The organism is Enterococcus cecorum, from assembly GCF_052119425.1.
In the GTDB taxonomy this organism is placed as follows: domain Bacteria; phylum Bacillota; class Bacilli; order Lactobacillales; family Enterococcaceae; genus Enterococcus_E; species Enterococcus_E cecorum_C.
The window spans coordinates 1-57,671 of the sequence record NZ_JBQKFH010000013.1; the positions used below are offsets into that span (position 1 = coordinate 1).

General features: G+C 36.4%; 45 protein-coding genes and 2 pseudogenes (1 of these 47 running past the window's edge). 9 read left to right on the forward strand and 38 right to left on the reverse strand.

Annotated features, from left to right (window positions below; genetic code table 11):
- Positions 1–221 precede the first annotated feature (221 nt).
- The 10 genes from ACTQZM_RS04695 to ACTQZM_RS04740 form a co-directional block, all read right to left on the reverse strand.
- A complete protein-coding gene (locus ACTQZM_RS04695; protein WP_441653052.1) occupies positions 222–3,161 on the reverse strand; it encodes a glycoside hydrolase family 98 domain-containing protein in 2,940 nt (979 codons plus the stop codon).
- A 140-nt stretch (positions 3,162–3,301) separates the two neighbouring features.
- On the reverse strand, positions 3,302–4,195 hold the full coding sequence (locus tag ACTQZM_RS04700; RefSeq protein WP_105155699.1) for an ROK family protein: 894 nt from the start codon (positions 4,193–4,195) through the stop codon (positions 3,302–3,304).
- A 1-nt stretch (position 4,196) separates the two neighbouring features.
- Positions 4,197–6,074 carry an alpha-N-acetylgalactosaminidase gene (locus ACTQZM_RS04705; protein WP_441653053.1) on the reverse strand — a complete coding sequence of 626 codons (1,878 nt, stop codon included), beginning with the start codon at positions 6,072–6,074 and terminating at the stop codon, positions 4,197–4,199.
- Positions 6,064–7,398, reverse strand: coding sequence for an alpha-L-fucosidase (locus ACTQZM_RS04710; RefSeq protein ID WP_441653054.1), 1,335 nt, complete (start codon positions 7,396–7,398; stop codon positions 6,064–6,066). Before ACTQZM_RS04710 ends, ACTQZM_RS04705 begins: the two co-directional genes overlap by 11 nt.
- On the reverse strand, positions 7,395–8,234 hold the full coding sequence (locus ACTQZM_RS04715; RefSeq protein ID WP_004195668.1) for a carbohydrate ABC transporter permease: 840 nt from the start codon (positions 8,232–8,234) through the stop codon (positions 7,395–7,397). Before ACTQZM_RS04715 ends, ACTQZM_RS04710 begins: the two co-directional genes overlap by 4 nt.
- Before the next feature lie 11 nt (positions 8,235–8,245).
- A complete protein-coding gene (locus ACTQZM_RS04720; RefSeq protein WP_248036621.1) occupies positions 8,246–9,166 on the reverse strand; it encodes a carbohydrate ABC transporter permease in 921 nt (306 codons plus the stop codon).
- A 54-nt stretch (positions 9,167–9,220) separates the two neighbouring features.
- A complete protein-coding gene (locus tag ACTQZM_RS04725; RefSeq protein ID WP_441653055.1) occupies positions 9,221–10,519 on the reverse strand; it encodes an ABC transporter substrate-binding protein in 1,299 nt (432 codons plus the stop codon).
- A 16-nt stretch (positions 10,520–10,535) separates the two neighbouring features.
- Positions 10,536–11,180 carry an L-fuculose-phosphate aldolase gene (locus ACTQZM_RS04730; protein WP_014638949.1) on the reverse strand — a complete coding sequence of 215 codons (645 nt, stop codon included), beginning with the start codon at positions 11,178–11,180 and terminating at the stop codon, positions 10,536–10,538.
- A 14-nt stretch (positions 11,181–11,194) separates the two neighbouring features.
- Positions 11,195–12,982, reverse strand: coding sequence for an L-fucose isomerase (locus ACTQZM_RS04735; RefSeq protein ID WP_277944449.1), 1,788 nt, complete (start codon positions 12,980–12,982; stop codon positions 11,195–11,197).
- A complete protein-coding gene (locus ACTQZM_RS04740) occupies positions 12,979–14,394 on the reverse strand; it encodes a rhamnulokinase (protein ID WP_441653056.1) in 1,416 nt (471 codons plus the stop codon). Before ACTQZM_RS04740 ends, ACTQZM_RS04735 begins: the two co-directional genes overlap by 4 nt.
- Positions 14,395–14,552: 158 nt before the next feature.
- Here ACTQZM_RS04740 and ACTQZM_RS04745 point away from each other — a divergent pair, with 158 nt between their 5' ends.
- The 3 genes from ACTQZM_RS04745 to ACTQZM_RS04755 all read left to right on the forward strand — a co-directional run bounded on the left by ACTQZM_RS04745 (position 14,553) and on the right by ACTQZM_RS04755 (position 17,147).
- Positions 14,553–15,320: a DeoR/GlpR family DNA-binding transcription regulator gene (locus ACTQZM_RS04745; protein WP_441653057.1), complete on the forward strand. Its 768-nt coding sequence runs from the start codon at positions 14,553–14,555 to the stop codon at positions 15,318–15,320.
- Between the two features lie 176 nt (positions 15,321–15,496).
- Positions 15,497–15,850: a plasmid mobilization protein gene (locus tag ACTQZM_RS04750; RefSeq protein WP_172070394.1), complete on the forward strand. Its 354-nt coding sequence runs from the start codon at positions 15,497–15,499 to the stop codon at positions 15,848–15,850.
- Position 15,851: 1 nt separating this feature from the next.
- Positions 15,852–17,147 carry a relaxase/mobilization nuclease domain-containing protein gene (locus ACTQZM_RS04755; protein WP_441653058.1) on the forward strand — a complete coding sequence of 432 codons (1,296 nt, stop codon included), beginning with the start codon at positions 15,852–15,854 and terminating at the stop codon, positions 17,145–17,147.
- 2 nt (positions 17,148–17,149) lie between these two features.
- Here ACTQZM_RS04755 and ACTQZM_RS04760 read toward each other — a convergent pair whose 3' ends face one another.
- Positions 17,150–17,647, reverse strand: a complete 498-nt coding sequence (locus ACTQZM_RS04760; RefSeq protein WP_313921365.1) for a hypothetical protein — start codon at positions 17,645–17,647, stop codon at positions 17,150–17,152.
- A 163-nt stretch (positions 17,648–17,810) separates the two neighbouring features.
- Here ACTQZM_RS04760 and ACTQZM_RS04765 point away from each other — a divergent pair, with 163 nt between their 5' ends.
- The 5 genes from ACTQZM_RS04765 (at position 17,811) to ACTQZM_RS04785 (ending at position 21,225) form a co-directional block, all read left to right on the forward strand.
- On the forward strand, positions 17,811–18,503 hold the full coding sequence (locus ACTQZM_RS04765) for an XRE family transcriptional regulator (RefSeq protein ID WP_441653059.1): 693 nt from the start codon (positions 17,811–17,813) through the stop codon (positions 18,501–18,503).
- 3 nt (positions 18,504–18,506) lie between these two features.
- On the forward strand, positions 18,507–18,641 hold the full coding sequence (locus tag ACTQZM_RS04770; RefSeq protein WP_014636986.1) for a hypothetical protein: 135 nt from the start codon (positions 18,507–18,509) through the stop codon (positions 18,639–18,641).
- A 5-nt stretch (positions 18,642–18,646) separates the two neighbouring features.
- Positions 18,647–20,062: a Y-family DNA polymerase gene (locus ACTQZM_RS04775; protein ID WP_441653060.1), complete on the forward strand. Its 1,416-nt coding sequence runs from the start codon at positions 18,647–18,649 to the stop codon at positions 20,060–20,062.
- On the forward strand, positions 20,059–20,358 hold the full coding sequence (locus ACTQZM_RS04780; protein WP_441653061.1) for a hypothetical protein: 300 nt from the start codon (positions 20,059–20,061) through the stop codon (positions 20,356–20,358). The genes ACTQZM_RS04775 and ACTQZM_RS04780 overlap by 4 nt, the downstream gene beginning before the upstream one ends.
- Before the next feature lie 276 nt (positions 20,359–20,634).
- Positions 20,635–21,225, forward strand: coding sequence for a PBECR4 domain-containing protein (locus tag ACTQZM_RS04785; protein WP_014636990.1), 591 nt, complete (start codon positions 20,635–20,637; stop codon positions 21,223–21,225).
- Positions 21,226–21,258: 33 nt separating this feature from the next.
- On the opposite strand, the gene ACTQZM_RS04790 is transcribed toward ACTQZM_RS04785, so the two are convergent.
- The 27 genes and pseudogenes from ACTQZM_RS04790 to ACTQZM_RS04920 form a co-directional block, all read right to left on the reverse strand.
- Positions 21,259–21,900, reverse strand: coding sequence for a single-stranded DNA-binding protein (locus tag ACTQZM_RS04790; protein WP_024380847.1), 642 nt, complete (start codon positions 21,898–21,900; stop codon positions 21,259–21,261).
- A pseudogene (locus ACTQZM_RS04795) lies at positions 21,897–29,164 on the reverse strand (DEAD/DEAH box helicase family protein). The gene ACTQZM_RS04790 and the pseudogene ACTQZM_RS04795 overlap by 4 nt, the downstream one beginning before the upstream one ends.
- Before the next feature lie 18 nt (positions 29,165–29,182).
- The gene (locus ACTQZM_RS04800; RefSeq protein WP_441653062.1) at positions 29,183–29,635 is read right to left on the reverse strand and encodes a hypothetical protein; all 453 of its coding nucleotides are present in this window, start codon (positions 29,633–29,635) and stop codon (positions 29,183–29,185) included.
- Positions 29,632–30,591 carry a DNA cytosine methyltransferase gene (locus tag ACTQZM_RS04805; protein WP_441653063.1) on the reverse strand — a complete coding sequence of 320 codons (960 nt, stop codon included), beginning with the start codon at positions 30,589–30,591 and terminating at the stop codon, positions 29,632–29,634. The genes ACTQZM_RS04800 and ACTQZM_RS04805 overlap by 4 nt, the downstream gene beginning before the upstream one ends.
- Positions 30,569–31,771 (reverse strand): DNA (cytosine-5-)-methyltransferase, encoded by a 1,203-nt coding sequence (dcm, locus tag ACTQZM_RS04810; RefSeq protein WP_441653064.1) that lies wholly within the window; start codon positions 31,769–31,771, stop codon positions 30,569–30,571. Before dcm ends, ACTQZM_RS04805 begins: the two co-directional genes overlap by 23 nt.
- 78 nt (positions 31,772–31,849) lie before the next feature.
- The gene (locus ACTQZM_RS04815) at positions 31,850–32,074 is read right to left on the reverse strand and encodes a hypothetical protein (protein ID WP_014636996.1); all 225 of its coding nucleotides are present in this window, start codon (positions 32,072–32,074) and stop codon (positions 31,850–31,852) included.
- Positions 32,059–32,697: a DUF3990 domain-containing protein gene (locus ACTQZM_RS04820; RefSeq protein ID WP_172025728.1), complete on the reverse strand. Its 639-nt coding sequence runs from the start codon at positions 32,695–32,697 to the stop codon at positions 32,059–32,061. Before ACTQZM_RS04820 ends, ACTQZM_RS04815 begins: the two co-directional genes overlap by 16 nt.
- Before the next feature lie 42 nt (positions 32,698–32,739).
- Complete coding sequence (locus tag ACTQZM_RS04825) at positions 32,740–33,336, reverse strand: CD1107 family mobile element protein (RefSeq protein ID WP_441653065.1); 597 nt, start codon at positions 33,334–33,336, stop codon at positions 32,740–32,742.
- Positions 33,320–33,535 carry a hypothetical protein gene (locus ACTQZM_RS04830; RefSeq protein ID WP_441653066.1) on the reverse strand — a complete coding sequence of 72 codons (216 nt, stop codon included), beginning with the start codon at positions 33,533–33,535 and terminating at the stop codon, positions 33,320–33,322. The genes ACTQZM_RS04825 and ACTQZM_RS04830 overlap by 17 nt, the downstream gene beginning before the upstream one ends.
- Before the next feature lie 10 nt (positions 33,536–33,545).
- Positions 33,546–35,246 (reverse strand): CD1108 family mobile element protein, encoded by a 1,701-nt coding sequence (locus tag ACTQZM_RS04835; RefSeq protein WP_441653067.1) that lies wholly within the window; start codon positions 35,244–35,246, stop codon positions 33,546–33,548.
- Positions 35,247–35,522: 276 nt separating this feature from the next.
- Positions 35,523–36,767: a hypothetical protein gene (locus ACTQZM_RS04840; RefSeq protein ID WP_441653068.1), complete on the reverse strand. Its 1,245-nt coding sequence runs from the start codon at positions 36,765–36,767 to the stop codon at positions 35,523–35,525.
- A gap of 7 nt (positions 36,768–36,774) precedes the next feature.
- Complete coding sequence (locus ACTQZM_RS04845) at positions 36,775–39,204, reverse strand: VirB4-like conjugal transfer ATPase, CD1110 family (RefSeq protein WP_441653069.1); 2,430 nt, start codon at positions 39,202–39,204, stop codon at positions 36,775–36,777.
- Positions 39,205–39,220: 16 nt separating this feature from the next.
- On the reverse strand, positions 39,221–39,529 hold the full coding sequence (locus ACTQZM_RS04850; protein ID WP_441653070.1) for a PrgI family protein: 309 nt from the start codon (positions 39,527–39,529) through the stop codon (positions 39,221–39,223).
- Between the two features lie 12 nt (positions 39,530–39,541).
- The gene (locus ACTQZM_RS04855; RefSeq protein ID WP_024380858.1) at positions 39,542–40,405 is read right to left on the reverse strand and encodes a VirB6/TrbL-like conjugal transfer protein, CD1112 family; all 864 of its coding nucleotides are present in this window, start codon (positions 40,403–40,405) and stop codon (positions 39,542–39,544) included.
- A gap of 8 nt (positions 40,406–40,413) precedes the next feature.
- The gene (locus ACTQZM_RS04860) at positions 40,414–40,629 is read right to left on the reverse strand and encodes a Maff2 family mobile element protein (RefSeq protein ID WP_014637003.1); all 216 of its coding nucleotides are present in this window, start codon (positions 40,627–40,629) and stop codon (positions 40,414–40,416) included.
- The gene (locus ACTQZM_RS04865; protein WP_313921330.1) at positions 40,629–40,937 is read right to left on the reverse strand and encodes a single-stranded DNA-binding protein; all 309 of its coding nucleotides are present in this window, start codon (positions 40,935–40,937) and stop codon (positions 40,629–40,631) included. Before ACTQZM_RS04865 ends, ACTQZM_RS04860 begins: the two co-directional genes overlap by 1 nt.
- A gap of 72 nt (positions 40,938–41,009) precedes the next feature.
- The gene (locus ACTQZM_RS04870) at positions 41,010–42,779 is read right to left on the reverse strand and encodes a VirD4-like conjugal transfer protein, CD1115 family (RefSeq protein WP_441653086.1); all 1,770 of its coding nucleotides are present in this window, start codon (positions 42,777–42,779) and stop codon (positions 41,010–41,012) included.
- Positions 42,780–42,808: 29 nt separating this feature from the next.
- Positions 42,809–43,303 (reverse strand): PcfB family protein, encoded by a 495-nt coding sequence (locus ACTQZM_RS04875; protein ID WP_441653071.1) that lies wholly within the window; start codon positions 43,301–43,303, stop codon positions 42,809–42,811.
- Positions 43,293–45,845: a G5 domain-containing protein gene (locus tag ACTQZM_RS04880; RefSeq protein ID WP_441653072.1), complete on the reverse strand. Its 2,553-nt coding sequence runs from the start codon at positions 45,843–45,845 to the stop codon at positions 43,293–43,295. The genes ACTQZM_RS04875 and ACTQZM_RS04880 overlap by 11 nt, the downstream gene beginning before the upstream one ends.
- On the reverse strand, positions 45,842–46,801 hold the full coding sequence (locus ACTQZM_RS04885; RefSeq protein ID WP_441653073.1) for a DUF6017 domain-containing protein: 960 nt from the start codon (positions 46,799–46,801) through the stop codon (positions 45,842–45,844). Before ACTQZM_RS04885 ends, ACTQZM_RS04880 begins: the two co-directional genes overlap by 4 nt.
- A gap of 358 nt (positions 46,802–47,159) precedes the next feature.
- Positions 47,160–47,972, reverse strand: a complete 813-nt coding sequence (locus tag ACTQZM_RS04890; protein ID WP_441653074.1) for a glycosyltransferase family 8 protein — start codon at positions 47,970–47,972, stop codon at positions 47,160–47,162.
- Positions 47,973–48,326: 354 nt separating this feature from the next.
- Positions 48,327–49,847, reverse strand: coding sequence for a flavocytochrome c (locus ACTQZM_RS04895; protein WP_441653075.1), 1,521 nt, complete (start codon positions 49,845–49,847; stop codon positions 48,327–48,329).
- A gap of 362 nt (positions 49,848–50,209) precedes the next feature.
- A complete protein-coding gene (locus ACTQZM_RS04900) occupies positions 50,210–50,980 on the reverse strand; it encodes a carboxymuconolactone decarboxylase family protein (RefSeq protein WP_441653076.1) in 771 nt (256 codons plus the stop codon).
- Positions 50,981–51,127: 147 nt separating this feature from the next.
- Positions 51,128–51,991, reverse strand: coding sequence for an aldo/keto reductase (locus tag ACTQZM_RS04905; protein ID WP_441653077.1), 864 nt, complete (start codon positions 51,989–51,991; stop codon positions 51,128–51,130).
- Positions 51,984–52,842, reverse strand: a pseudogene (locus ACTQZM_RS04910) (DUF3737 family protein). The gene ACTQZM_RS04905 and the pseudogene ACTQZM_RS04910 overlap by 8 nt, the downstream one beginning before the upstream one ends.
- Positions 52,843–52,969: 127 nt before the next feature.
- On the reverse strand, positions 52,970–56,191 hold the full coding sequence (locus tag ACTQZM_RS04915) for a DEAD/DEAH box helicase (RefSeq protein WP_441653078.1): 3,222 nt from the start codon (positions 56,189–56,191) through the stop codon (positions 52,970–52,972).
- Between the two features lie 102 nt (positions 56,192–56,293).
- A complete protein-coding gene (locus ACTQZM_RS04920) occupies positions 56,294–56,578 on the reverse strand; it encodes an SDR family NAD(P)-dependent oxidoreductase (protein ID WP_441653079.1) in 285 nt (94 codons plus the stop codon).
- A gap of 259 nt (positions 56,579–56,837) precedes the next feature.
- Here ACTQZM_RS04920 and ACTQZM_RS04925 point away from each other — a divergent pair, with 259 nt between their 5' ends.
- Positions 56,838–57,671 carry the 5' portion of an LLM class flavin-dependent oxidoreductase gene (locus tag ACTQZM_RS04925; protein WP_349277630.1) on the forward strand. Its footprint extends 231 nt past the window's final position, so only the first 834 of its 1,065 coding nucleotides appear in the window; the start codon lies at positions 56,838–56,840; its stop codon lies beyond the right edge, outside the window.

Genomic DNA, 57,671 nt, shown 5'->3' on the forward strand with positions numbered 1-57,671 from the left:
GCTAGAGGGACAATGGGTTGTTTCATCATAAAAAACCTCCAATCTTCTGTTTGAATACAGTATAACTGGAGGACTAGATAGATGCGATACACCTTGTTATTGGACGCTTACACTTAATTGCCAACAACACTACTTGACAAAGAGCCAAAAAAAAAAAAGAGCAAAATTTCATGATTTACATCTTGAAATTTTGCTCAATTTTTATTACTTAACTATTATGTTTAATAGTTAATATTTAAATCAACATAACCATTTGATAGTATTCTAATAGTTGCTGTTTTTGATTCAGAATTGTATTCTACGCTTGGAGTCGCAATATTTGAATCACTAGAATTTAGTATCTCAATAGTCGGTTGTTTACTTACATTCTTTAATACATAAACCGTCTCACGCTGCTCGGAGCTTGGAGTATTATGGATATAAGTATTAAATACCCAATTTATTGCATCAGATTTTGATAGTTGAGGTAATGCTCTAGCTTGTGTTGAATTTGAAGCACCTTCCCATAATGAATCTTTATTGATTCGGAAGTTATTTTGTTTGATATTTAATCCTGTTGCAATATTCTCTACAATCGTGAACGAGTGAGATTTCAAAGTTACATCAAACTCTTTTCCACTAAGTTCGAATGTACCAGTCTGGTCATTGTCACGATTATACTCATAATTATAGATAAATGCTCTATTGTCAATCTCATCACCAAAAATGTTTCCAGTATACTCTTCTGGATATAGGCCGTTTAATAAATTTCTTCTATTAGCCGCCGAAGACATACTGCCGTCATTTAGACTGACAACCTGAATATGGTCAGGTAATTTTGAATTCAATACTTCTGAAGAAATACTAGATGGTACAGCAGGGATTACACCATATCGACCAGTTGTATATAGTGGACTTTGGTGTGTTGCTGTATTGACGTCAACATAGAAACGACCATCTCGTTTAGATGAGAAATTTCCATTTATCAAAATTTTTGTAGCAGCGAGTACATCTTCTTTAGAAGGTGCAGGATTATTTATTACATATTTGAAAAAGTTTTCAATTACAGTTGAATATAATGGTGATTCTTCATTTCTTACACCATAGGTATAGGCAGGATGCTCAAAATTATATACCGATCCACCATTTAAATAGATATTAATAGCCTCTGCTCCTAACATGGCTTCTGGTTGAGTTAACCATTGTCTATTCCCTTGTGTTTTTCCAATTCCAGAGCCTTCAAACAACTTCCATTTTCCTGTTTCATACCATTTCCAAGTGTCCATCAATCCACCCCACTGGTATGCATAGTCAGCAAGCCATAGACCTGTCATGTAACTTACAGTTGGAGCGTCATTCCCTTCATGTGCAGGTGTATTTTTGAACATGAAGATAAAGTTTTGCCAATACTTTTCAACTGTCTCTTTAAAGATTGTTCTTCCTTGAGTTCCTAGTGCTTTTTCAATTGAAGCTCCATTGTTTTGCTCAGACCAAATGAAATATCCTCCATGTCTTGCAGACAATTTTAAGTACTCGGCTGCGTTACTTTCAACATCCCCAGCCCAGACCCAATAATTTTCAGTTGAAAAGATGCCTTGAAGGCAGGAATACTTTTCATACATTCTATCAATCCATTCCATTGTAATCCAATGTGCCGCAGTATAATGCGATTGGTTACCTGCTGTATAAACAGTCAAAACAACTGGAATAGGTTCATTTTGCCCAGTAGTTGGATTTACATAGTTTTGAGCCTGTTCGAGAATTTTTTCATAAAAGTCCTGAGCTACTCCTGATCTATGTGGCAAATCATCTGGGTGAATCTGAATAACTGTGTATGGCTTTAGTTCTGGATCAATATTTTCCCATTTTCCAACTAAAGTATCTTCACCCCAGAAGGAATAGTTTCCTTTATTGTATTCAGAACCATTCGCATACAATGGCATCATCAATAATGGGCTTGTATTCGAAATCTCTCTACGTTTTGGAGCAGGCTCAAAATCATTTGGATTTCTGAATTGACCACTTGCAACAAAATATGCACCTGCCAAAACCAACTCATCACCCCAGGTTTGTTGACCAGAGTAACTATTTAAACGAATTGAACGTGACCCTTCAGGAATTTCAACATCGACTTTTATTGCTGGTGTATCGTAATTAAATCCATTTGGATATTCATTTAAAGTAGAATAGATTACGGTACCATCAACTTCAATTTCAAATTTTTCAATATTTGCGTATCTATTATCTGAATGACCAGCACTTCTATCAAGTCCGACAAATGTAGTAAAGCGTGATACTCCTGCTCCAGAAATATCATATTGTATTGTCGATGGTCCAGCAGCTATTGTACCTAGCCCTTTATCAAATTCCTTAATAGTGCCATCCGACATTTTTAATGAAATTCTCTGATTACTGCCATTATTCCCTAACGTAAATGGTTTGTTTTTCTGTACAGTTTTTGAACCTGTAGCATCACCGTGACTAGCACTTCTCCAATCTAAATCTGATAAATAAATAGCATTCTCTCTAACAGGTAGTTCCGTTGGAGAAGTCTGTTCTACAACATCTACTCCGTCTTCCGGAGTTGCTACTCTATCAGGTATCTCAAAAATTGGATTTCCTAATACAACTTCGTCACCCCAAGTATGTTCGCCTGAGTAACTCTTAAATTCAATAGTCTGTGCATCGGACGGAATATCCAATTCAAGCCATATCGCTGATGTATCATACTTTATCCCTTCAGGATAATTTTCAATTGAAGTATAAATAACAGCCCCATCTACAAGCACTTCAAATTTACTAATTTTGGAATATCTATTATCCGTAGGAACAGCTGTCCTATCAATACCAACAAAAGACTTGAATTTTGTTGCCCCAAGGTTAGAAATATCATAACTAATGGTGGAAGGATTTGCAGCAACAGTTCCAGTGCCTTTCTCAAATTCTCTGATTGAGCCATCTTCCATTTTTAATGAAATCTTGTTTCCGCGATTATCATTTCCTGCAGAAAATGGTTTATTCTTCTGAACTGTTTTCGATGAAGTAGCATCTCCGTGCGTTGCAGTAGTCCAATTTAAATCAGATAATGAAACTTCAGTTGCAAACACATTGTTTTGAAATAAAAATACTGAAGCTAATGTTGCGATCGTTAAAAGTGTAAATTTCCTTTTATTCTTTTTCACTTGTTCTACCTCTTATTCTTATTGAAAGAGAGCTTTTGTTTCCCAACATTTCCTAGTCCATTTTTCTGATATTGGAAAACAAACCTGTCTATATTGATTAAAATACTACGAACTATCTATTTTCATCATTTTCTTCTCTGTTATTGGACTAGGAATGCAGAACCAATTATTCCGTTATTGCCGCCTTCAATTTTTGAGATGATAATATTTTCTAAAATATGTTTTTGTTCATGATGTAAAGATAGTCGCAAAACTGTCTTTATGTCATCGATAAAATCTGGGTTATTTTGTGCTACACTACCACCCAAAACAATGATTTTTGGATCGAGTAAACAAATCATACTATGGATTGCTTGGACCAATCCATCTCTCGCATTAGCTATAATAGCCGATGCTGTAATATCACCTTGACGCCAATTATCAAACACTGCCTTGGTTGACAAATCTTCACCATACATTTGCTTCCCTTGGCGTTCAATAGCTGGTCCAGAGCAAGAGATTTCTAGACCACTTGTTCTTCCGAAACTTCGAACTGGCATAAATCCAATTTCACCCGCAAAGCCAGAACCCCTTAGAATTGTGTTATTTATGATATTTGTAGCTGCGATACCAGTAGAAATTGTGATATAACCAAACATATCATTGGCTTCTAGAGACAGTAATCTATACTCAGCATACGCTGCTACTTTCACATCATTGTCAATTTTTATTGGAATATTTCCAAATTCTTCTTGAAGTCGCTTAACAACAGGAAAATTCTCCCATGGAATATTATTTTGAAAAACTGCGATTCCATTTTCAACATCAACTTTTCCCGGCAAGCCAACACCAATCCCTGAAACATCCTCAATATTCAGTTGCTGACTGTTTAGTAGTTCTCGAATAGCTGTACACACGCATTGAAATAAGGTTTCTGACGACTCTTTATTGCTTGGCACCTTTAGACTATAAGCCACATGACCTATATCATTTACCAGTCCCACAGCAACTTTTGTACCACCAATATCTACACCTAAAGCATATTTAACTGCCATATTACCCTCCTAGTTTCTCTGCAATCAGAATTGTATATGGAGCTAGTTCATACTCTGTTTCTGTCAGAGCTGTATAATCTCCTCTAACCAATTGATAGTCGGAAAGATTGATATTATCTAACTGAATAGTCGCTGAATGACTAGCTGGGTTCCGAAGCGAAAGAATTTCTTTCCCTGCTTCTTTATCAATACATCTGTAACCATAAATTTCAAACACTGACGGTTTGCCACCAATCGTTTGACTATGTTTTAGTGTTGAGTAGTTGTTCTCTATCCACTTGACTGCACGAGCATTGGCCTTCCATCGCTCTTCATCAAACATTGTATAGGAATAATGGAACTCCCAGAAAGCATTCCCACGAGTAGAAATAAACATCAGATAATCTTCAAACTCTTCTACACTTGCATACATTTGATGGTCCATGTACCAGGTATGAGCCGTACTCGCATAGACAGGCTCATGGTTATAAAGGCTCCAAAGAGGCAATTGAATATCTCGTTTGGTCAAAAATTCTTCGTATTGGCAATCACGATAGGTAATCATCCGTTGAATATCATTCCCAGCATTTTCTGTGAAGCCAACATCCTGAGAAATTTGTATCCAAAGGCTGTTGACCCATTGTAAGAACCATGGGCTAGGATTAACATAGGAAGTCAAGTTCAACCAGCAATCTCTATCTCCTCGCTCTGCCCTTAAATCTTTTAAGAGGTCAATCAAGAATTCATAGACAGGAGTCATAGTGTGCATGGCAAACTCACCACTAGGGTCTGGCTTGTCCGGCTTCAACAACCAACCATCGATTTTCCAGTAGCTGATGTCATATTTCTTCTGGTAATCCAACATTTTTTGCTTCATGCCTTCCAAATATTTAAAATCACCAATATTGACATCGTTTGATAAAGCATTTTTGCTACCAAATTCTGGATGTGCTTCTAACCAGTCACTCATGATAACTTCTGTACCGTTATAACCTCCACGTGGTCCGATCCAAAGACCAAGGCTAGCATCCAAATTATTTACGAGAGCTTTTACCTTTGTTAGACCGTTAGGGAACTTTTCATTGAACTCCCAAACACTTTGGTAATCACACCAGCCATCATCAACGACATAGGCATCTAACTTCACACCATTATCTTCAAAGCCATGTGAAATTTCTTCAAAACTTTTTACAATGATTCCTTCATCAATTGCAGTCATATGGTCATACCAAGAATTGTATTGTTTTCTGAAATAACTTGGTTGGGCTATACCACGAATGTAAGTAAAGAAGTCTTTTTGTATACTTGACTTCTCAAACCCAGATGATGCACCAATAACAACCGGCCAGATTTTCTTAGGTTCTTTAATCTCGTGTCCAACATAATAGCGAGAAAAATAGGTCTGGTCTTCTATCCTATTTTCCCCCATTGGAAATTCCATGCCCAAGAAGAAAGACTTGGCATAAATTGGCTGTCCCAACTCTACATAATAACCAGAAAATCCAGCCATTTCTTTGATATCTTCTTGCTTTTTAGGAAGATAGACATGTTCTAAATTTGTAAAACTAAACCGTTCCACATCAATATAGTTGATTGTATTTATGGATGACAGAATCGTCACCTCTTTGACAAGAACGTCTTCACGAACTGAATATAGAATGGTCAATTGGATTTCAGAATGATGAAAACTTACCAGAATACTTTCATTGGTTTGGTCGACTACATGAGCTGTAAAATCCTCAGAGCTGAGCTGGCTTCCATCACAGAAATAAACAACGAATTCCGTACATTTTTCGTTCCCAATAGGCTCGTCGACCTTTTTATTCAAGATATGGGAAGTATAAAACTTCCCATCTTCTAATTTAAAATAGCGTGCTACATTTTTATTTTCAATCTTCACTATCATCACCTACTAATTCAATTTTTATCACACTATCAATGCTATCTGGCAATGGATAAGTAAAGTGAGGAATATCACCATACTGTGCAAAGCAAATCCCTTCATACGCATTAGTGGTCCAACTCTTAGAAATCTTCACTTCACTTCCATCATGGAGGAAACTCATTCTTTTGACTTTGCTTTCATCGATACCAATCAGGGCAAGAGGGCCAATTGGCTGTTCGAAGACATGAGCATACACCGTGTTCCCTTTTTGAGTATAGTAGCCCCATTCTGGTTTAGGTAATGAACTAACGCCACAACCATAAATAGACTCACCGTTCTTATCTAACCATTTTCCAAAATCAGTTAAAATATCTTGACTTTCTTGATTGATAACACCTAGTGCATCTGGACCTACATTCAGAATCATATTCCCATTCTTACTTACACACTCAACCAACTTACGAATAAGTGTCTTGGACGATTTGTAGAAATAATCCGTAGGATTGTAGGCCCAGTTATTATTCATTGTTAAGCAAAGTTCCCAAGGAATTGGCTCTCCATGTATATTTCGAATTCCCTCATGAGGTATGAGCTGTTCCGGGCTAACAAAGTCACCAGAATAAATATTGATTTCATCTGTTACAATACTGCCAAATCCTTCGCCCGATGTTTCTAACCGATTATCTACAACCACATCTGGTTGATACTTACGTACAAGTTTAATCAAATCTGTTGCACGCCATTTCTCTCCGAACATTTCTCCGTAAGAATAGTCAAACCATAGAATGTCCAGTTTGCCATACTTGGAGACGATTTCTTCCACTTGATTGTGTAAGAAAGTCAAGTAGTTGTCAAAGTCAATCTTCTCATCTTTAAAGGCTTCATTCTCACGCATAGGGTGAATCATATCGCCATATTTCGGATAATCTGGATGATACCAGTCAATCAGACTGAAGTATAGACCTACTTTTAATCCTTCTTCTCGTACTGCTTCAACAAATTCAGCTACTAAGTCTTTCCCGATTTGTGTATTTGTAGATTTGTAGTCAGTATAGGCTGAGTCAAACAAGCAAAATCCATCATGGTGCTTGGCGGTCAAGACCATATATTTCATACCTGCTGCTTTTGCTGCCTTCGCCCACTCTTTCGGATTGTACTTTACAGGATTAAATGCTTCAAAATATGGCCTATAGTCATCAATGGATAATTGTTGGTGACTGCGAATCCACTCCCCTTTTCCAGGGATTGAATAGAGCCCCCAGTGAATGAACATTCCAAAGCGGTCTTTTCGGAACCACTCTGTACGTTTGTTAATTTCTTGTAAACTATTTTTTGTCATCCTTTTACTGCTCCTCCTCCAAGGGCTTCAATAAAGTATTTACTTGCAAATGCAAATAGTAAAATTGGTGGTAAGATAATCACAACAATTGCTGAAAAGAGACCATTATAGTTAGTATTAAAGCTAGTTGTGAATTGACCAAGCAAGGCTGGAACCGTCAGCTCATCTTTATTGATGATCAACATTGATGCCCAATAATATTCATTCCAGTTATTTATAAAAGCTAATATTGCTGCTGTTAAAATACCAGGTCTAGCAATAGGTAACATTACTTTCCAAAATGTCTGAGCATAGCTCGCTCCATCTATTTCAGCAGCTTCTTCCAACTCCTTAGGTATAATTGCAAAGTAATTTTTTATGATAAAGAAACTCATGGCAATACCGCTACAAGAGTAGACAAAAATCAGAGCTACTGGCGTATTATATATCCCCAAAACATTTACCAAACGATAGACAGGGAAAGTCATTGCTGTTGCAGGGATAAATAGAGTGGAGTACAACATTGCTGTTATCAGCTTTTTCCCACGGAAATCCATCCGAGCAATAACATAAGATGACATGGAAATCATGATAATACTGATAATCACAGATATGGAAACAACTTTAAAACTGTTCCAAAAATAGTCCAATACATGTAACTCAGTAAAAACCTTGATATAACCATCAAAACTTAAATCAGTTGGCAAACTAATACCTGGATTTTTCATAGGATCCGCTTTTAATGAGGATAGAAATATCCATAAAATTGGAAACACTGAAATTAAACAAGTAATAGCCATATAGATGTAAATAATTAATTTTCCCGATTTAGAAAGGCCATTCAAACGATTGTCCATATGCTCTATCCTCACTTTCTACGTTTACCTTCTTTGAATATCAGATTGATACACAAAATGATTAGCATTCCGCCTAAAATCTGAATCACACCTATAGTGTTAGCTCTGGCATATTGTGTACGAGAACTAGATACCGCTAACTCCCTTATGATAAAACTGATACTTTTTGTTCCAGCTGCACCATTTGTTAGGAAGAATACTTCGTTATACAATAGGAAACCCGAAGTTGCGGCCATAATCGAAACTGTCTTTAATGTTTCTTTTATCATTGGAATGGTGATATACCATTCTCTTCTCCACCCTGTAATGTTATCTAGTATTGCTGCTTCATGGATCTCTTGTGGAATGGCGAAGATTTGACCCAATATCATTATTGTCGATGTCCCTGCAAAGAAAATATAAGCACAAGTCATCGCAATAATATTCAAGCCAGGTGTCAATAAAATCGCATCCGAAAATTCAGGGTTAAAAAAGCGGATAACTTGGTTAACTACTCCATAATTTGGATTGTAGATTTGAAGAAAAATCAAACCCATTGCGGCACTAGAAATAATACTAGGTATGATATAAAGGTTTCGAGATAGTTTCCAACCAGCCAATTTTTTTGATAAGGCTATAGCAACTGATAAAGCTAATGGGACTTGAACTACTACACCTATAATTGCCCATGTAATTGAATTTTTCAGTGCTTCCAAAAAGAAAGGATATTCACTAAAAATGTACTTATAGTTGGCAAAAAGATTGCCAAAACCTAGAAATTCTGGGCTGGTTAAATTCGTATAATCCCACTTAGTAAAGGATGTTGCAAAAATAGTTACCACCGAATAAAAGTAGAAGAGAAAGAAACAAACTAATGTCGGGAGTAAAAATAGAAAAATAAATCGTTGTTTCTGTGCCTTCCTATTTTGTAAGGTCATGGTTTTCTTTGTCATAAAATACTCACTTTCTAAAAAAGGGCTAAGGAATACATCCTTAGCCCTGTTATTTTATCCGATAAGGGCTTTCAAGATGTCTTGTGTTTCTTTTACTTTCTGATCGATATTGACACCGTCAGCAGCACTTTCGGTCAATGCGTTGATAATTGCAGTACGAACGTCACCACCCCAAACAGATACAACAGTAGGAACAGTTACATCTGCATTGTTTGCCATTGATGTCGCTTCACCTAAGAGTTTTACAGTAGCGTCGTCAGAACCGCTTGCAATTTGAGCAGTATCAATCGCTTGGCTAGCTGGGTTCGCTCCCACTTTTTCGAAAATTGTAGTTTGAACCTCGTCACTGGTCATGTATTTTACAAATTCCAATGCAAGTTTTTCTTCTTCCTCAGATAGTTTACTTGAAATTGTAATACCGCCACCAGCTGAACTAATCGCAACATTACCAGCGTACAATCCTGGTTTCAAAGCTGCATTATCTTTCAAACCACCTGCAGCCCATACACCGTTGAAGAAGACTGCTGATTTATTTTCAGTAAAATCAGTTGAATAAACGTTGGCATCGCCGCCTGCATTAGCTGAACCGTTTGCTTGCACTTCTGTCATAACCAATTTAAGTGCTTCTGCAAATTCTTTTGAATCAATTCCTTCAGAAGTTAGAGGACCTTCTAATAGTTTACGGCCAGCTTCAGATGAGCCAAGTACAGTGTTAAAGAGACGAATTGCTGGCTCTCCTGCACCAAATGCATATACTCCTTGTTTACGAACCAAGGCCATAGCTTCGGTAAAATCACTCCACTTGGTCCATTGGTCAGGTGTTTTAGCTCCTGCTTTTGAGAAAATATCTGCATTGTACCAAAGACCTAAGGTTAATAATTGGTCGTGGACTGTATAGATTTTTCCGTTCACATCATTTTGTGTATAGTTTAGACCAACATTTTTTTCCAAACCATTATCATCGATATATGGTTTCAAATCCAGAACCAAACTTTGTTCAATAGCTGCTAGCGAAACATCGTTACCAGCCAAGTCAATCATATCTGGAAACTCGCCACTTGCAACCTTGTTATTCATAATGTCTGTCAAGCTTCCGTTCACAGGAGTTGGTTTAAATTCAACATCACCGGTTGCATGTTTTTTCGCAAATTCATCATAAAGATCACGCATAACTTTAGCAGCTGGCCATTCTTCTTCGCTATGGTGATATCCATGATAGAACTCTAAAACTGTATCATCACCACTTGCTGCTTTTTCAGAACTTGAACTAGTTCCTGACGACGATCCGCAAGCAGCTAGAATCACTGAAGCAAATAAACACAATGCACCGCATTTCAACAAACTTTTTTTCATTTTATGTTCCTCCGTTTTATTTCCTTTGTCCGTAAGTTTTAAATTTTTCAGCCATCAATTCCATTTCTTCATCTGGGAGGATGACTGGTTCTCCCATGCTTTTGGCAACACAATAAATTTTAGAACAGTATTCAACCTCCTCAATGATATTGAAGGCATTTAGTAAGTCTTGAGCACCAGCCAAGATACCGTGGTTGGCAAGAAAGACTGCACGTCTGTCTTTCATAGCCTCCGCAGCATTTTCAGCCAATTCCTTAGTCCCATATGTGGCGTATTCTGCTACTCGGACATCTTTTCCAGCTACCGCAATCATATAGTGGCTAGCTGGTAAGGGCTCTCTTAGCACTGCCAAAACAGTTCCATAAGTTGTGTGGGCATGAATGACTGCATCAAGGTCTTCTCGTTGCTGGTATTGAATCAGGTGCATATACCACTCACTAGAAGGAAGCTTTTCACCTTCGACTACTTGTCCTTCCAAGTCCATGATGACAATATCTTCTTCCTTGATTTCAAAGAAATCAATTCCAGACGGAGTGATTGCCATTAGACCTTTTTCACGGTTAAATACGCTCAGATTCCCACCAGTACCTTTGGTTAAGCCTTCAGTAACTAACTTTTTGCCGTACTTTATAAGTTCCTTTCTTTCTTTTTCCATGAACATAAAGTGTTCTCCTTCTATTTACTATATAGCGGTCCTAAAACCTCACACATCTTGAAATCTGCTGCTTCCAAATCCTTAGTACCGACACCATCAAAAATGCTTGGACGGAAAATTCGTTCCCTTGGAATATTGTGGAGGGCTACAGGAATTCGCAACATACTAGCCAGAGTGATAACTTCTGCACCAATGTGCCCATGAACAAAGGCACCGTGGTTAGAACCCCAATGGTTCATGACATCATAGACGGTTTCAAAACCAGGTTCTCCAAGATTCGGAGCAAACCAAGTTGTTGGCCATGTTTTATCTGTCCGCTCATCCAAGATACGATGCACTTCATCATCCAATGGACAAGTGTAGCCTTCGGCAATCTGTAAACTTGGACCAACACCCTTGACTAGATTGACACGAATCAGGGTAACAGGAAGTTCTCCCTGGGTCTTGAAGTGAGAAGAATAGCCACCTCCTCGGAAATATTCATAGTTAGCTCGACACCAGTCTGTCGCTTCCAGACAGGCTTTGATATCCACCTCCGTCATATTCCAGAACTCTTTCATGGTTGGCTGACCAGCTTCATCTCGTGCTGCGGCACTTCCATCAAGAGCTGAAGCCCCTGAGTTAATTAGATGAAGAATACCATCCTTTGCCCTACCTGTTAGTTCTTGACCAGTCACCCGTTTGACCGCCTCTGGGCTCCAATAAGTCCGAACATCAGAGAAAATTGGAGCCTTATTGGTTAGGAGGGTTCCAAATAACATGGCGGTCGCATTCAAAGTATCATTTTCTGTTGCAAAGGCAGTCACAGGACGTGGACCATTCCAGTCAAAAGTGGAAGCCAAAATCGCTTCAGCAAAATCACCGTTTGGCAACCAGTCTGTCCATTGCCGTTGGCCTTGGAAACCACCTGAAATTGCATTTCTGCCACGAGCTTCCTCTTCCCAGCCAATCTCTGCCAAGCGAGGATTTCCAAAGAGAATATCGCGGATAATCAAGGTTTGCTTGGCAATAAATTCCCAATCCTTGTCTGCTGGAATCACCTTAGACTTGGTAATCACTTCTGGGAATTCCTTTCCTACATTGATGTCAACACCTTCTTTGCAATATTCCCTAATCCAAGCAAGTGCTTTTTCATATTCTTCTTTATCGTAGATTTCCAACTCCATACGGCGAAGGATTTCTGTCATATCTACAAATTCGACCAACATTCCCAGATAGTCTTCAAAGAAGGAAGTGGTAACCTGAGAACCCGCAATTCCCATTGAAGAAGCTCCAATGTTGACATAGGACTTGCCTTTCATCTGACCAGCAGCAATGGCTCCCTTGGCAAATAGCAAGATTTTTTCAGCCACATCTGCAGGAATGCTATTGTCATCCAGATCCTGAACATCATGACCATAAATCTTGAATGCTGGGTAACCCTTTTGAGCGTAGCCACTCATGGCTGCCGCTAGGTAAACTGCCCCAGGTCGCTCTGTCCCATTAAAGCCCCAAATAGCTTTAATCGTGTGTGGATCCATATCCATGGTTTCTGTCCCATAGCACCAACTTGGTGTGACAGAAAGGGTAGCGACCACATTGTCACGAGCAAACTCGTCATAGACAATCCCAGCATCCCCTTGACCACCAATGGTTCGACTGGCCAGCAAACACTGTACAGGGGTTCCGTCTGCGTAACGCAAATTGGACTCAATCAAATCCTTAGCAGCTAGAGCCATTTGCATGGTTTTTTCTTCTAAGGATTCCCTTACACCGCCCTGTCGACCATCAATAGTTGGACGGATTCCAATTTTAGGATAAAGTGTCATTTTTTTTCCTCCTTCTTTGGATAAAAATGGTTAAATGTTATAGACTCTTTTACAAGTTTCTTGGCTTCTTTCATATCTTCAACATAGCCAAGTGCCTTAAATTGAACGAGGGCATTACCGATTGAAGTTGCTTCATACAATCCAGTAACCACCGTCTTACCTGTCATATCTGCTACTAATTGTGAGAAATATTGTGACTTGGAACCACCGCCTATTAAGTCAATTCTCTTATAGATATTCCCAGTTATCTCTTCCAATTGTATGATGACTTCTTTATATTTTTCAGCTAAACTTTGATAAACTATCTTAAATAGAATCGCTGGATCTGTTGATACTTTTATCCCCTCATCTGAAAAATAACAGACAATTTTTTCAATCATGTTACCTGGACTTGCGAATGTCGAAGCATCTGTGTCAAATGTTGGAACACAACTTTCCACATTGTTCACCATCTCTGTAATTTCGTCGTATGAAAAATCTTTTCCTAATTTTAAGAACGATTTTTTTAATTCTTCAATAATCCAAAGTCCAGTACAATTTTTCAAAAATCTAGTAGTCCCATCATAGCCAGCTTCATTTGTGAAATTATACTTCAGTGCACTATCGGTAAGTATTGGGGCTTTCAGTTCTGTCCCGATAAGTGACCAAGTTCCACAAGAGACATAGAGTAAGTTTTCCTCTTCATGTGGAATCGCTGCTACCGCACTTGCTGTATCATGCTGACAAACATTGATTACTGTTATTTCATTATTCAATATTTCGTCCGATATACTACCAAGTATATTTCCTTCGGATACTAGTTTCGGTAAAAGTAATTCTGAAATTTCAAATGTTTTTAAAATTTCATGATTCCAGTCTTGTGTCAATGGGTTAATCATTTGCATTGTGGAAGCAATGCTTCTTTCAATTGCGACCTCACCTGTCAATACAAAATTTAAGTAATCTGAAATCATTAACAGTTTATCAGCTTTGAAATATTCTTCGGGTGTTTGAGATTTACAAGCAATCAATTGAAATAGTGTGTTAATCTCCATCAACTGATTACCCGTTTTAAAATACAAATCATTTAGAGAAGAATATCTTGCAATCTCATCTAATATTGATTCAGTTCGCCTATCTCGATAGGATACTGGTTGAGCAATCATTTCTCCATTTACATCCAATAATGCAAAATCAACACCCCATGTATCAATTCCAACAGAAGATAATTCTGACTGTTCTTGAGAAATTCTGATACATTTTTTAACACTTTTTACCAAGCTTTCTATATCCCAACAAAGTCTTCCCTTCACTTTTTGTATTGAATTGTTGAATCGATGAACTTCTCTCGAAATCAGTTTTCCATTTTCAATAGAATATAGGATTCCTCTTCCCGACGTAGCTCCAAGGTCAATAGCCAATACAGTTTTCATTTGAACCTCCTTTCTGTTACCGCTTTCATGATTTTATTTTAATATATACAAACTTCTATTACAATACTTGAACAGTAGATTGAAAATTATTCAAAATATTGACATAAAATCGCCATTTTTGTTCAGAATATGTTATTATGTACTTAAGAGGTGTTAGTATGAGTAGAGATAAACGATTAAAAGAAATAACAAATATTCTTCACAGTAGAAAGAGAATAGATGTAAAACAACTTGAAAAATTAACTTTCTCAAGTACATCAACTCTTCGTAGAGATTTAATCTATCTTGAAGAACAAGGTCTCATCAAAAGAAAACATGGGGAAGTGGTGCTAAACGCATTTAATACCGTCGAACTTGCTCATAGTATCAGAGAGACTGAAAATAGGTCAGATAAGAAAATCATTGCTGACCTTGCAAAAGATTTTGTTGGACCTGGGATGTGTATATACTTGGATTCAAGTACAACGGTTTATGAATTATGTCCGTTTCTTTCAACAATTGACAATCTAATTATCTTTACGAATGGACTTAATACTGCTCAGTTGCTTTCTGAACTTTCTAATCCCACAACGAAAATATTTGTCACTGGCGGTGAGGTCAAACACCATTCTGCCTCAGTCGTAAACCATAGTATGGAAAATAGTCTTCTTGAACATTTTAGTATAGACCTTGCTTTTTGTTCTGCAAGAGGAATTGATGAAGAATATGTTTATGAAGCTTCTTTCAGTCAAGCCATTGCAAAAAAATCTATTATTGACAAGGCTAAAGAGACAATATTACTGATTGATAGTTCGAAATTTCGGATGTCCGGATTTTTTAAAATTAACAATCTGAAACAATATAAAACCATCATATCAGACAAGCTACCTGATGAATCCTTGTTAACTTCTGCCGAAAAATATGAAGTTGAATGGATTGCCGACTAATAATACAAACTATATAGCAGCTTATCGCTCTACAACTTTGAACTGTTGTAGCAAGCACAGTAAGTGGGTACCCACTTACGATAAAATTAACGAAGCAGACGCCTTTGGCTCTGCTTTTTTCATTACATTTTACTTGTTAGGGAGAACCCTAAGACCCCGATAGAAAGGAATAGACAATGGAAAAACGTACTAGACCAAACCAATTAAAAATTCGACTTTCTGATAAAGAACTTGCTCAAGTGCGACAAAAATATGGACAATCTCGGTCAAAATCAATGCGGCATTTCGTCCTCAAGTGTATCCTTGAAACATCGATTTATGAAGTCGATATGCAACCATTTAGAGAGTTACAACATCTCCTTTCAAAGACCTCCACTAATGTCAACCAAATTGCCAAGAAGGTCAATACTTACTCCCTTGTTTATAAAGAGGACATTAAGACAATCCAGAACGAAATACACCGTTTGAGCAAGGAACTCAATAAACTACAAAACATACTCTACAACAAAACAAATCAGGGGGATATTTGATATGGCTGTTACTAAAATTCACCCCATTAAATCTACTCTGCATTTTGCAATAGACTACATCCTTGAGAAGAAAAAAACAGATAATCAAACGCTCATTTCGACACACATGTGTTTCCCTACCACTGCTCATTTACAATTCTTACAAACTCGAAAAGAGAATAAAGTAAATGGAACGGTACTAGCTCGACACCTGATCCAATCCTTCTTACCAGGTGAAGTTGACCAAGAAACTGCCCATAAAATTGGATTAGAACTCTGTAAAAATATATTGAAAGATGAGTATGAATTTGTACTTACTACTCATATTGACAAAGGCCATATTCATAATCATATTATTTTTAATAATGTCAATTTTGAAACTGGGAAATGCTATCAAAGCAATAAACGGACCTATCACCAAATACGGTCTACTAGTGATCGCTTATGTAAAAAATACAAATTGTCAATTATTGATGAACATTATCAAACTTATCGCACGAAATACAAAACCAGAGGAAAATCCCATTATGAGTGGGAACAAAGCCAAAATGGTAACGGTTGGAAGTCATATTTACAATTTCTTATCGACCTAAATGTTTCACGTTCGAACTCATGGGACGACTTTCTTGACCGTATGAAGAAATCAAAATGCGAAGTCAAATTTGGAAAACACATTGCCTTCAAATGTAAAAATGCTTCTAGATTCACACGCTCTAAAACAATTGGATCCGACTATACTGAGGAGAGATTGAAAGAAAGAATTGAGAAGAATCCGCCTCAACAACTTATTGATACAACAAAGATTACTGACAAGAAAGGTTTAGAATTTTGGGCGAGAAAACACAACTTAAAATCCATGGCACAAGGTCTAGTTGAACTGAGAAACCTAGGTATTCAAACAAAAAATGATTTAGAACTTGCCATCGAATCTATTGCTGATAAACAAATCTCGATTCAAGATGAAGTTAAGCAAATTGATAAAGAAATGACGGAACTTGGTAAGATAATGGAAAATCTTCACGTCATACAGAAGAATAGACTCATTTATCATCATTATCAGAAGCAACCAAATAATCGCCAGTTCTTAAAAGAATATCAGAAAGAAATTACTGCCTACAAAATGGCCAAACAAGACCTTTCACACAATTATAAATCAGCCAATCCCAAAGACATATTATCCCAGTTAGAACAATTGCAAGAAAAAAAGAATACCCTCATGACAGAGTATTCTCAAATAAAATTTCAATTCAACAAACTATATCAGCACAAGAAAAATATTGACTATTACTTTGAAACTGAACAAAATCGCAATATTTAAAATTATTCACCAGCTAGATAATCCATCCGCTTCTTCCATACAGGTATAGAAACAAAGAAGAATAGTACATAATAAAATACATCATTAGCTAGGTCATTATTCAAAAACTGTAACCGATAGGTTGCTTCAATGTTTGAATTAAAGACTGATAACAGGGAAGTTATGAAATCAGTTGCCAAACAAATACCTATCCCTACACCAAAATATACTATGATGAAATTGATAATCTTACTTACCTTTGGCAAGTAAATGGTCAACAACAACATTAGAAAACCATATACCACGACTGAAACCAATCCAAACAAAACATCCCAAAAATAAGTCATATTTCCGCTAGAAATTTTACTAGATACTGGTCCGTGTAAAAGATAAATTGCATAGATAAATACTGCAACGAAATCAATTGCAAAACAAGTAAGCTTAACAGAAGTCTTTGCAATTAAAAAGAAAAGACAAATTGCTGCAACAATAATTAGCCCATATAAACTTAACAAAATCATAACAGTATCATTCCTTTCGCACTTCTAGTTTACTGCATTTCTCATATTTTGTCCGCTCATTATATGGAATTGTCGAATTATTTTTTAAACTAATACTTGTCAAAATGCAAAAAATATTTTATACTTTGTGTAAGTTTATAAACTGACAAGAGAAGGAGTAAACATGTTCTCTCCAAAAAAATTAAAAGAAAAAAGAACAGAATTAGGATTCTCACAAGCTGAAATAGCACGAAAACTGAATATTAGTCGCATGTCTTTTAGTGCCTGGGAAAGCGGAAAAACCAAACCAAATCAGAAGAATCTTTCAATACTTGCTGATATTTTCGATGTAGAGGAATCTTTTTTTGAATCTGAATATACTATCGTTCAAAACTATCTTCTACTCACAGATGAAAATAAATTAGCTGCCGAGGATTATGTTGAACAACTTTTAGCATCTCAATCCATTGCTGAGAATGTTGTGTCACTGTTCTCCTATCAGGTGCATTCCGAAGTTCAATTATCTGCCGGACCAGGTGAAAGTTTCTTTGATGAGTATGAAACAGAAACTGTTTATTCAGAAGATGAATATTCAGGGTTTGATATAGCGACTTGGATTTCAGGTAACTCAATGGAACCTGTTTACAAAGACGGAGAGGTTGCGTTGATTCGAGCTACTGGATATGATTATGATGGGGCTGTCTATGCATTAAACTGGAATGGAGCTCTCTACATCAAGAAACTCTATCGTGAAGAAGACGGCTTTAGAATGGTTTCTATCAATCCAGATGTTGCTGAAAGGTTTATCCCATTTGAAGATGAAATCAGAATTGTTGGCAAGGTTGTAGGGCACTTCATGCCTGTGATTGGAGGGTAGGAGATGTCAAAGTTTGTTAAAGAAATGATTTACCTCAAGGAAGACCGCATTATCTTATCTCTTGAAAAAAAAGAATACGACGTAACAGACCATCTGACAGAATTGGTCGATGAACTAGCAAAACTAAAAACAAGGTGAATAGTATGGGCTATATCGACTATTCAAAAGAACCACGTAGCGATATTGCTTTTGTTGATATGAAATCTTTCTACGCATCAATCGAATGTGTAGAGAGAGGACTTCACCCGCTTCATACTTCACTTTGTGTCATGAGTAGGGCTGACAACTCTTCTGGTCTAATTCTAGCCTCTTCTCCAATGTTCAAAAAAGTCTTTGGTAAAGGAAATGTTGGCAGAGCTTACGACCTCCCCTTTGATGTTCACACCAGAAAATTTAACTACTACCGTGCTAAAATCTCAGGATTGCCAACGGATGCAAAATTTGTTTCCTTCATAGAAAATTGGGCCAAGCGTACATTTATAGTACCACCCAGAATGGACTTGTACATTCAAAAAAATCTTGAAATACAAAAGGTATTTCAAAATTATGCAGATCCGACAGATATTCTGCCCTATTCTATTGATGAAGGATTTATAGACTTAACTTCATCGCTAAATTATTTTGTTGAAGACAAATCTCTAAGTCGCAAAGATAAGTTAGATGTGGTTTCAGCAAAAATTCAACACGATATTTGGGAAAAAACGGGTGTCTATTCAACTGTTGGAATGAGTAATGCCAATCCACTTCTAGCTAAGTTAGCACTTGATAATGAAGCTAAAACCACTGCTACCATGCGTGCCAATTGGTCCTATGAAGATGTTGAAACAAAGGTCTGGAACATTCCGAAAATGACTGACTTTTGGGGAATTGGTTCACGAACAGAAAAACGACTAAACAAATTGGGAATCTACAGCATCAAAGAATTGGCCAACTGTGACCCTACTATCTTGAAAAAAGAATTTGGTGTGATTGGCGTTCAACATTGGTTTCATGCTAATGATATTGATGAAAGTAATGTCCATGAACCCTATCGACCGAAAGAGGTTGGGATTGGTAATTCACAAGTACTTCACAAAGACTATACACGTCAAAGCGATATAGAGCTTGTCCTACGTGAAATGGCAGAGCAAGTCGCGATTCGGCTACGCAGAAGACACAAAAAAGCAACCGTAGTTGCCATAAATGTAGGCTATTCAAACTTCGAAAACAAGAAATCAATCAATGTTCAGAGAAAAATTAACCCCAATAATCGTACGCTTGTTTTTCAAGATGAAGTTGTTTCTCTCTTTCGTTCTAAGTACGATGGAGGGGCAGTTAGAAGCATTGCTGTAAGGTATGATGGATTGGTGGATGAAAACTTTGCTGTGATTTCACTTTTTGATAATTTTGAAGAAAGCGAAAAAGAGGAAAAATTGGAGACAACCATTGATTCCATTCGTGATCGATTTGGATTTCTTGCTGTACAGAAAGCTAGTTCTTTATTAGAAAATTCAAGGGCAATTGCTCGCAGTAGATTAGTCGGCGGACATTCCGCTGGAGGATTGGAGGGATTAAAATGATTGATAGAAGTTATCTGCCATTTAAGGTTGCTAGAGAATATCAAGACCGAAAGATGGCCAAATGGATGGGATTTTTCTTATCAGAACATACATCGGGTTTAGAACAAGAACGCAATCGCATTGATTATTCAAGTGAGTTAAGTTTGGCAGATAAACTACTGCTACTCAATCAACTATATAGCCACCAATTAACTGGTATTCTGACAGTTCCTGGTAGGACTTATGTAGGGAAAGTAAAGAACTTGAATTTTCAATCGATTTCATTTGAAACAAAAGAAGGCTACATCAGTATCTAGGAGTAAAAACAAGACCTACTAATCTCTAACTTCAACTTATCCTGAGACTAATTGCAGAATAGTGATTTTTTTTGTAAAATACTTGATTTAATAGAACATTTTCTATATAATAAAACTGTAGATAACAAGAGTATTTACTAAGCGTTGAAGGTCTATGGTCGGTTGGTTTGACTGTGGCTGGAGCTTTACCAGGGTTGTGTGTGAACACCTCAAGCCAACACTGAAAACACTCATTACTAAGGGCAGGTTATCCTGTCCTTTTTTCTAAGGAAATACATGGAATCATTATTACTCTCATCCGCAAGAAATTATAAAAAACTCCTTTCAAAAACCTATCAAATTATTTTAGGACGAAAAGGACAGCAAACAACTCTCAATCTTACGTTTTCTGAGGAACATTTTGTACACTTAGCAGGTATACATAAGTTAAGAGGTTTATCTTTACCCACCAGATCTAAGCACGAAATCTATAATTTGATTTTGAAAAAAACAATCTCCGAAGAATTGCTAACTAGGTCAAATGGTTTTACTGATATATGTGGAAGGTTGCGTATTCTCGAAATACTCAGAGAAAGTTTTTCTTCACCAACTCTATCAGTACGATTTACAAAACTATATCCAATCAAGGGAAGCAAGATTCGATGGGAGTATCTATTAGAATTTACGTTCGACAATAAAATCGGTTATCTATTTCTTGATAGACAGAGAGATTCCAAAGAGCCAAATCAGTATATACCTGTTTCAACCTTTGAAAAATCAACTCGTGACTACACAATGAATCAAGTAAGGTATACAGTATTAGAGATAATTGAAATTGACCATCAAACTAAGCAAAGCACAACACTTTACTCCAGACCGAAAAAATAAGCTAGACCTCCAAAATCGGAAGTCTAGCTTATTTCATAATTCCATCCCTTTATCCTGTTTAGGTTTAGTTTGTTCTGATTTTGTTTGTTGGGAATACTCTTTCAATGCTCCTAACGTTGAAGGTTTCTCTTCTTTCGCAGCCTTCTCCTCCAGGGATTTCTTTCTTGTTTTTAAGATTTTTATATTCTTAACAACAAGGTTACTGAAGAGTTTTCCTTCATACTCATCATACTTCATCTGACCTGTTAACTTAACAAAATCCCCTTTCTTTAATTGCTCTGCAAAGTCAGCCCGTCCGTTATAAGCTATTACCTTCGTAAATTGCGTATTCCCCTCTTCATCATTGCGTGCTATGGAAAAATTTGCAACTTTAAAATTCTCACCATCCGCACCTCGAAATACGTTAACTTCAACATCTTTCGTAACATTGCCAACAAATTCAACATTAACTAGGGATATTTGGCTCTTATCAGTTTCTAATGTTTCAATAATCGCATCTATATTGGAATGCAACAAACCTGAAATTGAATCATCATCCATATAGGCCTGGTAGACTTGTTCCAACAAGTCTGGGTCTGAAATATCCTTTTCAATTGAAATAATGGCCTTGGTAAAGTCTGCATAGTTTTCTTTCAACATATTTTCTAAAGTTGATTTCATTTCTTCAAAATTCATATTACTTGCTCCTCTTCTATTTCTTCTTTATACTGACTTTTGTAGTCACGTTCTTCAACTTCAGCTTTAAAAGCTTGAATTTGTGCTAATGTGGAAGGTCGTTTTTCCTCTCCATCAACATCATAGGTTGATTCAAAGACATCACTATCCTTAATATCATGGTCATAACGGTCTGTAATTCCATCGTTATCTATGTCATGATCAAGCGAATCTCTCGTGTAAGGTAAACCGAGCATTTGACAGGTTGTTTTCTCATCAATTGATAGTAAATCGTCTTTGGTGGAATGTTCTAAAAATAATTTAAAATGCTGTGCTTGCTCATCTGTTGTACTTCCATCAAACTGACCTGTACTTATATCTGAATCTGCGAAGGTTAATTTCCAAGAAAAATTGGACAAGTCCACACTATACTCAATATCATATTCACCAACGTTACTTTTGCTCTTGGCTAAGTAGACTAAATCTCCAGTTGAGAATATATCATTGAATTGTTCTTCTTTACTTTGATTTGATTCTTTTCTGGAGCCATACTCACGATCCATAAAGTCAACAATCGCTACTTTAACATCTTCAAGTAAGGGATTGGGATTATCCAGTTCTTCTACTTCGCCCATATCCAAGATACGATTGACCTCTGCTAAACGCAAGGTCTTTTCTTTTAAAATATCAGCCTTTTCAAATGGTTTTGTCACCTCTTCTTTTGCTACCTGGAGCTTGTATTGGACATCTGACAGTCTATTTTCTAGCTTGGATAGTTCTTCATCAATCCGATCCAAAACGTTGTCTAAACGCTGAATATTGCCTTCTGGGCTTTCGCCAAAATGACCATTGTAAGAAAGATTTCCCTCAATCACAAAATCCATTGCTTGAGCAATCTGATTGAAGAAGGCTGAAAGCTCAAATCCACGATAGTTGCCAATAGGCATACTGCCTTCAGCTGGAACCAATGGTAAAATTTTCATCAATTCTTCTGCTGCTTCTTTTTTGTCAGAATAAGTCTTACCTAAAATCTCCATTCCGTTAAATAGGCCATCACCTTGTACTTTAGGCTCACGTCTTTTAATATCTTTATTTACTTTTTCAATTTGCCCTTTTAATCGAGTAATCTCTGATGGATAATGTTTTGCAATTTTATCTTCCAACTGATAGAGGTTAGATTTATAATTGGATTCCAACATTCGTAACTTCGATACTTCAACATCTAAATCCATCTTTTCTTTAATAAGTGGATTACCCGTCGCAAGAGCTTTAATTTCTGCATAGTTCAAGGTATTCTCATCAACATCATCAGCCACGCGAACAGGTGTTTTTGAGGTCATAATTTGGGAGATAAACTTTTGCTTATTTTCAATGGTCTGCCAAAGGTACGCATCAAAGGTATTCTCGGTCACATAACGGTAGATATAGACGTCCTTGTTTTCATTCCCCTGACGCACGATACGACCAGACCGTTGCTCCAAATCAGCTAGCCTCCAAGGAACATCTAAATCATGTAAGGCTATTAGTTTACTTTGAACGTTTGTTCCTGCTCCCATTTTCGATGTAGAACCAAATAAAATGCGAACATCTCCACTTCTGACCTTGGCAAAGAGTTCTGCCTTTTGCTTTTCATTATTCGCATCATGTATAAATGCAATTTCATTTTCAGGAATTCCGAGTTCAATTAACTTGCCTTTCATATCATCATAAAGATTAAACGTCCCATCCCCTTTTGGTGTAGACATATCACAAAAAACTAGCTGTGCTGACCGTTGTTCGCTCGATTTTTCCCAAATAGAAAAAATATTTTTTGTGCAAACATTGACCTTACTCTCCGGATCATCTGGTAGTAAGGTATTGATTAACCGTTGATCCAAGGCAATCTTTTTCCATCATTTGTTATTTGCAACATATTATCTTCATGAGGCTCAACTTTTCTATTCCGAACCTTATCAGCTCGTTCAGATAAAGTCTTTAAAATTTCTTTCTGATGGTTCGTAGGTCTGGTTAAAATTGTTTCATAATGGGCTTGGGGTGTTGGTAAATTCAAAAGGTCTGCAGTTTTAATATCAGCCATTTCTTTAACAAAGGACATGAGTTCAGGCAAATTATAAAATTTTGAGAATCGTGTCTTACTACGATAGGAGTCACCCTCTGGAGATAGTTCGATGGCAGTAACTGTTTCACCGAATGTAGAAGCCCAGGAATCAAAGTGGTGTAAGCCTTTTTTCTCTAGGTCATCATATTGGAGATAACGTTGCATTGTGTAGAGTTCACTCATCGAATTTGACACTGGTGTACCTGTCGCAAAAACAACACCCTTTCCACCTGTCAACTCGTCCAAATAACGACACTTCATAAACATATCTGAAGATTTCATAGCTTCAGTTTGGCCAATTCCTGCCACGTTTCGCATTTTGGTATAAAGATAAAGATTTTTGTAGTTATGAGCTTCATCAATATATAGTTTGTCAACTCCCAATTCTTCAAAGGTGACAACATCATCCTTACGGAAATCATCATTTAATTTTTTTAGTTTGGCTTCTAATTTCTTCTTAGTTCCCTCAAGTTGCTTGACAGTAAAGTTTTGGTCTCTTTGATACTTATATTCTTCAATAAACTCAACTATATCTTGAATTTGACATTTTAAGTGCTGCTCCTGATATTCCTTACTCATCGGAATCTTCTCAAATTGAGTATGTCCAATAATAACTGCATCATATTCACCAGTCGCTATCCTACCAACAAACCGTTTACGATTGGCAGGTTCAAAATCTTTTTTCGTGGCCACCATGATATTGGCAGCTGGATAAAACTCCATAAACTCCCGTCCCATTTGTTCCGTCAAGTGGTTTGGAACAACAAACAAAGCTTTATTGCTCATGTCCAGACGCTTACTTTCCATAGCACTGGCAACCATCTCGAAGGTTTTACCTGCTCCAACAACATGAGCTAGAAGTGTATTGCCGCCGTATAGTGTCCTCGCAATAGCATTTTTTTGATGAGGACGTAAACTTATATCTGATGTCATTCCTTCAAGGGATAAATATTGACCATCATACTCACGATTTCGTATAGAATTAAATTTCTCATTATAGAGTTTTTCTAAACGATGTCTTCGCCTTTGGTCCTTAAAAATCCAATCCTTGAAAGCTTCTTTGAGAAGTTCTTGCTTCTCACCTGCTAACATAGTTTCTTTCTTGTTTAGAACTTGTCTTTTATCACCACCATCAGAATAGACAGTATCGTACACTCTAGTATCACGCAAATTCAATGAATCTTCAATGAGTCGATAAGCATTTATCCTACTTGTCCCATAAGTCAAATTTGCTAAGTCATTGCGACTGTCTTGTGTCTTGCCATCAATCTTCCACTCTGATGTAAAAGGAGAAAAATGAACATTTATTGCTTGTTTAGCATAATAACCAGGCTGTAAAGTGTCAAAAATAAACTGATTGATATCTGATGTAGGAATCCAAGTTGCACCAAGTCGTACCGATATTTCACTTGCGGTCAATTCTTTAGGCATGACTCCCTGAAGTTTATCTCGCTGAAATTTCAGTTCAATTATATTATCAAGAACATCCTTATCTGGATTTTCAATTGCTTGATACCTTTCAATGTAAAAATCCATGATTGCCATTTTCTCACGAATATTTCCACTAAGGTATTGGTCTGCTGGAACATACGTTAATCCCATTTCTTCCATACCTTTCTCTGAAAATGGAAGTAATGTTGTTTCGGGATATATGTAGGGAATATCGAGATATATCTCGTCTTTCAACTCTTTTACGAGAACTTCTCTCGCTTTATCGGTCAACTTGGTCATATAGTCAAAGTCAACTCTTCCCTTTTCTGAAATTGAAAGTATCAAAGCTTCATGACTAGATTCACAATGCTCGACAACTTTTGCTTTAGCAATCGTCCGTTTAAAGAAAATATCCCCTTTCCCTACAAACTTACCTTTATCCAGTTTCTCAATTGATGATACTAATGGATAGTTACTATCCTCTCGCAAATTCCTACGGTTTAGTGTAGAGTTAATATAGTCATGATTGGCTTTGAAAGTATCATAAGCTTTATTTAACCTATGTTGACTTTCTTGAATTAACTCATCACTAGCATTTTCTTTTTGAAGTTGAATGACTTCCTTCAGACTTTCGACAACCGCTAGATAATTTTTTAGTCTATTGATTTCCTTGACTGTCATGTGTTGCCGAATCATCACCGAATCTTCACGAAAATAAGGAATTCCATCTATCATGGTATAAGAAAAATTCTTTACATGATCCAAAGCTGGAAGTATGTCCTGCTCATCATTGATTTGTTGATCGATTTTAATATTTGGTATCTCACCTTGAATTTCTTCAACGGCAGTTGTCAATTGTACACTCAAATTTTCCTCATTAGGAATACAAGCTAAACTTGGACCAAATCTCCCAGACACTTCTGTCATTTTACCCAAGACCATCTCTGGATGATCTACAAAATACTTATTGTAAGTAAATCCATTCTCATCTCTTGCTAAATGTATCCAGTCAACATCTTGCTCTCGAATCACATCTCGCTTCTGCAAGAAAAGAATATCACTGGTAACTTCAGTTCCTGCCAAACCTTTAAAAGTTGAATTTGGTAGCCGAATGGCCCCCAATAAGTCACACCGATTAGCCAGATACTGACGGACTCGACTATCTTGTTTGTCCATGGTTCCAGAAGAGGTCACAAATGCAATCACTCCACCACTGCGAACCTTGTCGATAGACTTGGCAAAGAAATAATCATGTATCAAGAATTTTTCTCGGTCATAATCTCTATCCGAAACTTTAAAATCACCAAACGGAACATTTCCAACTGCCACATCAAAGAAATTATTTGAAAAGCTTGTATCTTCGTATCCTTGTATTTGAATAGTGGATTTTTGATATAGTTCTTGTGCAATCCTACCGCTGATTCTATCTAACTCTACACCATAGATTTTTGAATGCCCCATTTCACTTGGTAGGCGACCGAGGAAGTTTCCAACCCCACAAGAAGGCTCCAAGATATTACCATTTTCAAATCCAAGATTCTTCAATCCCAGATAAATAGCGTCAATGACCATTGGTGGTGTATAAAAAGCAGTCAAGGTGGATTCCTTGGCTGCTTGAAATTCTTCTGGACTAAGCAATTCTGTAAGTTCATTTCGTGCTTCTAACCATTGTCCAGTTTTCTCCTCGTTAAAAACATCAGCCAGACCACCCCATCCAACATATAAGGCAAGTGATTTCTGTTCTTCAAAAGTAGCTCGTCTACCTTCCAAATCTAATTTTTTTATGATTCGAATCGCTTCTAAGTTATTGTCTAAGCGTTCGGAGGGAGAGACTGAATGTGGTAAATTATCTAGAATGTAGTTATCTAATAAATCAGGTTTCCTAGTGGACTGTGAAGGAGTGAGATGGTCTGCAGAATTTATAACTTCCGCAACAGATATTGTGTCATCAATACTGCTATCATCAAACGCTGAATCATCAAAGAGATCCAACTGCTCATGCTGACTGTTTTCTTCTATCAGCAAACTAGTTTCTAGGTTTTGAACATACTCATCAATTTCAAACTTAAAACGGTCCTCTAACTCAACAACATAGCTAACCTGACCAACTGTATCAATTCGTGCTACAAGTTCATCTTCCAAAAATACATTAACTTGACCAGTGTCCAGTTTATCAAATTCAAATAATGGTGATTCTTGAAAATTAGAGAATATCTGTTCATTGTAAGGGTAAAGCTTGCTTTCATCATCAGACAGATAGGTCTCATTTTCTAAAAGTCTATCAATTTCACCTGCAACTTTCCTCCAACTAAATGTTTCGTTATAACCATCAGCCTTTCTTGTCAAGTGTAAGCCTCTGGAGTCATAATTGTAGGAAATAGGAAAATTAGGACCAGTAGCACCACCCCACCCATATTCTTTTTGTAAAAAATGAGCTTGAATTTTTATATCTTCCTGACTAGAAAAAAAGTGAGCAACTCTAAGTCGCCCACCTCTTGTACCAGTACCTTTTCGAAGTACATCATGCAATTCTTCAAGTGATATTTTATCTAAATGTAAATTAGATTCTCCCGGACTTGTTCCTTGACGGAGTGACGAAGATTGTTCATCTGACTGGTCCAACTCAGCATATCCTTGGTCTTCAAGTCCTCGGTCAACTTCCATTCTTGAATCAGATGACTTTCTATTTGTTCCGCCATGCTCTGTGATTCTTTCTCCACTGCTATCAAATGTGGAATCAGCTGTCCTGTCTGATATAATTCCAAAAGTAGTTCGGTCTTGTTCTCTACCTTGCTCAGAAACTCCAATCTTTCCTTGGCGTAGAGAGCTTTCCCAATCTCGTCCCGAATCTGTTGATTGGTTCGAAGGGTCTGTAATGTTAGACGATAAATCACCTCTACTATCTCCTCTGTTGATTGACAGTGACTGAAGTCGTTGACTGTCAAGGTCGTGTTCATCTTCTCGATCAGTAATGCTTGATTCATCTATTTGTCCTCCTCTTTCTTCTACAACCTCATTATACCGCTCAATCAGTTCTTTTGTCTGCTCTTTTAATGTAAGTTTCTCATACTTTTTTTGATGAATAATCCTGAGAATTTTTTGCGACATTCTGGTCAAATAATCACCAAATATCAGAAACTGACGTGGGCTAAATTGACCGAGACCATTTTCTAGCAAGTCTTGGTTCAGTTTTAGTTCAATACCAAGTCTATTTGATAATACAGCTTCAAAACTTTGTTCAATAAAGCGTAATAAGTTTGATTCGGTTTCCACATCTAAATTCATTCCGACAAGAACTTTTGAACCAATACCCTTCGTTGCAATATTTGCAAGATAGCGAATTGCAGCAACCTCATTTTCTGGTCTAAGCGATAATCTCTCATGAACAAGGTCTGCTAAAATGGATAGATCCTGACCTGCTTCATATTGCCACTCCACAATTGGCTTGTTATCTCTATTCATCAAAACTGTCTGACTTATGTCAAATACATATCCAATTGACCTTTTGGATTGTTTATTTAACAAAATTGGAATCCCTTTTTGACCTCGTCTAACAATATGGTCAACTGATTTCCAGGATTGAAAGTCTGAGCATAAACTGGCTGTCGGTCTCTGATGAATAATACTCATTTGATTTTGAAAGTCAAAACCAACAACATAGCCCAAGCGTGCTAACAGTCTCTGATAAGCATCAACATCTGAGAGATAGTAACTGGATAGGTCTCCGACATAGTTGGCATAATCTTCAACTCGCATGACTTCTCCTTTCTATCCCTATAAAACATGTTCGGACTTAGGTTTGTTCGTTTGCTCTTTTTCAGGGACTGGACAAGCAAAGTGCTGTCCAAAGTCCACTTTATTATCATCTACATCTTTAGAGATAACTGTTACAGAAGTTCGTACCACATCCGATACACCAGTAGAGCGAATGGTATACGACTGGCCGAAAGCTAAAAAGCAAAGATTTCCTTCGTCAGTCAAAAGAACATCAACTCCATTTTTTATGTCTTGCTCCGCAATAAAATCGAAAATATTATGAAGATATGATTCATAGTCTAAAGGAATATTCATTTCTTTATGATAATCATCCTCGAATCGTAATTGAAATTCCGAATGGTAATCTGGTAGCGACAAAAGTTTTGATATAATATCGTCTATCTCCTTGTCATGTCGCAAAGATTCTTCGTAATTGCTCTCGTAAATTGATTTCTTGTGTAATAGTTTCATTTGATTAACTCCTTCTGATATATTTGTTTTACGATTGCCTCTAGCACTGATACAACTATTGAATTTCCAGCTTGTTGATAGAGGATACTGGATTTCTTGTTGGTTTTTTCTGGATATACAGTTCGTAATAAATCAAAGTCTAAATCAGTAAATCCCATCAAGCGGAAACATTCTCTTTCTGTTAGATAGCGATATTTCCCATTTGTAAGTTTAATAAACCCAGCATTTGGCACTCGTGTTTGCTTCGTAGAAATGGTATAGCAATAATCTTGAATGATATGAACTCGTTCAGTAAAAACTGACTGACAAGCTTTTTCAATATATTTTAGAATTGAAGGTTGGGTAACCAGATACTTATCGGCTACATCTTCCTCCAAAAATACCTGAATCGACGGAGATTTCATCCGTTTTAATTTTGAAAAATCGAATGGGTTGACTTTGCCTAGAAAACTAACTAAAAAGACTCGTTTCCGTTTTTGAGGTATTCCAAAATCATAACTATCTAATACCCAATAGCAAGATGAATAACCTAAAAATTCTAGTTCAGTTAGATATGCTTCAAAAGTTGGTTTCATTTTCTTGTCTAGTACACCTACAACATTCTCCCAAATGACCCATTTGGGTTTTTGGACTGTATTTTTTAAAATCAAAATTGTCTCAAACAATAGTGAACTTCTCGTATACGAACCTTTCTTTCCCCCTCTTTTTAGTCCAGACCGTGAAAAATCCTGACAAGGACTACCATGCATTAACAGGTCAATCTGCATATTTGGTAAGAAATACCCTTTAACGGATTGAGGAATAAAATTCTCGTTATAGAGGACGTTATAACTTTTTACGCAATTCCTATCTATTTCGACATAGTCTATCAATTCATGAGGGATTTCCTGATTAAGTAATGCTTTTCGAAAAGCACCAATTCCACCAAATAATTCAACAACTCTCATGGTTTTCATCTGCTTTCCCCTCCTTTTCTATAGCGGCTAATCGTTTACCAATTTCATAAACAACAGGTACTGTTACTGCATTACCTGCTTGCTTATACAATTGCGAATTGGAAGAAACACTACTGGCTCGATTAAATACCCAGTCAGGAAAACCCTGTAAACGAAAACACTCCCTTGGAGTTAATTTACGAATCTGCAATTGATTCGTTACAACTCCAAGAGAGTTACCAGTTACTAAAGTTTGTGCAACCTGTTTTCCGACTCGTCCTCTACGAAAACTTGATGATGGATAAGCAAAATTAAGCGAGTCACCTTCAACAGCTATCTCGAATCCCTTATTCGTATTTGAACGTATGTAAAGTCCTCGTTTCCTCGGTATGCGTTTTTCCAAGACAACTCCGTGTCGATCTTGTGCCGTTAACGTGAACATAGGTTCTGTTGGGTCTTTCATCCGCCGTCCCCTTTGCCTTTTAACCAATTTATCAGGTGTTAGAATAGGATAAGCAATTTTTACCCCCTCACCTTTATTAGTAGTCAAAGTAGGGGAAATTCCGTTCGATGAATAAACATTTCCATTTAACCCGCTTCCTGAAGGATTTATATTTCCTAGACATGTTGGACTTGATAAATTAGTCTGTTTACTTTTTCGTCCGATAGGAAAAATGAACTGTCGACTTCTTCCTCTAGAATGTCCAATAATATAGACTCTTTCCCTGTGTTGAGGGACACCAAAATATTTGCTGTCAAGTACTTGCCATTCAACATCATACCCCAGTTCATTAAGCGTGGTGAGTATAGTTCGGAACGTCCTCCCTTGGTCATGATTGAGTAAGCCCTTAACGTTTTCAAGCAGTAAAAACCGTGGTTGGATTTGTTGGGTCGCTCTAGCAATCTCGAAGAACAGAGTTCCTCTAGTATCTTCAAATCCCAATCTTCGTCCAGCGAGCGAAAATGCTTGACAAGGGAATCCACCACAGATGCAATCAATTTTTCCTCGGAGCTTTCGGAATGACTTATTGGATATTTCTCGTATATCATGAAATTCAACTTCTCCTCCCGTATCAAAAATAGCTTGGTAGGAATTTCGAGCAAAGCGGTCTATTTCACAAAAACCTACACAAATGTGACCAGCTTGTTCAAGTCCTAATCGAAAACCTCCTATCCCTGCAAATAAATCCAAAAAATACATTTTTCCTCCTTTCTGACAATAGAAAAAAGCGACTAGATTTCTCTAATCGCTCTAATGATTAAGTATCAAAAAGTTTTTTTAAGTCTGAAAATACTCAGGTTTTATTTTATCAATCAAGGTGCTTGCGATGGAGTTAACCCCAACATGCATCAAGATTGGATCTTCAAAATCTACCTGACTTGCATACTGTCTTGCAATTTGATGTGCAACACTAGCCTCAAGTCTGTATTTAGATGCTTCTAACAAAGCCTGTGCTAATTCATTACTATACAAATCAACAGGGCTAATCACAGTTTTTGCCATTGGTCTAACTCCTTTCCATCTTCAGATAAATATATCTTATTTACCTTCATTATATCACAAAAGTCTTGATTGTGAATGGATAACTGCTTAAATGAGAATGGCTTACGAAATTCTTCTAAAACATCTGCTTTTGAAACCATTCCAGCCTTATATTTTTGAAGTAAACCAGTCGGATTATCGTCTGTCTGAACTCCATAGATAAAATCAAATTGATGAATAAGCTCCGTTGAGCGAAGCCGATTCTGAAACACGAACTCAGCAAAATCTATTACATCATTAGAAGCCTTATGACTATTGAAATAGTGACACTTGTATTTAGAAGTTGTAAAGATGGAAGGAAAATCTGTCAGTTCAAACTCTAAAATAATCCCTTCCTCATCCACATTCCCCAAAAATTTCGAACTAGCATTATTGGCATTTAGAAATTCTACCAAACGATTGATATATTTTTGAGCTTGTTGAAAATCCGAAGTGATATAAAATCCAGCACCAAAATCGAGTTCATGTCCTAAGTTGAAATCTACCTTTATCCCATTCAACAAAGACGGAAGATGTCTTTTTAAAGTAGCATGATACCATTTATTATGTGATAAATTTTTAATTTGCTTACTTGTTAAATCCATTTCAATACCTCTATAGTCATTATACAAAAAAGGAAAACAATGTCAAACTTCCTCTTCTCCTTCACTTACGTAATCATCATCTTCTTCAAACTCTTCAAAGTTGTGTTCTTTTTTGGGTTTAATGACCTTCATATAGTAACCTGCACACAAAACTCCTATAAGAAATAGACCTATGATAATATAGCTACCAACTGAAGAATTTTGTTTCGGTTCTTCTTTCTTGGCAGGTTTTTCTTCGACAACTTCTTCAGTCTTTTGTGGTTTGACTGCAACCGTATTAGTTGATTCAATTAGGTTAAGCAAATCCTGTTCTGAAACTTCTGTTAGTAATTGGACATTCTGTCCACCTTTATCATGATCAATAATCAGATGAAACACCTTACCTGATTTACTCGTGAATGTGACAAATTGTCGCTTGGTTGCAACGGATTCGGTAATTTCATAATCTTGATTATTAGCATCAACATTTTCTGTAACTTGCCCCTTAGCATTGCTTTGCTCTGAGGCTTGAGGATTAACCGAAACTGCTACTGGCTGACTATTTGTGTCTAGATTTGGAGAACTTGCATAGATAGTTTGGCAACCACCAAAAAGCAAAACCAACCCAGCCAACTTCACAAAACTACTTAATCGTTTCATGCGACAACTCCTTTTCAAATAGAACTTTTTTAGTAAATTCTTCAAGTGATAGATTTGATTTTTCAAAGACAACGATGACCTCTTCATAAATTATATCTTGTTCATCCTGCAAAACCTGAGCCAAATCTTGGTCAAGTTTTTGCTTTTTTTCTAGTAACTTTTCTTTCTTTTTTTGCAACATTTGAATATCTTTACGCATATATTCCTCCTTATAATCCAAAATTGATGTAATAACATTGTGCCGCCATCTCCCGAGGAAGATAGCCTGTTGAAATCACGAATTCCCCTTTAACATTCATTTCTGATATAACGATACTTCCATCAGGATTAACTCGCTCGACAAACGCAATATGACCGTAGGTAGGGTCCGCATAGGGTACAGTTGGTGGCATACATACTGCGGTACCAGCTCGTGCCTCCCGACTAACTGGATAACCGTATTTTGTAGCGTAGAAAGCCCACTCTCCTCCATTTCCCATTGGGGAATGTTGGATTGGCTTTCCAAGTTGTGAAAAGCGATTATATACATACCAGGTGCATTGCCCAGGGTAACCACCGTTTAAGGCTGCAACATGGCTAGGATTTGGTGGCGGAAAATTACCACCTGTCAAATTTACGTCGTAAACTGATGATACATTTCCTGGAAGACTGATTCCTGTACCTGAAGGAAAAGAAGCTTCTAAGTTCCCTTTCGATTCTCGTAGTATCTTAAAATGTTCTAAATTATGTGGCTTACTCGCAAATATTTCATGAACTAGACCATCCATATCTTTTTTTGAAACCGTTGCGACTAATTTTCGATACAAATATGGAACTCGTTTTTCTACAATAGTTTTCTTCCCACTTATGTCAAGCACTTCTTCCTTGACTGTTCGGTACCGGATTTCCTTCTCCTCTTGGTAGGAAACATGATACATCTGCTCAAATAATTGTTTCATCGCAGGTTCAACACTTGCTTGGTCTTTTATTTCACCGAAACGAGCTGTCAGATAAGCTAATAAGACATGCGGATCATGGCCAATTTGTTCCCTACCTTTTACAATGTATTCATCATATCCAGGTTTTGATTCCTTCAATCTCGTCAACTGATTGGATAAAGTCAATTCATAAGTGGAGAAAATGTGATTCAAGGCAATTAGCATTTCCTCTGAAGATAAATAAGATGTGGTGGTAAGCTGGTAAGAAACTGATGATAAAGCACCGAACATAAATTCACTATTAGAATAAGCAACCGTCAACAGTGAAAATACAGCCAAAACCAAAACTAACATACTCTTCCATTTTGTGGTAATGTATTGAACGAATTGTTTAAGTATTTTTATTGCTTCTTCTTTTATCCTGTCTCTGAATCTAGGAAGGTGTTTCTTACGTATTTGTTGCCTCATTCGATGACGATACATCGCTTTGCGGTAGAATGATTGCCGTTTAAAAATTTTATCTTCCTTCAACAAACGATACTTATATCGAAACTCCAACTGCGATTGTCTTATCTTTGCCTTTTTTGTCGGTTTCTTCAAAGTCTTTTTTCGATTAGATTTTTGGGCAATCTTCATAGTTGTAGTTGCATGGATATTCAACGCTTTTGTTGTTGCATCCACTGCCACATTCTCCTCAGCTCCCGCTTGGAGATAACTAGCTGCTAGAAACTCACTACTGGCTATTCCTGACATTACTTTTTTAAATGGAGTTCTTTGGATTCGACCAAATTTTGTATTTTCAATGGTTTTTAATAAACGGTTATTCTTCCTATCCTTGACGAATTCAATAGGTTCATTTACTAATGATTTTATCTTTTCGTGTACCTGTGCCTGTCCATTTGGAAATCTGAGTGGTTTATTTGGTTTTACCTTAATGTTATTTTTTGACGGAAGACGCCCCTTATATGTTTGATTCATAGTAGTTTTTGTCAAAGCATATCTTGGTCTTCTATCAACAGGTAGTAGGCTAGTATTTGACGTGGGTTTGGATACTAAAGAATCAATTTGACTATCTTTGTTATTAGTAGAATCTAGAATAGATCCCTTATCAACAAATACTTTTGCTTCCTTTTTTACCTGTCTACTTGAAGATTGCTTTCTTGTTCGTGTTGAAAACTGATTCTCTCCAATCTTTACCTTTTCAATGACAGCATTTGATTGCAGAATATTACTTGAGAATAGGCTAAATTTTGATTGATGTAACTTTTTTTACCAGGCATTTATAGACAGATCTGTTTGTCCAACCGTAATTGTATTATCATTAAGATTTGGCTGAAATTGCTCTGAACTTTGACAAGCTTCATCAATTAGAGTAACCATTTTATCATTTTGAAGGTGCTGACTATTCTTTACAAACATTCTTCTGATATTCGGATTTTTTGATTCATCAGAAATGATGATTTGAGAGTTTCTATTGCCCGGAATAATCCGACTTGAAAGAATAGAATCATCATTAACTTTTACATTCCTATCACCTTCAATTATTGAAGCTGTCTCAACAAAACCAGTGGAATCTGCTTTATTTTGAGATAACTCTAAACCAGTTTCAAATGGTGATAAAGGTCTATCTGAGAAAATATTGCCACGCTCTTTAACTAACTCACCTTGACCGTGTATTCTTCTCTTCTTTTTTCTAAGTTGAGAAGTATTTTCTTGGCTTTGGTGATGAATAAGTATTGTTTCCCCCTCATTTCTACGATGGGAAAACTTTGAGTCTGCATCAACGATTCTACTTTGACTAGTCTCAAATCTACGAAATGGACTTTCGGGATTTTTTCTAACATTTGACTGATTGCTCAGAGAAACGCTTTTTCCCTGAATATGACTAGTTTTTGACTCTATATCCCCATGCTTCTTTATATATAATTCAGTTGAATTAACAAAGTCTTCATGTATACTTACAAGTCCAGGAGGTCGGGCATCCATCTCAAGAGGGGGTGGTTGAATATCCTCCTCAAAACTTGTTTTGATTTCTGAATGTAGACTAGTCTGGACATTAGTTGCCTTGTCGTTCTGTGTTTGTGAAAATTTTTGATTTTCAAAAGAATTACGTTGATTTAATTGAACTTGTCTCCTCTGTGTCGGTGGCCTTGATTCAACTTGTAATCTTTCTGGTGGATGAGACTGTTGCGAACTTTCCTGATTAACTATTTTAGTTCGTAAACTATCAAGTTGTATAGTTGATTTGTTTGCGTCTTGATTGTTAGAATGTGTTTGCAGGGATTTATCATTTGATTTTTGGTGAATATGATTCTTTTTTTCTGACGTATCCCCTTTAAGATGGTTACACTCTAGTTTACTTCCCTTATGAATAATTTGGTGCTGAAAGCGAACTTTCTCATCAACCGCTCTCCCAGAAAAATCTTGTACTTCTTTCCGTTGTACTATATCAGGTTTAGATTTAGAATAGCGTTTCTTATTGGTCTCTCGGACCATTCGTTTTGACTTTCCCATTTCTCACCTAGCCTTTCTTGACCTCCTCTGGTTTGGTAGTCATCTTTTGATACAAGAGTGTATTCTTAGGAAATTGATCTAAGAATGGGACAATGGTATTTCCAAAGAATAGTAGCCCCTCACCTGCATTAGAGTTTGTCACGTAATTAAGCTGATAAGGTGAAATTTTTAGCTTTCTAGCTAATATTTCTCTATCCCCAGAAGCCTGGTTTAACATCATGATAAAATCGGTGTTATCAAAAACATTTTCAATTTCTTTGCTTGCCAATAAATCCTTCACGTTCTGGGTTAATCCAGTTGGAATACCTCCCCACTTCCGAAACCTCTTCCAAATTTCAACAGAATACTGAGCTGTTTGTTCTTCCTTTAGTAGTAAGTGAAATTCATCTATATAATATCGAGTTAACTTTTGGCTCTGCCTATTTTGTGAAACCTTGTTCCATACCTGGTCTTGAATAACTAACATACCAATCTTTTTCAATTGGGTTCCTAACTCTTTAATATCGAAACATAAGAGGGACTTATTCAAGTCAACATTGGAACGATGATTGAAAACATTAAGGGAACCTGTCACATAAATTTCCATTTCAGTCGCTAATTTCCGGACAACACTTTCCTCCTGTTTTAACAATAATTCATATAGGTCTTGTAAAATTGGCATATTCTCTGGTATCGGATTTTCAAAATACGCTTCATAGATTTTGGGAAGACACCTATCGATAACTGACTTTTCTGCTGCAGTTAAACCAGAACCACCTACAACCAATTCAAGCATAGACATAATAAAATTCGCTTTATCCTTCAAAGGTGCATCCCCATCCCCATAGTTAAAGTTTATATCCAAAGGATTTAGGTAATCTTTTGATTTTGCTGATACATGAATAACCTCTCCACCAAATGCTTCAACTAGAGCACCATACTCTCCTTCCGGATCACAGATGAGAATATCATCATCAGTTACTAAGATAGCATTGGAGATTTCACGCTTTGCTGAGAATGATTTTCCAGACCCTGGCGTCCCCAAGATTAAACCATTGGGGTTCTTTAGTTTCTTTCTGTCTGCCATAATTAAGTTATGGCTAATGGCATTTAGACCATAATAGATGGATGTACTAGAGGTCATGAATAATTCTTCAGTCATAAACGGAATAAATACTGCCGTGCTTGAAGTTGTTAATTGCCGCTTTATTTTAATGCAATTCATTCCTAAAGGTAGTGCTGATATTAAGCCTTGCTCCTGTTGGTAATCCAAACATTTCAGCATACAATTGTGGCGACTGCAGATGGTCGCCAACTGGGAGACTGCATTGTCCAGTTTAGCTTTTGACAATCCTTGGTTTAGAATGATAAACGAAACGAGAAACATCTTCTCGTCACGACTTTGTAAATCATTCAATAGGTGTTTCAAATCAGTACCGTAGGTCATCAAGTCTGAAGGAATAATATCTAAATCATAACCAGAACGATAAGCTTTCTTCTGCTCTTCCATCGTCATCCGTTGAACATCGGTGAACTTACGTTTGACTAACTTTATCGCATCAACTTGATCCAAGGCTTGAATATGCAATGATAGAACCATATTCTCCTCTAGTGAAAGTAATTCAGTTAAGAATCTATCAGACAATTCTGATGCTAATATCTGCACATGACTAGTCTGGCATAGGACATTATCCATTGAAAAATACTTCTTCTGAAAGTGAATTTTATCTGGTACGATTATAGAACGACAATCCCGATTTTCAAATTCATCAGGTAATGTAGATAAGTGCTCAGTCGGGTTCAAAATATGATGAAGTACAATCAAACGTTCAAAACCGTTTAATACAGTAGAACGAATTCCCATCCCTTTTAAATGAGATTGTAAGTCAATTTCTAGCCTTGATAATACAACCTTTGCTTGCCTATACGAATCCTCTTTTACACCAAAAACGATATACTTTGTCTGCCTTAATCCATTATTTCCTTTCTCCAATTGATTTTGAAGCATAGTCCTAAACTCACTTCGTATTTCCTCAAGTCCGTCATTTTTAATTGGGATTGTAATTGCATCAGCTAATTCTTCTAACCTTCCAAGTTGATTCGTAAAACAGAGTTGCAATCTGGTATTGTTATCAAAACTATTTAAAAATGAAGCAAACTGATTGAAGATGTAATCTCGTTGCTCTTCCAATGCTAGTTGGTAGTTGATGTCTTCAAAAGCAATCATTTTAGTAAAATAGCCATCAGTTAGTCGACAAATCCCATTCTCATACACTTTCTCAATAGGAATTGTATCTTCTACAGTAAAACATTTTTCACCTAATTCAAAAAATGATTTTATAGAAGCTACAAACGAATTTCCTTCCTGTTTTGCTGTTTCCTTTTGTATCTTTTTTAGTTGGGCCTGCTTCACTTCAAGAAATTCTTGTGCCTGTTTTCTTTTTCTTTCTGGTCTCATGTACCTCCTCCTTGAATTATGCTTTATAAAGTGCTTTTTTATACCGCACACATGGCTGATAGTGTTGTTGTAAGAAAATATACTTTAGATAGATTTCACTCGTTAACCCATCTTTTTCATAAAAAGTTAAAAATAAGAAAGGGAAAGCAAGAATAATAAAGACTAACATTGCCAAATCATTTCCAACACTTTCCCTAATTGATAAATAAACAGGCAGACTAACAAAGCCTGCCAATGAAAAACCAATTAACTGACGCTTGGTTAAATTAAATGCTATTTTAGTTTTTACCTTGGATAAATCCTTCGGAATTTGAACGTAGGCCATATACTCTCCTCTCTAGTGGGCATTCATAATCGACCTTGCAAGTGTACCAGTTTTCAACATCATGAATCCTAGCAGAACTGTATAACCTAAAATGGAAAAGACGGACATATGAATATCCGTCATTTTTACACCTCTAAGTAATACCGCATAGATTCCAAAACAGATAACGAGGAACAAACCTTGCAGAGCCAAAGCGAACAGTCCACGAATGTAGTTATGTCCAAGTTGGCCCCATTCCCTATTGCCAAGGGTAGCAAATGGTAAGGCAGCAACCGAACTATAAGCATAAATTTCGAACATTCTTCCATAAGTTATGATAAGAATGATTAAGGAAATAATCTGTATCGTTAGCTTAACCGCTTGAAGTTCAAAAACAATACCAGCTAATTCACCAATATTCTTATCTTTTAAACTGTCAACCATTGCTGTAATCTGTTCGGATGATATAGATGTTTCACCATGAATGACTCCTGTTGCTTGTCCAATCATGTGTTGACCCATATCGAATGCTGCCATGGCAAATTCAAAAGCATGCGATACCAAGTATACTGCAACCCACATCTTAATGACATATTTGAAAAATTCAAACGTATCAACTTCTGCCATATTGTTCTTTTGCATCACTACTTGGATCAATTCTAAACATAATACAGCTGTAATTACCAAACCAGCTATTGGTAGTACGACACTATCATTAATGTGTTTGATAAAGGAAAACACTTCAGCATTGAACTGGCTTGGCGACTGACCGACCTGACCAGATACAAAGTCTAATTGATGATTCAAGTCAGTAAACATACTTGTCAAAGTCCCTTTTATCATATCCAAAAGAATTTCTTGAATCATCTCTTCTAGTTTTCCGAATATATCAAACATAGCTCCTCCTATTGGATTAAATTAGCAAGCAGAGGAATTAGTTTTAAACCAATTAACACAATGCCACCACCTGCCATCAGTTGCTTGATACCCTGTGACTTAGCTCCTGGGTTATCGTTACCATAACCTTCCATGAGGTTAATAACGCCCCAGGCACCTAAACCACCGCCAATTGCGATAACCAATGTTTTTAAAACATCCACTCCTTGTGTGAAAAAATCCATTACTCTTCCTCCATTTCATCTTGTTCAATTTTATTCATTGATTTAACAATAAAATTCTTGTATACCTTATCACCTTTACGATTTTCTTTAAAGTAACCGAAAACATGGATAAGATCTCCCTTTTCAAATTCTTTTGCAATCTCTACCTTATCACCATAGGCAGAACAGTTAGTGTATTCCTTACCCTTTCCATATTTTTTAACAAGGGAGAAATTTACCACTGGGACAATTCCGTCCTCGGAATCAAAACTTGAAAACACAACATCTTTTACAAGATGAGCGTTAATATTTATCATTTCATGTTCCATAATTTTCCTCTTTCTATTTTTTCTTTACGTTTTGTATATGTTGGTGGTGCTCTAATCCTCATAAGCGACCTCCTACAATTGAATAACCTTTGTATTCTCAGTCAGTTTGACTCCACCTCTTTTCTTGAGATACTTTTCAATGTCAAACTTGTTTCTCTTATCAAAATCCTCTAATAATTTGTAATGCTTGTGCTTGGTAATATCATACTTATCTGAATAAAATGGCCGTGTACCACGAATCTCAAGAATACATTTTCCACCATCCATGACTTTTAACTCATCTCGAGACATTAGCTCCTTTCCTAGTTTCTGGTAATTCAGACCAAATGATTTCTGATTGGACCTAGTTTCACTTGTATTGTATAGTTCGATTGTTTCTTTACCTAAATTCTCCGCTAATTCTTTCAAAGTAGTTCCTTCTTTGCCACCAAGGAATAACTCGGTGTCACAGTTTCCGATAATTGTATCTGCATTATCTTTATAAATGGCTTTAAGTTGGGATTTTGCTTGAAGAATGATAGCAGCAGAAATTTCACGAGAACGAATGGTAGCAATCAACTTTTCAAATCGTGGAATTAAACCAATGTTGGCAAATTCATCTAATAGGCAACGTACATGTACTGGTAATCGACCACCATAAACATCGTCCGCCTTGTCACAGAGTAAATTGAATAGTTGCGAGTACATAATGGAAACCACAAAGTTAAATGTGTCATCTGTATCAGAAATTATGACAAAGAGTGCCGTTTTTCGGTCACCAAGAGTATCCAATTCTAACTCATCATCACTCATCAATTCTCTCAACTCTTCAATGTCAAAAGGTGCTAGCCTTGCACCACAAGAAATCAAGACTGATTTTGCAGTTTTCCCAGCTGCTAACTTATACTTTTTGTACTGTTTAACAGCAAAATGATGAGGCTTTTTCCGTTCTAAAGCTAAGAATAGATAATCAATGGCATTCTTAAAATTCTCATCATCTTCACGCACCTCACTAGCATCCAACATTGCAAGTAAAGTATTAAAGTTTTGTTCTTCCTTAGGACTTTCATAGTAGATATAACCAATAAGTGCCGTGTAATAAAGTTTCTCAGCCTTGACCCAAAAATCTTCTCCAGCTTTTTCACCCTCACCCTTAGTATTTGCAATGATTGTCTGAACTAACTTGAGAATATCTTTCTCGCTTTTCAAATAAGCGAAAGGGTTGTATTTCATGGATTTCTTGAAGTTGATTGTATTTAAGATTTTTATCTGATAACCGTTACTTTCTAACATCTTGCCACATTCTAAAACTATCGTCCCTTTTGGGTCTGTTACACAGTAACTAGAATGCATTTGCATAAGATTGGGTTTTACAAAAAATCTTGTCTTACCACTCCCAGAGCCACCTACCACCAGAATATTTTTATTTCTGGCAAACTTTGGGTTTGACGGTCGGGAATTCATAGTTAGCTTTTCGCTATTTGTCAACAAAATATTATTCTCAAAAATTGGATCCTCATATGGTTGAATATCTTTCCCATCTCCCCATCTTGCAGAACCATATTCAACTCCATGTCTAAATTTTTTTGCATGACGCTTTTTGGAATACATCACTCCCCAAACGCTTATAGATAAACCAATACCGAGAAGCAAATCATCAAAACTTGGAATGAATATCCAACTCATAGATTCAATTTCTAAAATTGCTTGAAATAGCCTATCTAATACATCACCACCTTTAAAACTTCGGATATGGTGGCCTAAACAGGTTCCAAGATAGAAAAAAAGAAGATAGGGTATTAAACTCTTAATAAGTGTTCGCCTATCTCCTATTGGAATACTATTTAGAATGTCAAGTTTAATTTGTTCGATTACTTCAATCCTATCACCTCCTACAATGACTGTTCCTGATGTTTTTGTTTGATTTTCGGTTTGATTATCTGTTCTCCAAGGGATTTTTGATACTGTTTGATTTTTTTTAAGGTTGACTGCTTGATTCTTGTTTTCTTTTCAGCTTTTTGAACTGCTTGTTTGAATGAGTGTTCTAAAATTGCTGTGTCTTTCGCTTGAAAAAATACTTCAAAGTTTTTGTTCTCTTTATTTTTTAAAATAGAGAACCGAACACCATGTTTATTTAACTCCTTCTTTAACTCAAGTAATTCAGGCTGCTTCATAGGAATATTCTCTAGAGCTCCCTTGCCGACCAAATCTTTTAAAGGAACCTCTCCTTGTTCACTTTTCTGTGATAAATATTGTTTAACTGATAACTTATTTGATTCAGCCTCCTTAGCCAATACTTTTAAAGCTGCTACTATCAATTTAGCTGATACCTTCGCCAGACGAAGATTTAATGTAACCAAACGATTTCCAACATCCTCATTTATCATCTGATTTCTTATCCTTCCACATTATCATTCCTATTGAAGTAACTAGGCACAATAAACTGCTTACTATGACTAAAAAAGGATTTAGAACTGTATCACCAGTTTCGGGCAATTTTTCAGCCACTATTTTCTTGCCAGAATTGTCATTACCATTCGCTTGCGTTTGACTAATTTTCTCTTTAGATTTCTCTGGATAATCTGATACAGATCGATTGGACTCTTGATTTTTTGGTTTACCATTTTCACCCTCTGTTACCTGTGGTAGGATTGGAGATTTTGAATTATCATCAGTCTCGTTTTTGTTCGGAGTTTGATTCTGTTTTTGCACCTTCTTTGTACCAACCAATATTATTTCTTTTACTGGTTCCAAAATGACTTCCTCTTCAATTTGGACGTCACCATTTTGAACACCTCTTAGGTAATTCGTAACGATAATCACTCTTTTCTGACCGTTTTTACCTTCTTGAATAGTTTTCTCAATACCTTCTTCAAGTGTGTCATCTATTTTTTTCTCCACTTCGAATGGAATATCAAGCAATTTTTCAGAACTAGTGATAGATTCTATTGGTTTTGTTCCCACTTTGACCACTTCATCAACTGGTGCTCTTACAACATTTTCAGATATATTGATTGGGTCACCAACCTTCTCCCCCTTGTTTGTCTTGTAAGTTGTAACTAAATCTACAAGCCCTGGAACGCCATTTCTCACAATAATTCGCTCATCCTCAAACAACGAATCATCTTCCTCAACAAGAACTCCAAATGGGGCTATTACACTGTTTTTTTCAGTAGTCTCTCCTTCTATTTTCTTAGTTCCAATTCTTACAACCTTATTAACTTTTATTTTCGTTTCAGTAGATTCTGAATTAAATGGTTCAGGATCTCTTACACCCTTAAACGTTTTATAGTGGTCATGAATAGTTACCTCACCGTTCTGACCCTCAGTAACAATTACAACTTCACCTTCATACATATTTGGATCTGATTCTTCAATTACATCGAATGGTACAATCTCTGTTCTTGATATTACTTGTTCATCTTCAATTTGTTTCGTCCCATACTGAATGATTTCGTCTACCGCTTCTTTATTTATAATAGTTTTCGTATCAAGCAATTTTTGTGTTCTAGTACCTTTTCTTGTTTCGAATGTTTCTTGAATTATTCTGATACCTTTACTACCTTTACTAACAATAACTTCTTCATCTTCATACATTTCTGAATTTTCTTGACGTATTACCTGGTAGTTTATTTCCTCTTTCCTTTCAACAGTCTCCTGGCCAACTACCTCATTCACAATAATTTGATATGGGCTATTATCTTTTAGTAAAATTCTTGTTGGAGGAATACTTGCAAACACATATCCATTAGGTGGTGTCACTTCAAGTGTTACCTCATCCCCTCTGTTGCCGGTTATTGTATGTCCGTCACCAACTTTTTCTCCATCCTCTGTTACAAACTCAATTTTCTTAGAAATTGATTCAGGAATAACAGGAGTGTTATCAACTTTTTCAACAACCTCAATATAGTTGTGATTAGAAGCAAATAAATCAAATCCATGTAGGTTGCTTCCATCACCAATCGACATAATTGCAAGACGAGTTTTTAACGGATTGATTGTAGAGTTTTTCCATGAGTTGATTCTTCCACTCGTCTTGTATGTTTTTCCGTCAATTATAAATTCAATATTTGAATTTACTTTTTGGTCGGTCACATTCAATTGCTGAACTTCCTCTTCAGTAAGTTCTTTCAAATGCTTAATAGATTTCCCTGTTTGTGGTTCTATTGAAAACTCACTATTTAAAACTAAGAAATATTTTTTAGTAGCTGATTTCAACCCCTTTAGTCTACCATCAATGATGTTAGTTGATAACTCCTTGTCACCAACCTGCACTTTTAAATAGCCTGCATTTGATTTCTGATATGCTGAAGCCATTTCATAGTATTGTGGAGTCTGAAAAAATCCTGTGACTAATTGACCATTTGTATCTAGTACATTGTCTGCTTCTGTCAATTCAAAATACCCGTGATGAGAATTTCGAGTTGTTAGAAAAGCATATGCAGTGTAAGAAAGGTTCCCGTATATATTATAAATATCTTGACCTAAATAACGGTTCAATTGATATTCAACCATTCCATAATCTAATAATGGAACTTCACGTCCATCAATCTCTGCGATTAGCTTACCGAGTTTATCACGCCTAAAATCTGACAAAGTTTTAGGTTGTCCATTGACTAATAATTTGTATGGATAAGCTTCAGGAATACGAATAGCCTGATAATTCTCAGTAAGGCTCGAATGTGCCCCCTTAGAAATCTCCAAACTTGTATCTGTATAATCAACAACGAATTGATTCCCATTTAGAGTACCCCAATCTTTACTACTCCCGTCTACATCATTTCGATGAGAAATTACTTCATTGGCATATACTGTAAATGAATTTACAGATGAAAGTTGTGTGGAATTAAGACATATAAGTCCTATGGAAAGAGAAACCAGTCCAATTGTTAATTTACGCAGACAAAATTTACATTTTTTTGAAATCATAAGTTATTTCCTCCAAAATCTTGTTTCACTTGGTTTGAATAATAGGCACCAATAGTCTGAGGTGCATTAAAAGCTGTTGTTAAAATATAAGCACGGATATTTCGAATGTTTGTATCAACCTTTGATAAACACTCGCAGATGTAGTCAATATGATACATTGTCAGCTGTCTAAATCTATCTTTTACAAAGTCAATCGGCAATCGCATCTGATTGATTGAAATTGTTCCATCATGCTGATAAAACACATCAGCAATAACTGGTAAAACCTCATCCCATTCACATAATTTTTCTCGACACCCTGACTGTACTAATAATTCATACTGTACTTGTTTCTTTAATTTCTCAAGTTCATCCCCCTCTTCAATAGATTGATTGATATAAAATGAAGTAACATCTGTTGTATTATTTGTTGTATTATTTGGTAATGGTTGGTTCAAATTGACACCATGCATTAGGTCATTATGAACTAATGCAGTAGAACTTTTAGAACGAGTGCATTGGGTCAAATTGAACTTTTCCATTGGGTCATTTTGACCTAATGCATTGGTTAATGTAGAATTTATTCCTTCATCCAATGCTTTATCTGCAATTTGATTTCTTTTTATTTTTACCATCTCCTGTAATTCAAAAATTCTTTCAAAGTCCAATGAATACCACTTGGTTTTATCTCTTGGATCTTTATTGTAATTAGCAGTTAAAAGAAAACCTGCTTTTTCGAGTTTTGAAAAAGTCCTCTTAACTGTTTCATAACTAAGATATGAAAAATCGGACTCATGCCAAGCCCGAATCGAATTATATGTCCAATATCTACCATCGTGGAAATTTTTCCCATTTTGTTTATTTACTTCTAGCCAGAAATTTATTTGTTGGAGTACAATTGCTTCATTCAAACCTAATTCTCTGGCCAAGACAGGATTTGCGACAATTGGTCGCTCATCAAACAAGAGAGCATTCATAGACACCTCCTATAAAATTCTTTAAAAAGAAAAGCAACCAGAAGAATTCTGATTGCTCGATAAGTTTAAAACGAATGATGCATGATAGATTTAATGAGATTTATTGATATAATCAAACCAAAAAATAAACCAAAAATAGTTAAAAGTATTGAGAATATTTGATTAAATAGCAATATACTTACTAATTCTTTGGTGTAAGTCAAAATGTTAAAAAATTATAAAGGAAAGCTAAAAAAGCCCGTAGAATCAGGCTTTTACGCTGAGTTAATTCTAAAAAAAGGTACCAAATTTTCTTTCAATTTTATTGGCTTTACATACATGTCCAATAAACCATTGAATATTCATAACAACTTCCTTCCTATACTTTATGGGTTAATCGTTGGTAATGCTTATAGATAAAAGAAAATTTACCACGCGCATTTTTCTTCCACGGCTTATCTTTGCCACAATAATGCAAAAAGACCGTATTTTGCACAATCCAATCTGCATCAATCAGACCAGCCGTTTTCGCATAATAATAAGCATGATAACGCGCATCAAAGTTATAAATCTCATCTGCGACTAATAAAATTTGATGCCCATATAACGCATTTAAAACATCTTGGTCAGGTAAAAATAATAACGGCCCATTTGAAGCTATGTAATTCATTATGTCTTCTCGCTTGACAGTTTGACGTATTTGCTCAAGATTCATTAACAACACGCCAGAATTAACATAAGAAGTCGCCTCAAAATTACCCAATCTAGCCTTATTAATTAAATCACGAATATTTGAATCCGCAATATGACTCGCCGCTGCATATAAAAAATCATCCAGTTTCATTTCATAAATCGTGGAAATATCGTTTAGACATAAAATATCAGCGTCAATATATAAAACTTTATCCAAATCTTGTGGTAAATATTCATGCGCTAACAACCGATAATAAATCGTTTCTGGATAACGTTTACTAGTTGGTGCGTCTTGGAATTCATCCTTTCCAATAATGACAGGATAGTAAGTAACACCTAATCTTTTGCAAAAATCAAATATTTCATCATTACGTGCTAAAGCTTCTTTTTGCAAAACATAAACTGAGAATGCTTGAACGTTTGAATTATGCACAATCGAAAATAAGGTTACTTTCCATTGGTCCACATAAGTATCATCGATTGAAAAAAGTAAATTCATCACTGCACCTCTCTTCACTTTTCCATGATAACCAAAAAATCACAAAAAAACAACTATCCACCCTAATCCTAGCGCAAAGTAATTCGCTATTTATTTTTCCACAGGTTAAGAAGTGAAATTTTGTGGCTTTCTTTAACAATCCTAATTTAACAGGATTTTTGAAATAAATACACTTAGCAATTTCTGGAAAAATGTGTTTTTTCATCTTTAAAATGTTTCACATCGCGTGTAACAGAGAAACAAGTTTCACAACCGACTATTGATATTAGTCAATATTGAGCCCCTGAACTATCTTCCTAAAAAAATACAGCCCCTTGAAATCAAAGAGCTGTATCTAAAACTTTAAATTATCAATTATCTTTGAGCATAAGCCGCTGATTGGTTACCTGCTTGGCGACCGAAAATGACGATATCAGCCACAGCATTCCCACCAATACGGTTATTACCATGTAAACCACCAGTGACTTCACCCGCAGCATAAAGACCAGGAATCACTTCACCTTTAGTATTAATTACTTCGGTGTTCGTGTTAATCTTCACACCACCCATTGTATGGTGAATACCAGGGGCAATTTGAATCGCATAGTAAGGCGCTTTGGTTAAATCATAATCCATAGCTGTAGAACGACCAAATTCTGGATCTTTCTTATTAGCGACATCTTGGTTCCATGAATCTAGCGTTTGTTTCAACGTATCAGCAGGAACTTTAATCTTCTTAGCTAATTCTTCAATGGTCTTACCTTCAACCACGACACCTTTAGATTTATAGAAGTCAATTTGTTTCGCGCGACTAGCTAAAGCATCATCAAATACGATGTAGGCATATTGTTCTGGTAAAGCGGAAATAGCTGCTGAGACTTTATCACGTGTTTCTAATTCGTTGAAGAATCGTTTTCCTTGTTGATTCACTAAGATACCACCTTCACCACGAACCGTTTCAGAAACCAACATACCATCTTTTTGAACAACTGTTGGATGCACTTGGATTTGATCCATAGCGACTAATTGACCACCTAGTTTTTCAATCATCTTGATACCGTCACCTGTGCTACCTTTAGCGTTAGTACTTACATAGCCTTTCAAATCTGGACGATATTTCACAATCATTTTTTCATTGCCACCAAATCCACCAGTCGTTACCACAACCGCTTTAGAAGAAATATTCTTTTTCTTTTCTCCTTGAATTTGGACAGTAACACCAGAAACTTTACCATCTTTTTCATTGATTTTTGTTACATCCGCATTTAAGAATACAGGAATTTTACGATCTAAAACATTTTTTGTTAGGCCTTTAACTAAGTAGCCACCAACGGCCGAACCATCAGCTGGACGGTGAATACGTTTGACACTTGCCCCACCACTATAACTGATATTGTTCAAAGTGATACCCATGCTATCTAACCAATCAATCGCATCGGCTGAATGATCCACAAAGTAGCGTAACAATTCTTTATCATTGGTTCCACCGCCACCTTTTAATGTGTCGTTGAAGAACGTATCATTGCTATCTTGAATGCCTTGTTCTTTTTGGAATTTAGTTTCAGAAGCATTCATCCCACCAGAAGATTTTGTTGTATTTCCCCCAACTACTGGCATTTTTTCAAAGATGACTGGATTGGCGCCAGCTTCTTTGGCTTGGATAGCAGCTGACATCCCTGCACCACCTGCACCTACGATAATCACATCATAGCTATCCTTTAATTCTTTAGGATCCGTGAATTCTTGTTTTTGAGAAGCACCGGATGCAACTTCTGAACTAGAAGCAGTTGTTTTGCTAGTTGAAGTTGAACTTTCTGTCTTATTTGATGATGAACCACAGCCAACTAATAATAACGCTGCTGAAGCCACCAAAAGACTACTTAACACTTTTTTCATGTTAAACCCTCCATACATTAGTTACGCTATGATTATACAACATTTCACAAACTTTGAAAAGGGCTTTCTTGAAACGTTTTAACAAAAATAAAAACAGTGAATATTTAATGAAAACACAGATAATTATATAACATATTGTTATGTATCGGTTATTCATCCTTATTAAATCAACTTTTATAAATAGCATAATGAAACAAAATAAACGTGATAAGTTTGCAGCACGATTATTTAAAAATAAACAGAAAAAACAATTAAAAATTTTGAACTACAATCAATCCAAAGAATAAAATGACACTTGTATGTGAAATTAAAGGCAAAAAAAGTGGACAGCTTTTATTTTTTCAGCTATCCACTTGATACATTTATTCACTTAAAGGTTGTGCGGCTAAATAATCTTCCTCGCTTACCTTTTCTAACCATTCATTGCTGGTATCTTCCCCTGGTACGGCCATTGCAAGATGAGAAAACCAATGATCTTTGGTAGCACCATGCCAATGCTTCACACCTGCTGGAATATTGACACAATCACCCGAATGCATCACCACGGCTTCTTTTCCTTCTTCTTGATAAATGCCGATACCACCAACACATATCAACATCTGACCACCACCAGATTTAGCATGATGGATATGCCAGTTATTACGACAACCAGGCTCAAAAGTGACATTGTGTACGGGAATTTGTTCATCTGTGATACTTGCTAAATAGCTTTGACCAGTAAAATATTGCGCATAATCATCATTAGGCTCACCAATTGGAAAAATCATACTTGCTTGATGTTGGACTTTGGCTTCTTCACTTGTAGCTTGTTCAGACCAAACTTCTTTAGCCAAACGAAAAACCGCCCATGCTTTTGGCCATCCTGCATAAAAAGCAACATGAGTCACAGCCGCCACAATTTCTTCTTTACTGACCCCGTGATTTTTCGCATTTTCTAGATGATAGGTTAATGAAGAATCCGTTATTCCTTGAGCCATCAACGTTACCACTGTTAATAAACAACGCGTTTTAAGATCAATTCCTGGGATATTCCAGTTTTCACCAAATAATACATCATCATTAAAATGAGCAAAATCTGGCGCAAAATCCCCTAATTGTTTTCTACCAGCATCTTGAGTTATTTTTTGATTCATTTTTTGACACTTCCTAATTGTTGATATTGTTTTATTGCTATTTTCAAACAGTTCAATCCATCAATCAGCTGAGATTTTGGACAAGCATAATTCAAACGTAAGAAAGACTGGACTTACGATCAATTATTTTATCGAAATCATAATGCATTATAATTTACCACCATAAACCGGGAAGAAACTAGCTTCACCATAATCTTGAATTTTATCAATCGCCATCAATTCTTTCATATCTTCTTGACTAATTTCAAAATATAAATCTGCATTTTCGCGCATATGATCTGGATTCGCCGTTTTTGGTAAGACAATCATATCTAGTTGAATACAATAGCGAATACATAGTTGCGCCACAGAAACACCATATTTTTTAGCCATCGCCACAATTTTAGGATTTTTCAAGGCTTCTCCATGCGCAACAGGTGAATAAGCTTCGACTGCGATACCTTCATTTTGACAATATTGAATTAAATCAAGTGGTGTATTTGAAATATGAGCTAATATCTGATTCACTTGTGGCTTAATTCTGGCTGTTTTTAAAATATTTTGCACATCTTCTTCTAAAAAGTTTGAAACCCCGATAGCTCTTAATTTACCTGCTTCAAGGGCATCTTCAAGTGCACGCCAAACTTCTTGATTTTCTTTTTTATAACGATTTTCTGACTGATTGACTTCCTTCCAAGGTTGTGGACTATGAATAATCATCATATCCAAATAATCCATCCTCATTAATTTAAGGGTATCATCAATTGATTTTGCCGCACTTTCATAAGATTTATGTTCAGCTGCTACTTTTGATGTGATAAAGATTTCGTCACGAGGAATACCTGATTGACGAATCCCTTCGCCTACTCCACGTTCATTGCCATATGCTTGAGCAGTATCGATATGACGATAACCCATTTGCAATGCAGATTTCACCGCATCTGTTACCTTATCATCATCAATCAGCCAAGTTCCCAAAGCTAGTTGCGGAATTACAACACCATTATTTAATTTCATACTTTTGTTAAACATTGATTTTCTCACCTTTCGTATTCATAATCTTCACTTGATTAAAATCAATCAATTCATCATCTAAAATAAGTTCATCAACACTTGCTGCTTGAATATTTGCTTTAAGCGGATTTTTAATACTATCAACCTTTGTAGTAATTGTTGCTTCAGCTGTCGAATATTCAAAGGCCAAATCTGTATGTATTACCTTACAATTGATTAACTTCACATTATTCATGTAGCAAAGTCCTTGATTACTCTCAATCGTACAATTAATAAACGTCACATTTTTGGAATTTCAACCTAGATATTCACCTACGATTACCGCATTTTTCACAACAACGTTCTCACAGTTCAAAAACGCGTCTTTAGATATGATTTTTGCCCCATCAATTTCAATATCACTTGCACCATCAAAGGCATAATTGCCCATAATTGGTAAATCTGTTGCTTGAATATCACGGCAATTCATCGCAAAATAATCCCCGTTTACCGTAACCTGATTCAAAGTGATTTCGCGACAATTCCATAAAGTCTCTTGCGCATGTGCAAAATGGACATCTTCAAGTAAAATTTTACTTGCCCGGCGAAAGATTTTGGGGGCCTGAATCGAGCAATGATGCATCTGAATATTATGCGTGCACCAAATTCCCGAACGCGCGGTATCCAATAAAGTAACATGATGGGCCACCATATTTTGACAATACCACAATGGGTACTTCCACCTAAAAATATCGTTTTCTAGTACTAAATCAGCACTTTCTTTTAGCGGAGATTCCCCCCTCTTCAAAAACTGAATCGACCACTTTCAAATATTTGGACTTAAACAATACACGTTCACCAGTCAATAAAACCTCTCTTATTTCGTTCACCTTCATCACCTCACACCCAAAGTCTACACCTTAAACTTCACTTTAAGTCAATAGATAATTGGCAGAAAAAGTCAAAAAAAGAAGAATTTCATCCGTACACAAAATACTCAGAAATTCTTCAAGATTCTTATTCTATCCCCACTTGGAAAATTTGGCGGATATCTTCTTCAGTTAATTGAGAAAGAGAGGCCTCATCACCTTGCATAACTTGATCAAAGAGTTCACGCTTACTTTGTTGGAGCTCATAGATTTTTTCTTCAATCGTACCTTCTGTAATCAAACGCCATACTTCGACCACTTCTTTTTGTCCCATTCGATGGGCACGGCTTGTTGCTTGGTCTTCTACAGCTGGATTCCACCATAAATCATACAGAATCACCGTATTCGCCCCAGTTAAGTTCAAGCCCGTACCACCTGCTTTTAGCGAAATTAAAAAGACGGGTTTATCTCCTTGATTAAAGGCTTCTACCATTTCCATACGTTGCTTGCTCGGTGTGCTGCCATCTAATTTGAAGCATGGAATATCTAACTGCGCTAACTCTGCTTCGATTAAGTTCAACATACTAGCAAACTGCGAGAAAATTAAAATGCGGCGATTGTTTTCCAAAGCCTGAGTCAGTAATTCCTTCAACTGCTCTAATTTTCCAGACTCCCCATGAAAATCATCTAAATAAAGCTGCGGCGAACAACAAATCTGTCTTAAGCGAGTTAGACCAGCTAAAATGCTAATGCGATTCTTTTTAAACTCGTCACTATTCATTTGGGCTAACGTTTTTTGAATTTGTTCTAACTGTGCTAGATAGATTTCTTTTTGCTCTTTGCTTAATTCATTGAAATAATTTGTCTCAATTCGTTCTGGCAAATCAAGCAAGACTTCTTCTTTCGTCCGTCTTAACACAAATGGCTGAATCATCTGAGCAATTAATTCGGTTGGGAATTTCTTAAACTTCGCCTTACTTGGGAAAAATCCCGGAATAATCACTTGAAAAATTGACCATAATTCTTCAAGTCTATTTTCCACTGGCGTGCCACTGAGCGCAAACCGTTTTGGAATCGTTAATTTTCGCAAAGCCTGAGCCGTTTTGGTTTGACTATTTTTCACCATCTGCGCTTCGTCTAAAATCAACACTTGATAGTCTATTTTGGCATGTAATTTTTCATCTTGACGGAAACTTTGATAGCTTGTCACATACACATCCGCTTCTGTCGCGAGTTGTTCGGCCCGTTTATCTTTCCCACCATTTACGACTTGCACTTTTAACTCAGGTGCAAACTGCTTACACTCTTGATACCAATTATAAACAAGGCTGGCTGGTACGATAATTAAAGCCTTCATTGATGGATCATTTTGCTTTTCAGATAACAGATAAGTAATCGTCTGAATCGTTTTTCCTAGACCCATTTCATCCGCCAAAATCCCCCCAAGCTGATAATCACTTAACATCTTCAACCATCGAAATCCCGTTAATTGGTAAGGACGTAAACTAGCATTTAATCCACTTGGTAAATCCACCGGATAGTCTTGTGGATGGGTTAAATGTTGAACAAAAGTTGTAAAGTCTTGGTTGACCTCGATTTGCTCATTTTCTAATTGGGCTAACTGTCCACCGCGATATAAGGGCATCTGGAATTGGTTAGCTTTTTGTTCACTGACTTGCCGAATCAAGGACAATGACTCACTTGCTTTTTGGAACTCCTCTTGAGACAAATCAAGCAAGCGGCCATCATTTAATCGCACAAAATCCGCATTCTTACTTAAAGCAACTAAAGCACGCTCGACATCTTCTAGCTCAATGCCATCCACTTCAAAAGATACATCTAGAAAGCCACCATTTTTAATAATCGATAATTTTGGCTTATACTGCTCCTGATTAACAAACATTTCTTGAAGTTTTTCATCTAAAATCACTTCACCGAATTGGGCAAATTGCGTCAGTGTATATTTTAAGAAATGATAGAAGTCTTCATCACGAGAAATCGATAATTGATAACTAGCCTCTTTTTCGACAAATTGATTAGCCAAAATAAACTGTTCGATACGATTTTCCTGATCGATATCACGAATTAACTGATTGGCTTGGTCAGCATTTTGGCGATAAGCTGATTTTTTCGCAAGCACGATATCACCATATTGCAACGTCAAGTCTAACTGGACCCCAAATCTTACCTCAGAAAAATAAAAATTCGGAACTAATGGCGCAACAATCATATTTTCTGTCAAAGTCGGATCAATATCCACAACCGCAAATTTTTGAATTACTGGTAAATATTTAGATAAGAAAGCATTTGCCTCTTGTAAGGAGAAACGAAAGATTGAATCAAAACCGTAAATCAACCTATCAAACTGCCACGTCACATAACGATATAATTTTTGTTGAAAGTCAGAATAAGCGTCATATAACAAAATAGACTGATAATCCAAACGATATAGTTGTCCCTCAATCACCGCGCACAAATACGTAAAGTCAGTCATTTCAATAGCATCTTCGAAAAATAATGATACTTGATTTTCATCGACCTTTTGGATATGACAAGTAATAAATGAATCCAAATCAGCTGGCATGGAATGAAATTGTGTAAATTCTCGATTATCTACAGTGATTTTTAGTAAATGATTTGGGAATTTTTCTAACAGCTCGTCCATTGTCGTACTATCTAACACAACTTCTTTCTCTTGACTTTGTTCGCGATAATCCACATAGTTTAAATGTCCTAAATGAGAAGCCATCAACCATTGAATCAACGCAAAGTCCTCTTTTGAAAAACACTCTGGGGCAACTGCTATCGATACTTTAGGCGTCAACTTGTAGTGATCTGTATAATAGCACTTATTTAAAAATTCGTGAATATTTTTTATCAAGTAATTACGCTTTCCATTATTGACATACAGTCTTAAATAAAAGGCAGCTTGCCCTGATTTTTGAGCATAATCGAGCTGATAATAAAGTTTAAGTGGCTGTAATTGTTCTGGACTTACGGAAACTAAAAAATGATTTTGCAGACTATCCATGAATTGTGATAAAGCATCGACTTTGGCAGCTTCGATTTTCTTTTCATTTTCCTCATCGTGCAGCTCTACATAAGCATCCTCCCACGAAATCGGCAAGCCTACTTCTGCCCTTAAAGCCATGGTATGCTCACAAGCACCGTATTTCCCAAACGTCTGACATTGACAACTATCACTTCTAACAGACCCCATACTAACCTTTGTCTTGAGGATAACAAAATCATGATAAAATTCTCCATAATAGAAACCTCTACTACGATAATCACGTAAATTAATGAGACTATGCTGGTTTATTAATACTCTACCTTCTTTAAAAATAGTTTGATATTGCGCTTTATTCATCTTATTCCTCACAGCATTTTATTCATAGTTTGAGCATATCATTAATTCAATGATGATACAACAAAAAACACGAGCCTGATTTTGACTCGTGCATCTGATTATTCATGTTCTGTACTTTGGCTCAAAGCAACATTTTGATTGACTTCTTCGACCACATGATTGATTTGATGTTGTAATGCCTTGACGAATCCCCTCTTCATCAAATGGCATATTCACCGCATAAAAATTGGACTGAAACTCAGGTAATTGCGTTTGAACTTCTTGGGTTAAACGTTCTTTATTACGACTTGTTCCGACGACTTGGTAACCCGCCTTTAATCCAGCTAAAACGATTTGTAAACCAATACCTTTAGAAGCACCAGTTACAACTAAAACTTTTTTCTCCATCCGTTTTCCCCTATTCCTATTTGTTATCAAAACTATTTTTATCGTACTGAAGGAAAGAAGGATTGTTAAAAATGCTATTTCTTGTTCTAAGGTATCTCTTAATAAATTCTTAAATAATTTTATGAATAAAATGTCTTGGTAGCAAAAAAAGTTTCCTAAAAGATACCTACTGCCTTTAAAGTGCCTACTTCACAAATTATACAACACGCCGTACACTTTACACGTAAAACGAAAACACAAAAGAAAAGAGGAAAAGTTTATGAGTATGCAAGATTATCGAATTGACCCTAAAAATGGTTTAGAATTTGGCCTTTATTCCTTAGGTGACCATATGCCAGATGCCCTAACCGGAGAAAGGATTTCAGCCAAAGAACGTGTCGACCAAATTGTCCAAGAAGCTGTCTTAACCGAACAAGCAGGCCTTGATTTTTTCAGTATTGGTGAGAGCCATCAAAAATACTTTGTTGGACAGGCCCACGCCGTCATGTTAGGTGCAGTCAGTCAAGCCACTAAAAAAATTAAAATTGGTTCAGCTGCTACCATCGTTTCTACTTCTGATCCCGTCCGTATTTATGAAAACTTTGCGACATTAGATTTACTTTCAAATGGACGCGCAGAGATTATTGGTGGACGCGCATCACGTGTAGGATTGTTTGAATTACTAGGCTATGATTTAAAAGACTATGAAGAACTATTTGAAGAAAAATTTGAACTCCTACTAAAAATCAATCAAGAGAAATTCGTCACCTGGGAAGGCAATTTCCGCGCACCATTAAAGAATGCAGAAGTCTTACCACGACCATTAAACGATAAGATGCCCATTTGGCGAGCAGTCGGTGGTCCTGCAGAAAGTGCCATTAAAGCTGGCCGTCAAGGTGTTCCAATGGCCATTGCAATGCTAGGCGGTCCGGTAAGTATCTTCAAACGTTCAGTCATGGCTTATCGTGAAAGTTTGGCCATCAATGGCTATAACCCAGATGATTTCCCAGTAGCAACTACCGGACTTTTCTATGCAGCCAAAGATAGTCAAACAGCTTTACGCGAATTTTATCCATATGTCAATAAAGGAATTGAAATCGCGAATGGTACTGGC

Excerpts from the sequence above, each read along its gene's own strand:
- ACTQZM_RS04905 (WP_441653077.1), bottom strand. The coding sequence starts at position 51,991 with ATGTTTAACAAAAGTATGAAATTAAATAATGGTGTTGTAATTCCGCAA.
- ACTQZM_RS04825 (WP_441653065.1), bottom strand. The coding sequence starts at position 33,336 with ATGAAACGATTAAGTAGTTTTGTGAAGTTGGCTGGGTTGGTTTTGCTT.
- ACTQZM_RS04880 (WP_441653072.1), bottom strand. The coding sequence starts at position 45,845 with ATGATTTCAAAAAAATGTAAATTTTGTCTGCGTAAATTAACAATTGGA.
- ACTQZM_RS04895 (WP_441653075.1), bottom strand. The coding sequence starts at position 49,847 with ATGAAAAAAGTGTTAAGTAGTCTTTTGGTGGCTTCAGCAGCGTTATTA.
- ACTQZM_RS04785 (WP_014636990.1), top strand. The coding sequence starts at position 20,635 with ATGGAATCATTATTACTCTCATCCGCAAGAAATTATAAAAAACTCCTT.
- dcm (WP_441653064.1), bottom strand. The coding sequence starts at position 31,771 with ATGTATTTTTTGGATTTATTTGCAGGGATAGGAGGTTTTCGATTAGGA.
- ACTQZM_RS04720 (WP_248036621.1), bottom strand. The coding sequence starts at position 9,166 with ATGACAAAGAAAACCATGACCTTACAAAATAGGAAGGCACAGAAACAA.
- ACTQZM_RS04770 (WP_014636986.1), top strand. The coding sequence starts at position 18,507 with ATGTCAAAGTTTGTTAAAGAAATGATTTACCTCAAGGAAGACCGCATT.
- ACTQZM_RS04700 (WP_105155699.1), bottom strand. The coding sequence starts at position 4,195 with ATGGCAGTTAAATATGCTTTAGGTGTAGATATTGGTGGTACAAAAGTT.
- ACTQZM_RS04740 (WP_441653056.1), bottom strand. The coding sequence starts at position 14,394 with ATGAAAACTGTATTGGCTATTGACCTTGGAGCTACGTCGGGAAGAGGA.
- ACTQZM_RS04730 (WP_014638949.1), bottom strand. The coding sequence starts at position 11,180 with ATGTTCATGGAAAAAGAAAGAAAGGAACTTATAAAGTACGGCAAAAAG.
- ACTQZM_RS04775 (WP_441653060.1), top strand. The coding sequence starts at position 18,647 with ATGGGCTATATCGACTATTCAAAAGAACCACGTAGCGATATTGCTTTT.
- ACTQZM_RS04840 (WP_441653068.1), bottom strand. The coding sequence starts at position 36,767 with ATGGGAAAGTCAAAACGAATGGTCCGAGAGACCAATAAGAAACGCTAT.
- ACTQZM_RS04800 (WP_441653062.1), bottom strand. The coding sequence starts at position 29,635 with ATGAAACTATTACACAAGAAATCAATTTACGAGAGCAATTACGAAGAA.
- ACTQZM_RS04890 (WP_441653074.1), bottom strand. The coding sequence starts at position 47,972 with ATGAATTTACTTTTTTCAATCGATGATACTTATGTGGACCAATGGAAA.
- ACTQZM_RS04745 (WP_441653057.1), top strand. The coding sequence starts at position 14,553 with ATGAGTAGAGATAAACGATTAAAAGAAATAACAAATATTCTTCACAGT.
- ACTQZM_RS04830 (WP_441653066.1), bottom strand. The coding sequence starts at position 33,535 with ATGCGTAAAGATATTCAAATGTTGCAAAAAAAGAAAGAAAAGTTACTA.
- ACTQZM_RS04815 (WP_014636996.1), bottom strand. The coding sequence starts at position 32,074 with ATGGCAAAAACTGTGATTAGCCCTGTTGATTTGTATAGTAATGAATTA.
- ACTQZM_RS04885 (WP_441653073.1), bottom strand. The coding sequence starts at position 46,801 with ATGAATGCTCTCTTGTTTGATGAGCGACCAATTGTCGCAAATCCTGTC.
- ACTQZM_RS04875 (WP_441653071.1), bottom strand. The coding sequence starts at position 43,303 with ATGATAAATGAGGATGTTGGAAATCGTTTGGTTACATTAAATCTTCGT.
- ACTQZM_RS04850 (WP_441653070.1), bottom strand. The coding sequence starts at position 39,529 with ATGGCCTACGTTCAAATTCCGAAGGATTTATCCAAGGTAAAAACTAAA.
- ACTQZM_RS04845 (WP_441653069.1), bottom strand. The coding sequence starts at position 39,204 with ATGAGACCAGAAAGAAAAAGAAAACAGGCACAAGAATTTCTTGAAGTG.
- ACTQZM_RS04780 (WP_441653061.1), top strand. The coding sequence starts at position 20,059 with ATGATTGATAGAAGTTATCTGCCATTTAAGGTTGCTAGAGAATATCAA.
- ACTQZM_RS04755 (WP_441653058.1), top strand. The coding sequence starts at position 15,852 with ATGGCTGTTACTAAAATTCACCCCATTAAATCTACTCTGCATTTTGCA.
- ACTQZM_RS04750 (WP_172070394.1), top strand. The coding sequence starts at position 15,497 with ATGGAAAAACGTACTAGACCAAACCAATTAAAAATTCGACTTTCTGAT.
- ACTQZM_RS04900 (WP_441653076.1), bottom strand. The coding sequence starts at position 50,980 with ATGAATCAAAAAATAACTCAAGATGCTGGTAGAAAACAATTAGGGGAT.
- ACTQZM_RS04820 (WP_172025728.1), bottom strand. The coding sequence starts at position 32,697 with ATGGATTTAACAAGTAAGCAAATTAAAAATTTATCACATAATAAATGG.
- ACTQZM_RS04760 (WP_313921365.1), bottom strand. The coding sequence starts at position 17,647 with ATGATTTTGTTAAGTTTATATGGGCTAATTATTGTTGCAGCAATTTGT.
- ACTQZM_RS04735 (WP_277944449.1), bottom strand. The coding sequence starts at position 12,982 with ATGACACTTTATCCTAAAATTGGAATCCGTCCAACTATTGATGGTCGA.
- ACTQZM_RS04765 (WP_441653059.1), top strand. The coding sequence starts at position 17,811 with ATGTTCTCTCCAAAAAAATTAAAAGAAAAAAGAACAGAATTAGGATTC.
- ACTQZM_RS04790 (WP_024380847.1), bottom strand. The coding sequence starts at position 21,900 with ATGAATTTTGAAGAAATGAAATCAACTTTAGAAAATATGTTGAAAGAA.
- ACTQZM_RS04865 (WP_313921330.1), bottom strand. The coding sequence starts at position 40,937 with ATGGAACATGAAATGATAAATATTAACGCTCATCTTGTAAAAGATGTT.
- ACTQZM_RS04920 (WP_441653079.1), bottom strand. The coding sequence starts at position 56,578 with ATGGAGAAAAAAGTTTTAGTTGTAACTGGTGCTTCTAAAGGTATTGGT.
- ACTQZM_RS04915 (WP_441653078.1), bottom strand. The coding sequence starts at position 56,191 with ATGAATAAAGCGCAATATCAAACTATTTTTAAAGAAGGTAGAGTATTA.
- ACTQZM_RS04715 (WP_004195668.1), bottom strand. The coding sequence starts at position 8,234 with ATGGACAATCGTTTGAATGGCCTTTCTAAATCGGGAAAATTAATTATT.
- ACTQZM_RS04805 (WP_441653063.1), bottom strand. The coding sequence starts at position 30,591 with ATGAAAACCATGAGAGTTGTTGAATTATTTGGTGGAATTGGTGCTTTT.
- ACTQZM_RS04710 (WP_441653054.1), bottom strand. The coding sequence starts at position 7,398 with ATGACAAAAAATAGTTTACAAGAAATTAACAAACGTACAGAGTGGTTC.
- ACTQZM_RS04725 (WP_441653055.1), bottom strand. The coding sequence starts at position 10,519 with ATGAAAAAAAGTTTGTTGAAATGCGGTGCATTGTGTTTATTTGCTTCA.
- ACTQZM_RS04860 (WP_014637003.1), bottom strand. The coding sequence starts at position 40,629 with ATGGATTTTTTCACACAAGGAGTGGATGTTTTAAAAACATTGGTTATC.
- ACTQZM_RS04855 (WP_024380858.1), bottom strand. The coding sequence starts at position 40,405 with ATGTTTGATATATTCGGAAAACTAGAAGAGATGATTCAAGAAATTCTT.